Genomic DNA, 57,671 nt, shown 5'->3' with positions numbered 1-57,671 from the left:
GGTGTCGGGCTCGAACTGCAGGTAGCGATGCGCGTGGCGCGCCAGCTCGGAGCGGCGCGGATCCATCACGATCAGCTTGGCCCCGGCCTTGACCGCGTTCTTGATCCAGGTCGCGGCCACCGGGTGGTTGACGGTCGGGTTGGCGCCGATCACGACGATCACCTCGGCGCGCGTCACGTCCATCACCGGGTTCGACACCGCGCCCGAGCCGATCCCTTCCAGCAGGGCCGATACCGAGGAGGCGTGGCACAGGCGGGTGCAGTGGTCGACGTTGTTGGTCCCGAAGCCCGTGCGCACCAGCTTCTGGAACAGATAGGCTTCCTCGTTGCTGCCCTTGGCCGAGCCGAAGCCGGCCAGGGCCGCGCCACCGTGCGCGTCGCGGATGCCGGCCAGCCTGCCGCCGGCAAGCGCCAGGGCTTCTTCCCAGCTCGCTTCGCGGAACACCTCCAGCACGCGCTCCGGGTCCATGGTGAAGTCGCCCGACTTGGGCACGCCTTCGCGGCGGATCAAGGGCCTGGTCAGGCGCTGCGGATGGTGCGCGTAATCGAAGCCGTAGCGCCCCTTGACGCACAGGCGGCCCAGGTTGGCCGGTCCCTTGCGCCCCTCCACGTACAGGATCTTGTTGTCCTTCACGTTGTAGGTCAGCTGGCAGCCGACGCCGCAGTAGGGGCAGACCGAATCGACCTGTTTGTCGGGAATGTCGAGGGCCACTTCGCGCGCCGGCATCAGGGCGCCGGTCGGGCAGGCCTGCACGCATTCGCCGCAGGCCACGCAGGTGCTTGCGCCAAGAGGGTCGTCCTGGTCGAACACGATCCTGGTCTCTTGCCCGCGGAAGGCCAGGCCGATCACATCGTTGACCTGCTCGTCGCGGCAGGCGCGCACGCAGCGCGTGCACTGGATGCAGGCGTCCAGGTTGACGGTGATGGCGGCATGGGTCGCGTCACGCTGCGGCTGGCGGCGGCTTGGCGTGAAACGCGGCTTCTCGATGCCGAGCTTTTCCGCCCACAGGTCGACTTCGTTCCTGCGGGTGTACTCGGCCTCGGGCATGTCGGACAACAAGAGCTCGAGCACCATCTTCTGGGCGGCCAGTGCGCGCGGACTGTCGGTCGTGACCTTCATGCCGGCGCTCGGATGGCGGCAGCACGAAGGCGCGAGCACGCGCTCGCCGTCGATCTCGACCATGCAGGAGCGGCAGTTGCCGACCGCCTCCAGGCCTTCCTTGTAGCACAGGCGCGGTATATCGACGCCTTCGCGCGCCGCGACCTCGATCAGGGTTTCCTGCGGCAGAGCCTCGACCTCGCGGCCGTTCAGCGCAAAGCGCACGGTGGGGATGCTGGCGTTCATGCGCCCTCCAGTTCATGCGGGAAGTAGCGGATCACGCAATCGAAGGGATTCGGCGCCGCCTGCCCCAGGCCGCAGATCGAGGCATCACGCATCACCTGCGACAGTTCGCCCAGCAATGGCGTATCCCAGCGTGGCTGGTCCATCAGCGCCAGCGCCTTGGCGGTGCCGCTGCGGCAGGGCGTGCACTGGCCGCAGGACTCGTGTCTGAAGAAGGCCAGCAGATTGCGCGCCGCCGCCACCGCGCTGTCGTGCTGCGACAGCACGATCACCGCCGCCGAACCGATGAAGCAGCCGTAGGCTTGCAAGGTGTCGAAGTCGAGCGGGATCGCATTCATCGAGGCCGGCAGGATGCCGCCCGAGGCACCACCCGGCAGGTAGGCATACAGGCGGTGCCCTTCCAGCATACCGCCGCAATACTCGTCGATCAGCTCCTGTACCGTGATGCCGGCCGGGGCAAGCTTGACGCCCGGCTCGCGCACCCGCCCCGAGACCGAGAACGAGCGCAGCCCCTGCCGCCCGTTGCGCCCTTGCCCCGCGAACCAGGCCGCGCCGTTCTCGAGGATGGCGCGCACCCAGTACAGCGTCTCGAAGTTGTGGACCAGGGTCGGCCGGTCGAACAGCCCCTGCTGGGCCACGTAGGGAGGACGCAGGCGCGGCATGCCGCGCTTGCCTTCGATCGATTCGATCATCGCCGACTCTTCGCCGCAGATGTAGGCGCCGGCGCCGCGGCGCACATGCACCTGCGGCAGTCCCTCGCCCGGCGGCGCCGCGAACAGGCGCTTCAGTTCATGGTCGAGGATGGCGCGGCAGCCGTGGTATTCGTCGCGCAGGTAGATGTAGACCGCCTCGACGCCGGCCGCCCAGGCCGCCACCAGCATGCCCTCCAGGAAGCGGTGCGGGTCGCGTTCGAGATAGTACCGGTCCTTGAAGGTGCCGGGCTCGCCTTCATCGAGGTTCACGGCCATCAGGCGCGGGCCGGGCTGCTCGCGCACCAGGCGCCACTTGCGCCCGGCCGGAAAGCCCGCGCCGCCCAGGCCGCGCAGGCCGGAGGCCTCCATCTCCCTGAGGACATCGTCGACCTGGCGCCGGCCCGCCATGCAGTCGGCCAGCAGGCGGTAGCCGCCCGCTTCGCGATAGTCCTGGTACGCCAGCCAGGGCTCGGGTTGGTGCCGCACTTGTCCCGTGGCGACCTTCCCCAGCACCGCGTCGAGCGTCGCCTGCGGCACCGGGTGCTGGCCGACCACGGCCGCGGGCGCCTGTTCGCAGCGGCCGATGCAGGGCGTCGGGAGCACGCGTACTTCGGCGCCGAGCAGCGCCGGCAGGCGCGCCAGCAACTCGTTCGAGCCCGCCATCGCGCAGGACAGGCTGTCGCACACGCGCACCGTCAATGCGGGCGGGGCAGCCTCGCCCTCGCGCAGCACGTCGAAGTGGTGATAGAAGGTGGCGACCTCGAAGACCTCGGCCTGGGCCATGCGCAGCTCCTGCGCCAGCGCGGCCAGGTGGGCGGCCGGCAGCGCCTTCAGGCCGTCCTGCAGCAGGTGCAGGCATTCGATGAGCAGGTCGCGGCGGCGCGGCATGCCGCCAAGGAACGCCTGCACCTCGCTCAAGGCCTGCGGGTCGACCTGGCGGCCCTTGGGCGCCTCGCGCTTGCGCTGGCGGCTGGCGCCCCCGCTGTCGCCAATGCGGGCGATCGGAATGATGGGGTGGTTCATGTGGACATCCCTGTTGTGGTCCGGATCTGTCGCCGGTTGCAATGAGTATAAACCCGGCGGCGCACGGTGGAACGCTTGCCTGGCGTGCGCGACAGAGGTATAAAGCCGCCCATGATCGATCCAGCCGCCCTGCCCTCCCGTATTTCCGACATCGTCCGCATCCAGGCCGCACGGTCACCGCAAGCCCCGGCGCTCGCCGAAGGCGGACAGCTGTGGACTTATGCCGAACTGGAGCGCGAAACGGATCGCTACGCCGGCCTGCTGCGCGCGCTGGGCGTACGCCCCGGCGACCGCGTCATGCTGGTGAGCGAGAACTGCATGGCCCAGGTGGCCCTGCTGTTCGCCATCGCCAGCCTCGACGCCTGGAGCGTGAACGTCAATGCCCGCCTGAGCGGGGGCGAACTGGCCGCGATCCGCGCCCACAGCACGCCGCGCCGGGTGCTCTACACCACGGCGGCATCGAACGATGCGCTGGCCCATGCCAGGTGCGACGGCGCGGCGGCATGCGGCGAGCTGATGGCCGGGCCGCTCGACCCCGCCGCCCTGCCGGAGCCGGTATCTCCCGGCGGCGCCCAGGTGGCGGCGCTGGTCTATACCACCGGCACCACCGGCCAGCCCAAGGGCGTCATGCTGACCCATGCCAACCTGCTGTTCGTCGCCGCCACCTCGAGCCTGCTGCGCGGCCTGCAGCCTTCCGACCATGCCAGCGGCGTGCTGCCGATCTCGCACGTGTATGGCCTCAGCTCGGTCATGCTCGGCACGCTGTACGCGGGCGCCTGCCTGCACCTGATGCCGCGTTTTTCCGCCGAGGCGCTGCTGGCGCAGATCCGTGCCGGCGAGCTGAGCATCGTGCAGGGTGTCCCGGCCATGTATGCGCGCCTGCTGGCGCTCGCCGGGGGCGAACCGGTCCGGTCGCGCCTGCGCTTCTGCTACGCCGGCGGCTCGCCGCTGGACCCGGCCCTCAAGCGCGAGGTCGAACGCGTGTTCGGGCTGCCCCTGCACAACGGCTACGGCCTGACCGAGAGCGGCCCGACCGTGTCCCAGACCCGCCTGGACGCTCCGCGCGGCGACACCGCGGTGGGCCATCCGATCCCCGGGGTCGAAGTGCGCATCGACGCGGCGACGGGCGAGCTGTGGGTGCGCGGGCCGAACGTGATGACGGGCTACTACCGTGATCCGGCGCAGACCAGCGCCACCCTGCGACCCGGCGGCTGGCTGGCCACCGGCGACGTCGCGACCCGGGGCGAGGACGGCGCGCTGTTCATTGCCGGGCGCCTGAAGGAACTCATCATCCGCTCGGGTTTCAATGTCTATCCACTGGAAGTGGAGACGGCGCTCAACAGCCACCCGGCCGTGCTGCAGTCGGCGGTGGTCGGCCGGCCGCTTGCCGGCGGCGAGGAAGAGGTGGTGGCCTTCGTGGAGAAAGCGGAGGAAGTCGATGCGGCCGCGCTGCAGGACTGGCTGCGCGCGCGCCTGGCGCCCTACAAGCGGCCGTCGCGCATCGTGTTCATGGATGCGCTGCCGGCAGCGCCGAGCGGCAAGATATTGAAGAGACGGCTAACCGTATAAGCTCAACGGCGCCGCTTTTTCCAGTTGTAGTCCGGCCCCGTCACGTCCACGCCCGGATGGCCGACCAGGTCCGGATGCTCCGACGACATCGTGATGAAGCGCACGCCCTCCCCTTCGCGCTGGCGCGCGCGCAGCACTTCCATGTACTGCATCGCCTCCACCATGGCCGTGGTCTCGAACAGCTTCTGGTGCGGCGTGCATTTGTCGGCTTCGACGATCGTCCAGTACACCATGTACATCATGCCCTCCTTGTCGGGACATATTGTCGCCGCTCCGCGACCTGTGCGGCGCACCGGTCGCCCCACGTTTCCATACTTATAGAAATTTCCAGTTAGCAGAAGTTAGCGACCGAAACGAGGATTTTGCGCACAAATGTAGGACTGGTCCGAAATGTCCTTTTTATGTGGGCTAGTTCACACAACTCGTCGCATGCGGCCATTAGGCTTTAGGCTGTCTTCACAAACAGCGGGTCATAACATGAACACAACGATGGTTTCCCAGCCGGACCACACCCCTGATCTCGAGCTCTGGGGAGGGCTCGAATGCACGGTCAACCGCGTGCGCGACAATTACTTCAGCCAGATGGAGCGCAACGGCCACGCCGAGCGCCTGCAGGACATCGACCGTTTTGCCTCCTTGGGCATCAAGGCCATCCGCTATCCGGTGCTGTGGGAGCGCACCGCGCCCGATGGCATCGAGTCCGCCGACTGGTCATGGTCCGACGAACGCCTGCCGGCCCTGCAGCAGCTGGGCGTCACGCCCATCGTCGGCCTCCTTCACCATGGCAGCGGACCACGCGACACCAGCCTGGTCGATCCCGCCTTCCCCGAAAAGCTCGCCGAGTACGCCGGCGCGGTAGCCCGTCGCTACCCCTGGGCCGAGTACTACACCCCGGTCAACGAACCTTTGACCACGGCGCGCTTTTCCGGTCTGGCAGGCGTCTGGTACCCGCACGGCAGCGATGAATCCACCTTCATCCGCGCCCTGATCAACGAGTGCCGCGCCACCGTGCTGGCGATGCGCGCGATCCGCGAAGTCAACCCGGACGCCAAGCTGGTCGCGACCGACGACCTGTCCAAGACCTACGGCACGCCCGAGATGCAGGAAGTGGTCAGCTTCTTCAACGAACGCCGCTGGCTGGGCTGGGACCTGCTGTGCGGGAAGGTCGACCAGCACCACACACTATGGGACTACCTGCTGGAGTCGAACGCCACCGAGGAAGAGCTGCTCTGGTTCCGCGACAACCCCTGCCCGCCCGACATCATCGGCGTCAACTATTATGCCACCAGCGAACGCTGGCTCGACCACCGTCCGGAGCGCTATCCGGAGAACCGGCGCCATGTCTACCGGGGCATCCCGCACGCCGACATCGAGACGCCGCGCGCACTGGCCACGCCGACGCCGGGCATCGGACCGCTGTTGATGGAAACCTGGGAACGCTACGGCCTGCCGATCGCCATCACCGAAGCGCACATCGACGCCAACCGCGAAGACCAGATGCGCTGGCTGCTCGAGATCTGGAACGCGGCGCGCAGCGCACGCCAACAGGGCGCCGACGTGCGCGCGGTGACGGTCTGGGCCCTCCTCGGCTCCTACGACTGGAACTGCCTGGTCACCGAGTGCCGCGGCTACTACGAACCGGGCCCGTTCGACGTGCGCGGCGGCGAACCGCGCCCGACCGCCGTCGCCACCCTGATGCGCGAACTGTCCAGCGGACGTCCGCTAACCAACCCGGTGCTGCAGGGCGAAGGCTGGTGGCGCCGCCCGGGCCGCTTCTTCTGCAAGCCGGTGGCGACCCGCACCGCGGTGGCCGACATCGCGATCCGCAGCCAGTTCAAGTCGAGCGTGGTGCAGCCGATCCTGATCACCGGCGCCACCGGGACCCTGGGCTCGGCCTATGCCCGCATCTGCGAGAACCGCAATCTGGCCTACCGCGTGCTGACGCGCCAGGAGATGGACATCACCGACCCGGCTTCGGTGGAGGCGGCGATCCTGCGCTACAAGCCGTGGGCGATCATCAATGCGGGCGGCTACGTGCGCGTGGACGAGGCCGAGGGCGATTCCGAACGCTGCATGCGCGAGAACACGCTGGGCGCGACGATCCTGGCACTGGCCTGCATCCGCCACCAGCTGCGCTTCATGACCTTCTCCACCGACCTGGTCTTCGACGGCACCAAAGGCGCGCCCTATGTCGAGTCGGACGCCCTCAATCCGCTCGGCGTGTACGGCCGCAGCAAGATGGAGGCCGAGCAGCGCGTGCTGGACGCCGACCCGCAGGCCCTGGTGATTCGCACCAGCGCCTTCTTCGGGCCCTGGGACCGGCACAACTTCGTCACGCAGGCGCTCAATGCGTTGGAAAGCGGCCAGCCCTTCCAGGCCGCAGGCGACATGGTGGTCTCGCCGACCTACGTGCCGGACCTGGTCAACGTCTCGCTCGACCTCCTGATCGACCGCGAACGCGGCGTCTGGCACCTGACCAATGCCGAGGCGCTCACCTGGGCCGAACTGGCCAAGCGCGCCTGCGAGGCGGCGGGCGTGGATCACGCCAGGCTGGAAGTGGTGTCGAGCGAGGCCTGCGGGCACCTGGCGCGCCGGCCGGAATACAGCGCCCTGTCGAGCGAGCGGGCCATGATGCTGCCGTCGCTGGACGATGCGCTGCGCCGGTATGTGGAAGCGGTGCAGGACCGGGCGCATGGGCGCGATGCGGAAGTGCCGGGGGAAGCGGCGCATTACGCCAGCTGAGGTTGTAACGTCAAAAACAACTTGGGGGGAACAATGCCCATGGCATTGTTCCCGCCTTCGCCGGGACGACGTGCTAAAGGTGCAGGCCACAAACGCTGTTTCGACCTGCTGCCTGAAAACCGTCGTCCCGGCGCAGGCCGGGACCCAATTTTGTATGCGTTACCAGTAGCTTACGAACTCGCCTCGTCCGCCGCCACGAACTGCAGCCGGTACAGATTCGCATACATCCCGTTCGCATCGAGCAGTTCCGCATGCGTGCCCTGCTCGACGATGCGGCCGTGCTCCATCACCACGATCCGGTCGGCGCGCTCGATGGTCGAGAGCCGGTGCGCGATCACGATGGTGGTGCGTCCCGACATCAAGGTCTCCAGCGCCGCCTGCACCGCGCGCTCGGACTCGTTGTCGAGCGCCGAGGTGGCTTCGTCCAGGATCAGGATCGGCGCATCCTTGTAGATCGCGCGCGCGATCGCCACGCGCTGGCGCTGGCCGCCCGACAGGCGCATGCCGTTCTCGCCGATGCGCGTCTCCACGCCGTCTTCCAGCTTGGCCACCACGTCCGTCAGGTGCGCGGCCCTGACCGCCGCCGCCAGGCGTTCGTAGTCGATCTTCTCCGCGCCGTAGGCGATGTTGGCCGCCAGCGTGTCGTCGAACAGCACCACGTTCTGGCTCACCATCGCCAGCTGCGCGCGCAGGCTGGCCAGCTTGACGTCCGGGTAAGGCACGCCGTCGAGCAGCAGGCGCCCGCTTTCCGGATCGTAGAAACGCGTCACCAGGTTGACGAAAGTGGACTTGCCGCCGCCCGACACGCCCACCAGCGCCACCGTCTGGCCCGGCTGCACGTCCAGCGTGACCTCGCTCAGGGCCTGGCTGGCCGCGTTCGGATAGCGGAACGAGACGTTCTCGAAACGCAGGTGGCCTCTCGCCCGGCCCAGCTCCCGCGTGCCGGTATCGCGCTCGGCCGGGGAGTCGATCAGGCCGAACACCGTCTCGGCCGCCGCGATCCCGCGCTGCATCGGGCCGTTGACCTCGGCCAGCGACTTCATGGGCGTCAGCAGCATCAGCATCATGGTCACGAACTGGACGAACTCGCCCTGGGTCATGTTGGCCTGGATCGCCAGCACCACCACCAGCGACAGCGCCATCGAGGTGGCGATCTGGGTCACCGGGGTGGTGGCCGCAAACGCGACCGTCATGCGCTGCGAGAAGCCGCGCAGCGCTTCGCTGCGCGCATGGAAGCGCGTACGCTCGTAGCGCTCGCCCGAGAACACGCGGATCACCTGGTGGCCGCGCGTGGCTTCTTCCACCACCTGGGTCAGCTCGGCCGTCACGCGCAGGTTCTCGCGGTTCAGGCGACGCAGGCGGCCGGTGGTGGTGCGCACGATCACGGCGGTCAGCGGGATCACGATGATCGCCACCAGGGTCAGCTTCCAGTTCAGGTAGAGCAGCGTGCCGAGCAGGCCGATCACGACCAGGGTATCGCGCACGCAGGCCACGAACACCGACTGCAGCATGTCCACCACCTGGCGCACCTCGTTCACCACGACATTGATGATCTTGCCGGTCGACTCTTCATGGAAGCGCGCCACCGGCAGCCTGAGCACGCGGTCGAAGACCATCGCGCGCAGGTCGTTCAGCACGCGGCTGGTGACCCAGTTGTTCAGGTAGGCGGTCGAGAAGGTGCCGATGCCGCGCAGGATAAAGATCGACACCAGCACGCCGGGAATCCACCACAGGCTGAACGGTACCTTCTCCTCGAAGCCGAGGTCGATCAGCAGCTGCAGGGCCTTGCCGAGCAGCGGCTGGGTGGCGGCGGTGAGCGCCATCGACAGCAGCGCCAGCCAGGCCCGCGTCTGGTAGGGCTTGACCACCGCCAGCAGGCGTTTGATGATGACCTTGTTTTCCAATTTATTGTCCACGTTGTGTTCCCATACCGGCCTGCGCGTCGGCTTTCGCGGTCAGGCAGAAGCCCATCAGGAGAGCCACCATGAGCACGTAGAACATGGTGCCCTTCAAGGACCAGAAGATGACTTCGGTGAGGCCGAAGCCGAAATAAGCGAGCACCACCAGCATGCCCGCCAGGGCCGGGGCGAACTGGGGCATCCCGCGGCGCGAGCCGCCTCCGATGGCGCGCGCGAAGAAGGCGAAAGGCGCGGCCAGGATGCCGGCATACGCGAGCAGCCCGAACACGCCGCCGGTCGCCTGCGCCTGCAGGATATCGTTGTGCAGGTGGTGGCCGAACTCGAGGATCACGTCCTGGACCTTGCCCTGCTGCGCCAGCTCGCGCAGCCCGGCGCGCACGCCCTCGGGGGTACGCCCGAACCAGGGTTCTTCCGCGATCAGGTAGCGGGCGCCCTTCCATAGCTCGAGGCGGATGCCGACGTTCGAGAAGGCACTGCCGCCATCGAGCCATACCTGGACGTCGTGCATGCCCTGGTCCATCCGTTCCTGCACGCCGAAGGCGGGGATGAAGAAGGTCGAGGCGAACAGCGCGAAGCTGCCGACCAGCAGCAGGCGCACGCGCCGGCTCTGCAGCAGGCGCGCGTAGGTCAGGAACAGGATGGCCGCCAGCACCAGCGCGATCCAGCCGCCGCGGGTGCCGCTGATGACCGTCGCGCCCAGGCCCGCCAGCGCGCCGAGCGCCGGGAAGATCGCCTTGCGGGTGCTGTGGCGGTAGTCGATGGCGGCCGCCAGCGCCACCAGCGCCAGGCACAATGCGATGTCGCCGAAGGTAATCGAATTGAGCCAGCCGCCCGGGCGGTAGATATCGAGCACGAAGCGTTGCCAGGCGATGAAGGGCAGCGCGCCCAGGGCGCCGAGGATCACGCCCCACCACAGCCAGGCGCGCGCGGGACGCGCCAGCACCACCAGCATGAGGGCGCTGAATCCCAGGAGCATGCGCGAGGGCTTGTCGAGGTAGCTCCAGTCGGCCTCGGGACGCGCCAGCACGAAGGCCAGCGCCAGTAGGAAATAGTAGCCGAAGGCCGCCAGCACCCAGCGGATCTCGCGCCAATGCGGCGCCATCGCAGCCCAGGCCTTGCGCGGTACGCACAGCAGCGCAAGCACGAAGACGAGACTGGAAAAGCCGATGCCGGACGGGGTGATGAGGCTAAGGAAAGGGAACAGGAAAACCAGGAAGCCGATCCAACGCTGCATCGGCACCCCGATTTTCGTCTGATTATTGTTCATTCATGTTCTTGTGGGATACTCTTGCCAAGCTTGAGCACGTGTTAATTGGACTTCCATGCAGCAAACCCCGACCATCTCTGTCGTGATCACCACATACAACCGCCCGGACGCACTCGAAGCGGTCGTGGAGGCCTGTTTCATGCAGGATGACAAGAATTTTGAAATCATTATCGCTGATGACGGCTCGACTGCCAACACGCGGGAAACCGTCGCCGCCCTGGCAGCGCGCTCGCCCGTGCCGCTCAAGCACGTGTGGCAGCCGGACCAAGGCTTCCGCGCCGCGATGGCGCGCAACCGCGGCACGCTGGCGGCAACCGGCAACTATATCATCTTCCTGGACGGCGACTGCGTGCCGCAGCGCGACTTCATCCGGCGCCACCGGCAGCTGGCGCGGCCGGGCTTCCTGGTCGCCGGCAGCCGCATCCTCCTGAGCCAGGCGCTGACCGAACGCGTCCTGCGCGAACGCATCGACGTGGCCGGCATGCCCCTGCTGGACCGCCTGCGCTGCCGCCTGCGCGGCGACATGAACAAGGTGCTGCAGACGATGCTGCGCTGGCCCGACCTCGGCCGGGTACGGCGCCGGTTCAGCTGGCGCCGCATCAAGAGCTGCAACCTGGCCGTCTGGCGCGCGGACCTGGAGAAGGTCAACGGTTTCGACGAGAGTTTCGTGGGCTGGGGCCACGAGGATGCCGACCTGGTGCTGCGCCTGTTCCATGCCGGCGTGCTGCGCAAGGACGGCGCCCTGGCCACCGAGGTGCTGCACCTGTGGCACCGGGAAGCCAGGCGCGACGAGGAATCGAGCAACCGCAAGGTGGTGCTGGAGCGGGCTGCAACCAGGACGGTCCAGGCGGTGCGCGGACTGCGCGAGCACCGGGAGCCCGCGTTCCGGGCATGAGAGCGGCCCTCGTCAGGCACCCATGCTATCTACTGCAGCCGCCGGGACGGCGAGCGCACTGCGGCGCATGCGCATTTCGGCGATCGTGAGCGCATAGGCCGCGACGACCACCGCCGCCGATGCGCTGACGGAGTGGGCGGGAAACGCAAACCAGACCGCGACCAGGCCGGCCGAGCGCAGGATCGCATGGCGATAGCCGAGTGGATGGCCGATGATCCAGGAATAGACCATCCAGTGCAGCCCGAGTGCGATGCCGAGACTGAGCGGGACGAACTCGGGCGCCCGCATCAGCAGAGGAATGTGTACTGCCCACAGCAGGTTGACCATCAGGACGCAGACGCCCATCAACTTGGCCAGCGGATTGGCATTTTCCAGCAACTGTTCACCACGCAGCCTGGCAATCGCCATCGCCAGCGGAAAGATCGCACCGGTCGCGAACACCAGCGCCAGGATGGCGGCCTTCGGCGGCAGGAGTATTCCCAGGACGCCGACGACGCACCAGACCAGCATGCCGGCGATCGGCAAGGACATGGCGCCCTTGGAGCGCTCGTCGAAATCCGCGCGAAGTTGAGTCAGTGTCTGCATGGCCAGGGTCCCCATCATATTGTTGTACATACATGAAAATGTAGCACGGTCGATGCCGTAGTGGAAGGAATGCCCCGCTAATGCACCCCGCATGTTCGAGGCATGCATAGGTTGATCTTGCCGAGTCAGCATGCCATGATCGTCCGATGTTCCCATTCCCGAGAAAGGAAATCGACGTGCGCCCGATGTATGCATTTCTCCTTGCAGCAGTGTTTTCCGGCGTCGCCAGCGCGCAGGCTTACCAGCCCGATTTCGCTCCCGCCACCATGAAGGGCCCGGCCAAGGGGCCCGCGAACGAGGTGATGGTGCTCGGTTCGCCCCACCTGTCCTATTTTCCGAAGAGCTTCGATCCGGCCACCCTGCGCGGCCTCGAGGACCGGCTGGCCGCCTGGAAGCCGGATGCGATCAGCATCGAGGCGCTGTCGGGGGCGCAGTGCGACCACGTGCGCCGCTATCCCGGCCGCTACAAGTACACGGTCGCGAGCTACTGCTGGGATCCCGCGCCGGCCCGGCTGGCGACCGGCCTCGACGTGCCCGAAGCGACGGCCCAGGCCGAACAGCTGCTGGCGTCCTGGCCCGCGAACCCCTCGAGCAGCCAGCGCCGCCGCCTGGCAGCCCTGTTCCTCGCGGGCGGCGAGCGCGCCTCGGCGCTGGTGCAGTGGCTGCGCCTGCCGGAGGCCGGCATGTCGTCAGGTGGAGCCGCCCACCCTACGAAGACAATATGGATCAGTACTCCACCGCCACGTCCTTCGCCCCCAGCGTCAGCTCCAGCTGCTGCTTGAGCGTATCCGAGGGCGCCACGCGCCAGTCGTCCCCGAGCTGCAGGATGGCTTCCACGCCCTGCGGCTTGATCCGCAGGCTGACCGGCATGCCGTCCTGCATGCGGTGCGGCTGCAGGACCTCGGCCAGCTTGGCGGGATTGAGGTCGCACGGAACGTCCATCTCCAGCTTGAAGCCGTACTGGATGCGCGCCGCCGCGATGTCGTAGACCTTCTCGGCGGTGATGCGCAGGCCGCCATTGAAGCGGTCTTCCGACACCTTGCCAACCACCAGCAGGAATTCGTCTTCCTTGAAGATGTTCTTGTTCTGCTCCAGCAGCTCGCTGTAGATGGTCACCTCGACCACGCCGGTCTTGTCGTCCAGCGCCACGATCAGGATCTTGCCGCGCTGGGTCATCTGGGTGCGCACGCCGGTGATCACGCCGCATAGCATGCGCGGGTCGCGCGAGGGTTCCAGGTCCTTCAGCTTGGTCTTGGCGAAGCGCCGCACCTCGGCCGCGTAGGAATCGAACATGTGGCCCGACAGGTAGTAGCCGAGCGCGATCTTCTCTTCGGCCAGCTTCTGGCGGTCGGTCCACGGGGTCGCCTTGACGTATTCCGGCGGCGCCACCAGGTCGGAATCGTCACCGCCGAACAGGCTGACCTGGTTGGCGGCGGCGGCGGCCTGGCCGGCCGCTTCCATGGCGAAGCCGACCGAAGCCAGCAGGACTGCGCGGTCGACGCCGAAGCCATCCATCGCGCCAGCGCGGATCAGCGATTCGATGGTGCGGCGGTTAATCTGCTTGCGGTCCACGCGCATGCAGAAGTCGAACAGGTCCTTGAACTTGCCGCCTTCCGTACGGGCGGCGATGATCGCCTCGATCGCGCCCTGCCCCGCGCCCTTCACGCCGCCCAGGCCGTAGCGGATGTTCGAGACCTGCTTGCCGGTCACGGAACGCGGCTGGCCTTCCGGGGTGAAGCGGAAGTGCGACTCGTTGACGTCCGGCGGCAGGATGGTGAGTTTGCAGACGTCGATCGCGTCCTCGACCAGGATCTTGATCTTCTCGGTGTCTTCCATCGCCAGCGACATGTTGGCTGCCATGAACGCGGCGGTGTGGTGCACCTTGAGGTAGGCCGTGTGATAGGACAGTAGCGCGTAAGCGGCCGCGTGCGACTTGTTGAAGCCGTAGCCCGCGAACTTCTCCATCAGGTCGAAGATCTCGTCGGCCTTTTCCTGGCTCAATCCGTCCTTGGCGGCGCCGGCGCGGAAGATGGCGCGGTGCTCGGCCATCTCTTCCGCCTTCTTCTTGCCCATCGCGCGGCGCAGCATGTCCGCGCCGCCCAGCGAGTAGCCGCCGACGATCTGCGCCATCTGCATGACCTGCTCCTGGTAGACCATGATGCCGTAGGTCTCGGACAGAATCGACTCGGTGCGCGGGTCCGGGTAATCGAACTTCTCGCCGTGCTTGCGCTTGCAGAAGTCGGGAATCAGGTCCATCGGGCCCGGACGGTACAAGGCGACGAGCGCGATGATGTCCTCGAAACGGTCGGGACGCGCGTCCTTCAGCATGCCCTGCATGCCGCGCGATTCAAGCTGGAAGATCGCGACGGTCTTCGCTTCGGACAGCAGCTTGTAGGACGGCCGGTCGGTCAGGGGCAGGGTCTCGAGGTTGAAATCGGCGTCCTGCGGGTCGAGCGCGCGGATGTAGTTCACCGCGCGGTCCAGGATGGTCAAGGTGGTCAGGCCCAGGAAGTCGAACTTCACCAGGCCGACGGCCTCCACGTCGTCCTTGTCGTACTGCGAGACGACGCCGGCGTCGCCGCCCTGGGTGTACAGCGGGCAGAAGTCGGTGAGTTTACCCGGCGCGATCAGCACGCCGCCGGCGTGCATGCCGATGCCGCGGGTGATGCCTTCGACCTGCTGGGCCAGGTCGAGCAGTTGCTTGACCTCTTCCTCGTTCTCGAGGCGCTCCTTGAGCAGCGGTTCCTCTTCGATCGCCTCGGCGATCGAGACCGGTTTGCCCGGCTTGAACGGGATCAGCTTGGAGATGCCGTCGCAGAAGTTGTAGCCGAAGTCGAGCACGCGGCCGACGTCGCGGATCGCGCCCTTGGCCGCCATGGTGCCGAAGGTGGCGATCTGCGATACCGCATCACGTCCGTACAAATCCTTGACGTGCTGGATCACCAGTTCGCGCTTTTCCTGGCAGAAGTCGATGTCGAAGTCTGGCATCGAGACGCGTTCCGGGTTCAGGAAGCGCTCGAACAGCAGGTTGTATTTCAGCGGATCCAGGTCGGTGATCTTGAGCGCATACGCGACCAGCGAGCCCGCACCCGAGCCGCGGCCCGGGCCGATCGGCACGCCGTTGTTCTTGCCCCACTGGATGAACTCCGCCACGATCAGGAAGTAGCCCGGGAACTTCATCTTGATGATGGTCTGGTTCTCGAACTCGAGGCGCGCCTCGTAGCGCGGGCGTTCCTTTTCGCGCTGCTCCTCGTTCGGATACAGCTGCACCAGGCGCTCTTCCAAGCCCTTCTTCGTTTCCGCCACCAGGAAGTCGTCGATGCTCATCCCGTCCGGGGTCGGGAAGTCCGGCAGCTGGGGTTTGCCCAGCGTGAGGGTGACGTTGCAGCGCTTGGCGATTTCCACCGAGTTGGCGAGCGCGCCCGGCAGGTCGGCGAACAGTTCCGCCATCTCGGCCTGCGACTTGAAGCACATCTCTTCGTTGAAGCGGCGCACGCGCTTGGCGTTGGCCAGCATCTCGCCTTCGGCGATGCAGACGCGCGCTTCGTGGGCGATGAATTCGTCCTTGTTCAGGAACTGCACCGGGTGGGTCGCCACCACCGGCAGGCCGAGGCGCCCGGCCAGGGCCACCGAGTGGCGCACCCCCTGCTCCTGGTTGGGCTGGCCGGCGCGCTGGATCTCGATGTAGAAGTGACCCGGGAACATGCGCGCCCAGCGCTGGGCCGCGCGTTCGGCGCGCTCGATGTCGCCCTGGTCGATGGCCTGGCCGACGTCGCCGAAGCAGGCGCCCGACAGCACGATCAGGGCATTGGATTGGTCCGCCTCCGGTTCCAGCGTCGAGGTGGAGGTGGCCAGGGCTTCCAGCCATTCGACGCGGATCTCGGCGCGGCCCTTGTATTGATTGGTGAGCCAGGCCTTCGAGAGCAGGTCGCACAGCTGCAGGTAGCCCGTGCGGTTCTTGGCCAGGATCAGGAGGCGCGACGGCTTGTCGCGGTTCTCGTCGTTGGTGATCCAGACGTCGACGCCGACGATCGGCTTGATCCCCTTCCCGCGCGCCGCTTTGTAGAAGCGCACCAGGCAGAACATGTTGGCCAGGTCGGTCACGGCCAGCGCCGGCTGCTGGTCCTTCGCGCAGGCCCCCACGATGTCGTCGATGCGCACGAGGCCGTCGACGATGGAGTATTCGGAGTGGACGCGGAGGTGGGTGAAAGTCGGGGAAGTCATTCCGACATTTTACTCCGGCTGGGCTGTCGCTTGAAGTTGTGTGACTGTTCAGTCGTTGCGTTCGAGCATCGTAGGGTGGGCGAGTCCCTCGCCCACGCGGTGATAGCTTGCAGCAAGATCATCCGGCACGATGACGGAGCCGATAACGATCACCGCGTGGGCGGGAAGACCCGCCCACCCTACGCAACCCGCGCAGCTTGCGGATGGCTGGCGCCATAGTTGCGGCGCATGCGCAGGAAGGGTTCCTCGACGATGTGGTAGCTCAGTGTCGACAGCGCCCAGGTGGCGCCATAAGCCACCGCCAGCATGATGGCGGCGTCGACCCAGACAGTGCCGGTCGGCGCCACCAGGCCGATGCGGGCGGCAAAGATGTGCAGCAGTCCCATGTGCAGCAGGTAGAACGAGAAGCTGATCTTGCCGCCCTGGCTCAGCGCGCGTTCGACCGGCGCCGGCAGGCGCGGCCCGAACGAGACCCAGGCCAGGATCAGCGCGGCCCAGCCAAGACTCTCCAGCGTCGGCCAGACGATCCAGAAGGCCGAGCGTGGCGTGGCGCCGAAGGGGGCGACGCGGTGCATCAGGGCGGTATCCCACAGCACCAGGACCACGCTCGCCACCAGCAGCAGCGGCGCCCAGCGCGGCAATGCGTTACGCCAGCGGGCATACAGCATGGCCGCCGCCATCCCGATCAGGAATTGGTCGAAGCGGCCGACCCAGGTGCTGAAATACATCAGCGTGCTGTTGTCGTTGACCGTATAAGCCGCCACCTTGAAGAAGGCCATCAGCACCAGCCAGCCGCCCAGGTAGGCCACGCCGCGTTCGATGCTGAAGCGCGCCAGGAAGGGGAAGACCATGTAGAACAGGAATTCCAGCGAGATGGTCCAGGCGGCGCCGGTGATCACCGTGCCTGAGGTCGGCGCCAGGCCGAGGTTGGAGGCGAACAGGTAGAGCAGGTCCTGGGGCGCGAACTTGTCGCGGCCGATCGAGGTGGCGACCAGGAAGATGACGAGGTAGAGCGGCAGGATGCGCAGCACGCGGTTGCGCAGGAAGTCGCGGTAGACGATCTCGCGCCCGGCCCCGTGCTGGTGCAGGGCGATCTGCATGAACAGGAAGCCCGACAGCGTGAAGAACAGGCCAACGCCGGTGTGCCCTTCCGTGATCAGGGCGGTCCACGGACCGGTCAGGCGCACGCCGCCGTTGCCGGCATATTCGAGGTGGAAATGGAACAGGAAAACCAGGGTGGCGGCGAGCCAGCGCAACTGGTCGATGCGCGGGTTGTACTGGATGTTCAGGGAATGCATGAAGAGACCGGCTGGCGCGCGGCTTGTTGTTCTAATTCTTCTATTCTAATGTGAAAACCCGAGCCATTCCCTCTGGAATTGCCGCTTCAAGCAGCGGCTGCCTTATAATAGTCGGCTGTCTTCACCAAGTCCCAGCGTCAGCAGCCATGTACGTCAATATCGCCGCCTACAAATTCGTCACCCTCGACAATCTCGAAGAACTGCGCCCGCAATACCAGGCGCTGTGCAACGAACTCGGCCTGAAAGGCACGGTCCTGCTGACGCCGGAAGGCATCAACATGTTCCTGTCGGGTACGCGCGAGCACATCGACCAGTACCTCGCCTGGGTCCGCAGCGACGCTAGATTAGCTGACCTCGAGTGGAAGGAAAGCCTGTCGCTTGAGCAGTCGCACAAGCGCATGCTGGTGAAGATCAAGAAGGAAATCATCACGATGCGCATGCCGCTCATCAAGCCGGAACTCGGCCGCGCGCCGTCGGTCGATCCGAAGACGCTCAAGCGCTGGCTCGACCAGGGCCACGACGACGAGGGCGTGCCGGTGGTGATGATGGAAACCCGCAATGCCTTCGAGGTCGATGTCGGCACCTTCCAGAACACGCTGGACTACCGCATCGACAAGTTCACGGAGTTTCCCGAAGTGGCCGCGCAGCACAAGGATGAGCTGGCCGGCAAGACGGTGGTAACCTTCTGCACCGGCGGCATCCGCTGCGAGAAGGCCGCGATCCACATGAAGAACATCGGCTACGAGCGCGTCTACCAGCTCGACGGCGGCATCCTCAAGTATTTCGAGGAAGTCGGCGGCGAGCACTACCAGGGCGACTGCTTCGTGTTCGACTACCGCACCGCGCTCAACCCGAAGCTCGAGCCGACCGAAACCACGCAGTGCTTCGCCTGCCGCGCCGTGGTGACGCCGCGCCAGCAGCTGTCGCCCGAGTATGTGCCGGGCGTGTCCTGCCCGCACTGCGCCGGCAAGGACAAGGGCGCCGCGGCGCCGGCCGGTCAGGAGCCGGCCGCTTCGTAAGACCCGATGGACGCGTGGTCGGCGGGGCCGACCACTCTACGCCCACTCTATGCTCTGCCACGGTAATGCGCTACCTGCGCCATACCGCTTCCACTACCCTACAAGTTTCACTTCATAATATTTCAAAAAACGTCTATTTTTGAAATATTATTTCAAACCATCGCCATGCCGTCGAAGTCAAAACCGCTTGGCGAACCGACGATCTTCGCGATGGCCGCATCGATCTGGCCCGGGTCGGAATACATGGCGCCCGTCTGCAGGTTCTTCACCTGGGCGATGTAGTCGACCGCGACCGCTGTCTTGGCGCCGGTGTAGGCGGCCTTTTCGGCATCGGTATCGATCCGGTTGGTGAACTGGGTCGACACGCCCACCTTGGCATTGAACGCGATGCGATCGTCACCCTGGGCGCCCGCGGCGACGCCGGTCACCACGTTGCCGATGTTCAGCGCACCCGTGTTCAGGGCGTTCGCCCAGAAATCGATGCCGGCGGCTTCGCCCGCACGGCCGAACAGGTTCTCGTACACTTCCGCCACCACGGCACGGTTATTCATGCCGCCATAGGTCGCCTGGTATTCGGCCGAGGTCGAGAACGCTTGGGCAATTTCCTGGTAGCCATTCGGGTTGGTCGCCAGGTTCTTGGCCCAGAATTCCAGGCCGGCCGGGTCTGCCGGGCGGCTGAAATAGGCGACATACAGTTTCTGCACTTCGTTTATGTAATCAGTTGCCATCACGGCCTCCTCATCAAAATGGTGAGGAAAATATACCGTAATAAAAAGAACAAGGGCGCAATCCACTCATCCGTGCGCACCTAATTTCTTTAAGAAAATCAATTACATAGAAGAATAGATTTCCTCTGCGAATCGATATTTAACAATTCTTGGCGCTGCCGGACAAGGCTACTGACGAGCTCGAAACAGCCATCCATGCGGCTTTCGGCGCAGCGGCGCAAGGCTGGCACGGAAAGCCGCAAGGCTCAGGAAAAATGCACTGTTGAAAGGTTTACGCGCAAGCGGCAGCAACCGGGGCGACGCCGGTCGTATGGACTTGTGGTATCAGGGAGACAAGCGGACCGGCAGGGCCGGTCCGCTTGCAGTCGGCAGAAGATCAGAGGAAGTGGGCTGCGATCTCGCGCACCGAATCGGCCTGCAGGACGCCTGCCGCTGCGCGCAAGCGCATCAGCGCGATCAGGTAGGCATAGCGCGCTTGCGCCAGGTCGCGCTGGCTGGTGAACAGCTGTTGCTGGGCATTGAGCAGGTCGAGGTTGATGCGGACACCGCCCTTGATGCTCTGCTCGGTGGCAGTCATCAGGAGCTTGCCCGACTCGACCGCCTTGCTCAGCGCGTCGACCTTGCGCGCACTGCTGGTGACGAGGCTGTAAGCCTTGCGCAGCTCGACCGTGATTTCATTGGTGCGGGCATCCAGTTCGGCCTGGGCCCGGCCATAGGCTGCCGCGGCCTGGCGCGTGCTGGCGCTGATCGCCCCGCCCTGGTACAGGGGAATGTTCACCTGCACGCCGAGCTGGCGGTTGACCTGCTGCTGGTTCAGGTTGGTCAGCGATTCGCTGTCGCTCCTGTTGTAGGTGGCCACGAAGTCCACGCGCGGGTAGTGTCCCGCGCGCACACGGTCGATGTCCAGGCGGGCGGTTTCGACCGCCAGGCGGGCCGCCGCCAGCTGGTTGTTGCGCGCCAGCGCCAGCTTGCGCCAGTCTTCGAACGCGACCGGCTCCAGCGCGATCGGACGGAACTGCTCGCCCAGGCGGTCCAGCTCGCCCGGATCCATGCCGATCACGCCTTCGAGCGTATTGCGGGTCGCGGTCACGTTGTCCTGCGCTTCGATCACCTGCGCTTCGGCCAGGTCCAGGCGGGCCTGGGTTTCCAGCATGTCGGTCTTGGTGCCCTCGCCCCTTTCCAACAGGCGCTGGTTGAGCTTTTTCAGCTCCAGGCTGGCGTCGCGCTGCACCTTGGCCAGCGCCAGCTGGTCCTGCGCGAACAGCACGTCCAGGTAGGCGCTCACCACCCGCACCGACACCTCGTCGATGGCGGCCTCGTAGGCCTCCTCGCTCTGGGCCGACTGGGCCTTGCCCTGGCGGTAGCGCGCGATGCCTTCCATGCTGAACAGCGGCTGGCGCAGCTGGACCACGCCCGAGCGGCTGGTGTAGCGCGGGCTCTGGTGCTGCGGAATGCCGAACTGGAGGTAGTCCTGGTCGGCCACGTTCTTGCCGTAGGAATAGCTGCCCGAGACCTGGGGCAGCAGGAAGGAGCGGCCGATGATCCGGTTTTCCTTACCCGATTCGTTCTCGTAGAAGCGCATGCGGAATACCGGGTCGTGCTTGATGGCCGCCTCGTAGGCCTGGGTCAGCGACACCGCGCCGGCGCCGCCGGCGCTGCCCGCCAGCAGCACGCCGAGCACGCTCGCACGCAGCATCAGGCCCGGCCGGTTCTTCTTCACTGTCTGCATGGTCAATCCTCGCTCAGGGACGAATGCGCACGGTCCATCAGCGGCTTGAGCAGGTAGTTCATCATCGTGCGCTCGCCGGTCTTGACGAACAGTTCCACCGGCATGCCGGGACGGATGTCCATCTTGTGGTGGGCGACCATCTTCGCGCCCGCCGGCGACACCTTGACGCGCACCACGTAGAAGGCCATGCCGGTACGCTCGTCGACGGTGCGGTCGGCGGCGACGGTCTCGACCTCGCCTTCGATGTGCGGGGTGCGGTTGGCATTGAACGCCGAAAACATCAGTTCGACCTTCAGGCCCGGATGGACCTTATCCACCAGGTTGACCGGCAGCTGGCCCTCGACCACCAGCGGGTCGTCGGTCGGCACGATTTCCATCATCTTGAAACCGGGCTGCACCACGCCGCCGTTGGTGAACACCGCCAGGCCCACCACGGTGCCGCCGACCGGCGCCTTGACTTCGACGTTCGACAGCTCGAAGCGCTGCGCCTGCAGTCGCGCGCCCTGGCCCTGCGCCTCGCGCTGCACTTCGGACAACTGGGTGCGCACTTCCTTCTGGTAGTCCTGCAGGCGCTGGGCCTTGCGCAGGGTCAGTTCGGTCACCTGGCGGCGCGCCCGGCCGATATTGCCGATGTCTTCCGAAATCGAGCCGCCCAGCTGGGCATAGGTACGCTCCAGCTCGAGCAGGCGGTTGCGGGCGACGTAGCCTTCCTTCGCCAGGTCGCGCATGCCGGCCAGCTGCTCCTTCAGGAAGCTGACCTGCTCCTTCTTGCTCTCGCGCGATTCCTCGAGGCCCTGGATCTGCAGCTTCAGGCCGGCGATGTTCTCGTCCAGCGCAGCCAGTTCGCTCTGCAGCGAGGCCTGGCGCGAGGCCAGCAGCGCATTCTGCAGGCTGATCAAGCCCGCCACCTGCGGCTCGTTGCGGCGCGCTTCCAGCTCGGCCGGGAAAGCGATCTGCTTGAGGCCGTCGCGCTCGGCCGACAGGCGCGCTTCGCTGGCCAGCGCCGACAGGTACTGGCTTTCGGTGCTCTGGACGCCGGCCGTGGCCATGACCGCGTTCATGCGCACCAGCACCTGGCCGGCCTTGACGATGTCGCCATTGCGCACCAGGATCTCCTGCACCGTGCCGCCGCTCTGGTGCTGCACCGACTGGCGATTCGATTCCTTGGCCACGTGTCCGCTCAGCGGCACGCCCTTGTCCAGCGGCGCCAGCAGCGCCCACAGGAGGAAACCGCCCACGCCCAGCAGGACGATGATCCATCCGAGCCGGCTGTAGGCCTTGGCATCGGTGTTCACCGCCAGCGGGGTGGCGTCATGGGAAATGACTTCCGTCGTTTCGTTCTTTAACAACTTCATTGTTTCGCTTCTCCGATAGTTGCCGCCTGGTCTTGCGCGCTTGCGCCGGCCTGCTGGGTCCTGGCAGCCACTGCGGCCTGTGCGGCCTGCAATGCCTTGGCATTGGCTTCCTGCAGGGCCGCCAGCACCTGGCCGGTGGGGCCGAACATGTGGACGGCGCCCTCGCGCATCAGGAGCAGCTTGGTGGTGGCGCCGATGATGCTGGTGCGGTGGGTGATCAGGATGATCGTCTTGCCGCGCTGGCGCAGGTCGGTGACCGCGGCCACCAGCGCCTGTTCGCCGGCATCGTCGAGGTTCGAGTTCGGCTCGTCGAGCACGATCAGCGAGGGGTCGCCGTACATGGCGCGCGCCAGGCCGATGCGCTGCTTCTGGCCGCCGGACAGGCCGGCGCCGCCGTCGCCCAGCTGGGTGTCATAGCCCTCCGGGAAATGCAGGATCATGTCGTGCACGCCGGCGCGCTTGGCGGCCTGCACCACTTTTTCGGCATCCACTTCGCCGAAGCGGGCGATGTTCTCGCTGACGGTGCCGCCGAACAGCTCGATGTCCTGCGGCAGGTAGCCGAGGTGCGGCCCCAGCTCCGCCTTGTTCCAGCTGTAGATGTCGGCGCCGTCCAGGCGCACCTTGCCCATCATCGCCGGCCACACGCCCACCAGCAGGCGCGCCAGGGTCGACTTGCCCGAACCGCTCGGCCCGAGGATACCCAGCACGTCGCCCGGAACGATGCCGAAGGACACGTTCTTGACGATCGGGTTGCGCGTGCCCGGCGGCGCGGCGGTCACGCTTTCCAGGGTCAGGATGCCTTTCGGCGCCGGCAGGGCCATGCCGGCCGGACGCGCCGGGTTGGCGTCGAGCAGCTTGGTCAGGCGATCATAGGCGCTGCGGGTGCTCGACCAGGTCTTCCAGACCCCGATCACCTGCTGCACCGGGGCCAGGGTACGGCCGACCAGGATCGAGGCGGCGATCATCATGCCCGGGGTGATCTTCTGCTCCAGCACCAGCAGGGCGCCCAGGCCGAGCACCAGCGATTGCAGCGAGGTCTGCACGAACTTGGTCACGGCGCCGATGCTGCCGGCCTTCTGGCTGGCGTCGGCCTGCAGGTTGAGGAATTTGCCGTGCATCTTGAACCAGCGGCTGATCAGGTTCGGCAGCATGCCCATCGACTCGATCACCTCGGCATTGCGCAGGTTGTTGGTCGCCAGCGTGCTGGCCGAGATCGCCATTGTGTTCGCTTCCGTCAGGGGCTCCTTGGTCACGCGCTCGTTGACGTAGGCCAGCACCACCAGCACGATCGTGCCGCCCAGGGCGAACAGGCCGAGCCAGGGATCGAACATGAAGATGACGATCAGGTAGATCGGGAACCAGGGCGCGTCGAAGAAGGCGAACAGCGCATTGCCGGTCAGGAACTGGCGCAGGTTGGTCAGGTCGTTCAGGGCCTGGCCCGCATTGCCGCCGGCCTGCTTGAGGTTCTGTTCGAAGGACGCGGTATAGATGCGCTTGTTGAGCACCATGTCGAAGCGCGCGCCGACGCGCACCAGCACGAAGGAGCGAATCACTTCCAACGCGCCCATGAACAGGTAGGCGCCCAGCATCAGGAGGGTCAGCATCAGGAGCGTGATCTCGTTGCGGCTGGCCAGGACCCGGTCGTACACCTGCAGCATGTACAGCGACGGCACCAGCATCAACAGGTTGATGATGGCGCTGAAGGCGCCGATCGTCCAGAAGGTGCGCTTGAATGCCAGCAGGGCGCGGCCGATTTCGGTTTTTTCGTCTAAGAATTTCGTCATGAGTGAGGTGTGCAAAGGTAGTGCACTAGAGATACTTCCTACGGGAAATGAAGCGCCATATATTATGAACGATAAAGACGAAATTTTGTGATGTACATCACATTTTTACGTTATGAGAGAGACAAGATTTTGGTGTCTGCGCGTCGATGCCAATACCGTAAAGAAAAACCCCGCCTTCTTGCGAAGGCGGGGTTTTGTGTCAGCAATCAGCCTGGAAACCCAGTGCACTCAATATAATTTTTTGCAAGATAGTCCCCTTTTCCTCGGATGTTACCGTTTGTCTACGGCACGCTTCCGTGACGAGCATCACATTCTATCGGAAAGGATGGGCTCGTTAATGAACATTACATTTCGTCGTATTTCAATAAAAACAATGCGCAGAAGCAACTGTGCGCGTTATACTGCCTTATTCTTTAACTGAAAGTACACCTGTACACTGCTGCGCGTGGCTGAACCGAGATTCCAAGCCCGACCCCGAGGAAGCTGGGTCATTGCTGCGCTGGCCTTCCTGGTGACCCTGTGGTCGCAATATGGGCAGCTCCTGCAGCTGTCGCTTTCGCACAACGGTCCTGCATCGTTTCCCCTTCCTTGGGCAGACCCCCTGTTCCTGGCAAACGAGCGGCTGCGCGACGTCTTCCTGCGCCTGCAGGTGAGCAGCGCTCCCGAGCCGCGCATCCTGGTGGTCGACATCGACGAAGCCTCGCTCACCGAGGCCGGCTCCTGGCCCTGGCCGCGCGAACGCCTGGCCGACCTGGTCGAGATCCTGCTGACCCGCTACGAGGCGCGCGGCGTGGCGCTCGACATCGTCCTGCCGGAGGCGGGCGACAGCGCCGGCGACCGGCGTCTGGCGCTGCTGGCCCGGCATGGCCCGGTGGTGCCGGCCCAGGCATTTACTTTTCCGGCCGCCGGTCCGCGCGAGTACCCGCTGCGCAGCGGCCGGCTCGGCGGCGCCACCGATGCCTACCGCGGCGGCGTGCCGGCCAACGGTTACCTCGGCAACTATCCGGAGCTCGCCGAGGCGCCCCACGTCGGCGCGATCGGCTTCATCCCCGACCCGGATGGCGCGCTGCGCCGCGTGCCGCTGGTGACGCGCTTCGAGGGCCGCCACTACCCTGCGCTGGCGCTGGCCCTGGTCAACTGCTGCGCCGGCAAAGGGCCGCTCATGCTCGAGGACACCGGCATGCTGCGCGTGCCCTACACGCGCGACTGGTCGGCCTACACCGTGGTCAGCGCCGCCGACATCCTGGCGCAGCGCATCGTGCCGTCCAGCGCCGGCCGGCGCCTGGTGGTGATCGGCTCGTCCTCGCTCGGCATGGCCGACCGGGTCGCCACGCCGCTGGCCGCCAGCCGCCCGGGCCTGGGCGTCCAGGCCACCATCCTGTCGGCCCTGCTCGACCGCCAGCAAGGCGCCGCGCCGGCTCCCTGGCCGGGACGCCTCATCGCCTGCCTGTTCGCGCTTGCCTCGGTGGCCGGCTGCATGCTGCTGTTCCCGCGCCTGTCGGCCGTTGCCAGCGTCGGGCTGCTCGCGGCCAGCTCGCTCCTGTGGCTGGGACTGGCCCATGCGGCCAGCAGGCACGATCCCGGCTTCGCGCCGGTGGGACCGCTCGCCACCAACCTGTTCATGCTGGCGGTCGCCGTGCCCTACCAGTGGCAGGTGGCGCAGCGCCGTTCGCGCCAGCTGCTGCAGACCCTGCGCCAGTACGTGGCCCCGGCCGTGGTCGAGGAACTGCTGCGCAGCGAGGAGGACGATCCGCTGCGGCCGCGCCAGCGCGACGTGACCACCCTGGTGGCCGACATGGAAGGCTATACCGGCCAGGTCGAGGCGCTGCCGGTGGCCGAGGCGGCGCGCCTGACGCGCGACTTCCTCGACTGCCTGACCGGCCCCGTGATCGCGCACCAGGGCACGCTCGACAAGTACACCGGCGACGGCATGATGGCCTTCTGGGGCGCGCCGCTGCCGCTGGAGCAGCACGCCGACCTGGCGCTCGACGCCGCGCGCGAGATCACGCGCCGCGTCGCGGCCCTGAGCGCGGCGCGCGAGCGCGCCGGCCACAAGCCGCTGCGGGTGCGGATCGGCATCGAAAGCGGACCGGCGATGGCCGGCGACTTTGGCACGACGTTCCGCAGCATTTATACTGCGGTCGGCGACGGGGTCAACACGGCGGCCCGGCTCGAACAGGTAGCCCGCGATTTCCCTCACAACACCATCATCGGTCCCGGCACCGTCGAACGCGCGCGCCGGCACCGCTTCCTCGCCCTGGGCGAACGCCTGCTGCGCGGTAAAGAAAAACCAACGCCTTTGTATACCCTCGACACCAGCATGAACCACCCCGGCACGGCCGTCGCGCGCGCGCAGGCAGCCGTGCTTCCCGCCAGCGGAGGCGGCGCATGAGCACTCCAGGCCTGTTCCTGCCCTCCTTCCTGGCCCTGGCCTGCCTGCCCGCGCAGGCGCGGGCCCAGGACATCGGTGCGGATGCCGCGCCGGCGCCCGGACTCGATGCCTCGCACGAGGCGCTCTACCAGGACGCCCTGCAGGCGCTGGCCGAAGGGCGCAAGACCGATGCCTCGACTACCTTGCGGCGCCTGATCGGACAGGTGCCCGAGCACGCCGGCGCCCTGATCGACCTGGCCCTGATCCAGTGCGGCCTCGGCAACGCCGGCGAGGCCGAGCGCCTGTTCGCCACCATCGAGACCCGGTTTTCGCCGACGCGCGAGATCCTCGAGCTGCTCAACGAGGCGCGCGACAGCGGCTGCAGGCCGGCCGCGCCGGCCAGCGCCACCAGCGTGACCATCGGGCGCGGCGTCGACGACAGCGTCAACCAGGGCGCCAGCAACTCGACCTTCATCGTCACCGGCCCGGACGGCGACATCGAACTGCCGCTGCTGGAGGATTTCCGGCCGCAGCGCGACAGCTATACCACGCTCGGCACCGACTACGTGCGCGGCATCGGTTCCAACGGCAGCCTGGGCTTCGTGCAGGTGCAGCAGCGCCGCTACGACCGGCTGCGCGCCTACGACACCGGCGGGCTGTACACCGGCATCGAGTCGCCCTGGCGCTTCGGCGCCTGGACCCTGCGCACCACCGGCTCGGTCGGGGCCACCACCATGGGCGGCCGGCTGTACCAGAAACAGCTGCAGCTGCAGGCAAGGGTGGCGCCGCCGCTGCCCCTGCCGCCGCGCACCCAGCTGTACCTGACCGGCAGCGCCACCCGCACCGACTACCAGAACCTGCGCAACTTCGATTCGAACGTCCTGGAGGCGCGCGTCTTGCTGACCCACCAGGCCGGCACCCTGGGCACGTATGCCACCCTGGGCGCGCTGAGCGACCGCGCACACGGCGAGCGCCCGGGCGGCAATCGCCACGGCAACTACCTGACGCTGTCGCTGCGCAAGCCGCTGGGCTGGGACCTGCATGGAGAATTGTCCTGGACGCGCCAGCAATGGAACAGCGCCACCCCCTATTCGCCCGAACTGCTGATCGACCAGGTGCGCGCCCAGCGCACCCAGATCCTGCGCGCGGTGCTGTCCTGGCAGCTGCGCAAGGACCACAGCCTGATCCTGGAAGCACGCGGCGTGCGCAACCGCGAGAACATTTCGATCTTCCAGTACGACAACCGCCAGCTCCAGTTCAGCTGGCAGTGGCAGCTGCCGTGAACCGCGGCCCCGCCTCCTGAATTTTCGCCATGGCATATCAACGACAACAGCGCAGCCTCGAAGCGGCCATCAGCTCCCACGACAACGGTTTCAACCTGGTGCGCCTGGTATGTGCGCTGCTGGTGGTGGTGTACCACACCTGGATGATGAACCGGGTCGCGCCGCACCCCGATCCCCTGACCCGGCTGCTGGCGCCGAACGGCGACCTGGGCGCGCTCGCGGTCGGCGTGTTCTTCGTCATCAGCGGCATGTTCATCGCGCGCAGCTGGATGGGCGACCCGCACCTGGGCCGCTTCGCCCTGCGCCGGGTGGCGCGCATCGTGCCCGGCCTGTTCGCCTGCCTCCTGGTGTCGACCTGCGTCGCGGTGGTGTTCTTTTCCGCACCCGGGTGGCGCGGCCTGCTCGAGCCTGCGCCATGGCGCTTCATTTTCGGCAACACGGTGCTGCATGGGCTGGTCTACGACATCCCGGCCGAGGAACTGCGCATCGCCGGCGTGCTGGGCGGCCAGGACCTGAACGGCCCGCTGTGGACCCTGTACTGGGAAGGGCGCATGTATGTGATGGTGGCCCTGGTCGGCCTGGCCGCGGCCCTGCCCCTGCGCAGCTGGATGCGCGGCGCCGCCCTGTTCCTGCTGCTCGCCGCCAACCTGTTCCCACAAGTGGCGAGCGGCTACGTCTGGGAAGTGCGGATGTGGTCGCTGTTCCTGGTCGGCATGCTGCTGCAGACCCTGGCCCCGGACCTGCGCATCGGCTGGCGCCACGTGGCCTGTGCGCTGGCCCTGCTGCTGCTCAACTGGACCAGGTCCGCCGCCCTGACCCCGAGTCCGCTCACCTGGTTCGGCATTGCGCTGGTGGCGGTGACGCTGGCCATGTGCGTCGGCTCGCAGTCCCTGCCATGGGCGGCGCACGTGCAGCGCCACGACTACTCGTATGGCATCTATATCTGGCACTGGCCGGTGATCATCGTGCTGCGCGAAGTGCTGCCGCCAGTCGGTCACCGGGAGCTGACGCTGGCGACGCTGGCCGTGGTGCTGCCGCTGGCCATGCTCAGCTGGCACCTGGTCGAGGCGCCGGCACTGCGCGCGGCGCGCGGCTGGCTCAAGCGCCGCAGGCCGCAGGCGGTGGCAGTTCCAGCCTTGTAGAAATTCCTACTAAGAGCGTTGCTGGCGTGCGCCAGCCCGCCCCCTTGCCGTTCCGAAACCCACCCTAAGCAGGCTCGACCGTATAGAATCACGCTTGTCGGGAATTCTGGAAAGGCCGTTGGATCGTGGTGGAAGATATGGTGTTGCTGGGCGTGGTCGCGAGCGCCGTGTGCGCGGGATGCCTGGTGCCGAACCGCTGGTTGCCACCTTTACCGAACGATAAATTCCTCCACTTCGCCAGCTTCGCCGTGCTGGCCATGCTGGCGCTGCGCATCGCCGAGAGCCATGTCAAGGCGCTCTTCTGGCTGCTGGGCCTGCTCGTCGCGGGCTGGCTGATCGAATGCCTGCAGAGCCTGGTGCCGGACCGCCGCTTCTGCTGGCGCGACATCGGCGCCAATACGGCCGGCACCGTCTTCGCGGCCGCCGCGGCCCAACTCTACGTGACCTTCTTCCGAGCTTGACCAGAACGCAACATGAACGCGACCGCCAAACCCCTGCCCGCCCGCCGACCTGCCGAGAACGATACTCCCGCGCCGGAAGAGCGCCAGATCCAGATTCACCTGCGCAAGATTCCATTGCTGGCGGGCCTGTCCGACGAAGAGCTCATCCGGGTCAAGCAGGACCTGCGCTTCCGCCATTACAAGAAGCGTGACATCGTGCTGCAGAAAGGTGGCCATGGCGACGGACTGCTGTTCCTGCTGTCGGGCCAGCTGCAGGTCATCGACGTGACCGAAGACGGGCGTTCGATCGGCTTGCGCATGCTGGCGCCGGGAGACTTTTTCGGCGAAATTGCCCTGATCAATAATTCGACCCGGTCGGCCTCGGTGGTGGCGATGTCGGACGTGCTGGTGGCCTTCCTGCCCGCCGCCACCGCCATGCACCTGTTCTCGCACTCGCCTTCGGTGGCGAACCAGATGCTCAAGCACCTGGCCCAGAAGATCCAGCGCGATTCGGAATTCCGTTCGCTGCTGAGTATTAACAATACCGCCAAGCGCATCTACACCTACCTGGTGCTGATGCAGAAGAACAAGCAGGACGAACCGGGCGTCCCCGCCGTGGTCGAGAACCTGCCGACCCACCAGGACATCGCCAACATGATCAACACCAGCCGCGAGACCGTGACGCGGGCGCTGACGGCGCTGGCGCAGCAGGGGATCGTGCAGAAGGATGCGCACCGCTTGATCATCGTGAAGCCGGAGGCCTTGCAGAAGCTGGTGCAGGGGTCCTGAATCTTTCCGTCGCGTGCTACATTAATGTCATTACATGTTTGTTCAGGAGACGACAATGAGCACGATGACCGGCAAGGGCATGGAAATCAAACCCGGCCTTGGCAAGAGCCTGCTGACCGTGGCCCTGGTGACGGCGGCCATCCTGATGATCCCGCTCGTCGCGATGCAGTTCACCACCGAGGTGAACTGGACCGGTTTCGACTTCGTCGCCGCCGGCATCCTGCTGGCCTTCACCGGCCTGGTCCTGAGCTTTGCACTGCGTAACATCCGCAGCACGAAAAGCCGCCTGATTGCCGCCGGGCTGATCGGCCTGGGCTTCCTGTATTGCTGGGCAGAGATGGCTGTCGGGATTTTTACCAACCTGGGTAGCTAACCACGCGACAAACCATGACAAATTGAGTTGATTATAGACAAGGTGTTACATCTGTAACAATGGATTGGCGATTGGATGAAGTATAATTTTCGGCTCATCCGGCTCAGCCTTTCCTTATGCAACTCACATTGACGTACCCGATTGGGGCGCTGCTAGAGCGGGCCGCCCCATGATTTCCCCACTGATGCTGCGCGGCCTGTGGGCCTACCGCGGTTTCGTGCTGGGCAGCGTCAAGCGCGAATTCCAGTCGAAATACGTGAACGCGATGCTGGGCGCCGTCTGGTCGGTGCTCAGCCCGCTCGCCATGATCCTCGTGTACACCGTGATCTTTTCCGAGGTCATGCGTGCCAAGCTGCCGGGCAACGCCTCCGGCGCCGCCTATTCCATCTACCTGTGCGCCGGCGTCCTGACCTGGGGCCTGTTCGCCGAGATCGTCGCGCGCGGACAGAACATGTTCCTCGAGCAGGCCAACCTGCTCAAGAAGATCAGCTTCCCGCGCATCTGCCTGCCGATCATCGTCGTGCTCAACGCCCTGGTGAACTTCGGCGTCATCTTCGGCCTGTTCCTGGTGTACCTGCTCGCCTCGGGCAATTTCCCGGGGCCCGTGTTCTTCGCCATCATTCCGGTGCTGCTGCTGCAGATCCTGCTGGCCATCGGCCTGGGGATGGTGAGCGGCATCCTGAACGTGTTCTTCCGCGACGTCGGCCAGTTCGTCACCATCGCGATGCAGTTCTGGTTCTGGCTCACGCCGATCGTCTACCCGGCCTCGATCCTGCCGGAAGCGGCGCAGCCGATCCTGGTCTACAACCCGATGGCGGCCGTCGTGGGGGCGCACCAGGCAATCCTGGTCGAAGGCCGCCTGCCCGACTGGAACGGCCTGATTCCGGCAGCCTTGCTGGCGCTGCTGCTGTGCATCCTGGGCCTGCGCCTGTTCCGCAAGCGCTCCGGCGAAATGGTGGATGAACTCTGATGGGCAGCATCGTCGTTCAAAACCTGGGCAAGGCCTACAAGCAGTACCCGACGCGCTGGTCGCGCCTGGGCGAATGGCTGCTGCCGCTGCGCGGCCCGCGCCACAAGCTCAAGTGGGTGCTCACTGACATCAACTTCCAAGTCTCGCCGGGCGAGGCCGTGGGCCTGATCGGCATCAACGGTGCGGGCAAGAGCACGCTATTGAAGCTCATCACCGGCACCACCCAGCCGACCACCGGCAGCGTCTGGATGGAAGGCCGCGTGGCCGCCCTGCTGGAACTGGGCATGGGCTTCCACCCCGATTTCACCGGACGCCAGAACGTCTACATGGCCGGCCAGCTGCTGGGCATGACGGTGGACGAGATCAGCGCGCTGATGCCGCAGATCGAAGCCTTCGCCGACATCGGCGACTACATGGACCAGCCGGTGCGCGTCTACTCGAGCGGCATGCAGATGCGCGTGGCCTTCTCGGTCGCGACGGCGCGGCGCCCCGACATCCTGATCGTCGACGAAGCGCTGTCGGTGGGCGATGCCTACTTCCAGCACAAGTCCTTCGACCGCATCCGCCAGTTCCGCAAGGAGGGCACCACCCTGCTCCTGGTATCGCACGACAAGCAGGCGATCCAGTCGGTGTGCGACCGCGCCATCCTGCTGGACGGCGGCCGCCTGGCGAAACAGGGCAAGCCGGAAGAGATCATGGATTATTACAATGCCATGATCGCTGAACGCGAGAACGAGACCGTCCGCCTGAACGAGACCGGCGACGGCAAGGTCCAGACCATCTCGGGCACCGGTGAAGCCACGGTCAGCGACATCGCCCTGCGCGACGAGCTGGGCGAGCGCGTCGAGGTGGTCGACGTCGGCGCGGCCGTGACGCTGGAAGTGAAGGTGAAGGTCAAGGCCCCGATCCCGCGCATGGTACTCGGCTACATGATCAAGGACCGCCTCGGCCAGCCGATGTACGGCACCAACACCCACCTGAAGGGCTTGCCGCTCGAGGACGTCGCGCCAGGGGAGGAAGTGAGCTACCGCTTCGCCTTCCCGATGAACCTCGGCCCCGGCACCTATTCGGTGGCGACCGCGATCGTCAGCACCGAGACCCACCTGGTGAACAACTACGAATGGCGCGACCTGGCGCTGGTGTTCACCGTGATGAACATGCGCCGCCCCCACTTCGAGGGCTCGGCCTGGCTCGACCCGGCCGTCGATATCCAACGTTCCCCATTGAGCACATGAGTTTCATTTCCTACTCCCAGAACGCCGAGGACGTGCTGTTGTGGCGCGCGCTCGGACAGGTCGAGAACGGCTTCTACATCGACGTCGGCGCCAACGATCCCGAAGAGCATTCGGTCACCAAGGCCTTCTACGATGCCGGCTGGCGCGGCATCAGCATCGAGCCGCTGCCTTCCTTCCACCAGGCCTTCCTCGAGCAGCGCCCGCGCGACGTCAACCTGGCGATCGCCGCCGGCAGCGCGAATGGCGAACTGACCCTGTACGACACGCCCCAGGTGCGCGGCTGGGCCTCGCCCGACCAGGCGGTGGCCGAGCTGCACCGTTCGGAAGGCCACCAGGTCGTCGAGCTGAGCGTGCCGGTGCGGACCCTCGCCTCGGTGTGCGAAGAATACGTGCAGGGCCAGCAGATCCACTTCCTGAAGATCGACGTCGAAGGCTTCGAGGGCGAAGTGCTCAAGGGGATGGATTTCGCACGCTGGCGTCCCTGGGTGCTGGTGATCGAGGCCACGCTGCCGAACAGCCGCGAGACCAACCACGCCTCCTGGGAACACATGGTGACCAGCCAGCGCTACCGCTTCGTGTGGTTCGATGGCCTGAACCGCTACTACGTGGCGGAAGAACACAGCGAACTGGCGCGGCACTTCGGCATCCAGCCGAACGTGTTCGACGACTACATCTCGCACCACCTCGACAAGTCCTGGGCCGCCGCCAAGCGGCTTTCGACGGCCCTCAAGGCATCCGAGCAGGAGGCGCGCGACAACACCGAGCGTGCGGCGCGCTCGATCGAACAGGCCCACCAGACCGCGATGCTGGCGCAGCAGGCGCTGCAGCAGGCCGAGCAGCAAAAGCGCGATGCCGACACCCAGATCCTGGCGCTGCAGGATGCGCTGGCCGCATCGCAGCTGAGCGGCCACCACCTGACCGTGTGGGCGCAGGACATGGAAGCGCGCCTGACCGCCACCTATGCCAGCACCTCGTGGAAGATCACCACGCCGCTGCGCGCCGCCGGCCGTGTCGTGCGTGCGCTGCGCCGTCCCGGCCTGGCGCGCCGCGTCGTCACCCGGGTGACCAGGAATGAGCGCATGCGCCGTCTCCTGATCCCGGTGCTGCTGCGCTACCCCGCGCTGGGCCAGAAGGTCAGCAGCTCGCTCGCCGCCATCAAGCAGGCCGCACCGGAGCCGGCGGCCCCCGGCGCGGCGGCGGTCCCCGAAGAACTCAAGGGCTTGCCGGTCTCGGTGCGCGCGGTGCTGGGCGACCTGCAGCGCGCCCGCGGCCAGGCTGGAAACCGGGCAGGACAATAAAAGATATGCGTATCGTCATCGACTTTCTCCACGCGCGGGACGGCATCGAGCCGGCCGCGTTGAACCTGGCAAAGGCCCTTGCCGCTGCCGCCGGCACGCGTGAGCTGTGGATTGCCGCGCCCCTGGACCAGCCTGGCCTGCTCGAAGACCTGCGCCTGGGCTTCCCGGGCCGCGTGCGCGCGCTCGACCTGACGGGCAACGCGCGCCTGCAGCCGGCCCTGCGCGAACATGCGCTGGCCAGCCTGTCGCCCGACGTGGTGCTGGTGCCGCGCGCGGCCGAGCGCAGCGTGGCGCCCCTGCCCTTCCCGGTGCTCTACCGTGCGCCGCAAGGGCTCGACGCAGCCGCCCTGCTGGTCGAACTGGACGCCACCGCCGCCGAACGCAGCACCCGTGCCGGGGCAAGCCGTCCGAAGCTGGCCTACGTCTCGCCGCTGCCGCCGGTCAAATCCGGCATCGCCGACTACAGCGCCGAGCTGGTGCCGATCCTTGCGCAGTACTACGACATCACCCTGGTCGTCGACCAGGACAGGGTGCTTGACGCGCGCCTGGACGGTTTCCCGCTGCACGGTCCCGACTGGCTGCGCGCCCATGCGCATGGTTTCGAGCGCGTGGTCTACCACATCGGCAATTCGCACGCGCACCAGCACATGTTCGAGCTGATCCGCGAGGTGCCGGGCATCGTGGTGCTACACGACTTCTTCCTGTCGGGCGTGCTCGACAACCTGGAACGCGAAGCCTACCTGCCGCAGGGTTTCATCAAGGCGCTGTACGAATCGCACGGCTACACGGGCCTGCTCAGCCATCGCAGGGAAGGCCGCAACCCCTCGATCTGGAAGTACCCGCTCAACAAGGGCGTGCTCGACAACGCCACCGGCGTGATCGTCCACTCCGACTTCTCGAAAGAACTGGCGAGCGAATGGTACGGCGCGGACGCGGCACGAGGCTGGCACACCATCCCGCTGCTGCGCGGCCGTCCCGAGGACTCGGCCACGCCGACGGCGCGCGCGCGCCTGGGCGTCCAGGACGGCGACTACCTCGTCACCACCTTCGGCATGCTGGGCCGCACCAAGCTCAATGAAGAGCTGCTCGACGCTTACCTGGCCTCGCCCCTGGCGCAGGACCCGCGCTGCCGCCTGGTCTTCGTCGGCGAGAACGACCCCGGCCTGTACGGCGCCGGCCTGCTGCGCAAGATCGCCGCCAGCGAAGCCGCCGGCCGCATCCGGATCGCCGGCTTCGTCGATGCCGCCACCTATGCCGACTACCTCGCCGCCAGCGACTGCGCGGTGCAGCTGCGCGCCTCGACCCGCGGCGAGACCTCGGCCTCGGTGCTCGACTGCCTGCTGTACGGCATCCCGACCATCGTCAACGCCCACGGCTCGACCGCCTCGATCGACGACGCGCTGCTGCTGAAGCTGCAAGATGGCTTCAAGACATCGCAACTGGCCGATGCGCTGGCGCGCCTGCATGGCGACGCGGAGCTGCGCGCCGGCCTGGCACAGCGGGCGCTGGCCCACATGGAACGCGAGCATGCGCCCGCCCACGTCGGCAAGCTGTACTTCGCCGCCATCGAAGCGTTCGCACAGCGCAGCCCGCAGGCCGCCTACCGCAAGCTGGTACGGGCTTGCGCGCCGCAATGTCCGGACGCCGAGCTGCCGGCGCTGGCATCGGCCATCGCCTTCAACCACGCGCCCAGGGCGCCGCGCCAGCTGCTGGTGGACGTCTCCGCCGTGGTGCAGTCCGACCTCAAGACCGGCATCCAGCGCGTGGTGCGCAGCATCCTCCTGTCGATGATCGCGGATCCGCCGCCGGGCTTCCGTGTCGAGCCGGTGTATTCGCACGGCGGCAACCGCAGCTACCAGTACGCGCGCCAGTTCGGCCTGAACATGGTGGGCGAGACCGGCCTGCTGCTGGAAGACGCCCCGGTCGACCTGCGCCCCGGCGACATCTTCTTCGGGCTCGACCTGTTCACCAACGGCACCTCGCAGAACGAGAGCCTGCTGCAGTCGATGCGCGCGCGCGGCATCGGCATCTATTTCGTGGTGTTCGACATCCTGCCGATGCTGCGGCCGGACGTCTTCCCCTTCGGGACCGAGCAGTACTTCGGCGACTTCCTGCGCACCGTGCACAAGGTGTCGGACGGGGTGCTGTGCATCTCGCGCGCCGTGGCCGACGAACTGGCCGGCTGGATCGAGCGCCAGGGCCTGGCCCGGCGCGCGCCGCTCAGGCTCGGCCACTTCCACCTGGGCGCCGACATCGACGCCAGCGCGCCCAGCTTCGGCCTGCCGCCGGACGCCGCGCAGGTGCTGGACGCGCTGGCGCAGCGCCCCAGCTTCATCATGGTCGGCACCGTGGAGCCGCGCAAGGGCCACACCCAGGCGCTGGACGCCTTCGAGCTGCTGTGGGAGCGCGGCGAGGACGTCAACCTCGTCGTCGTCGGCAAGCAGGGCTGGATGATGGAAAAGTTGTGCGAACGCATGGCCGCGCATCCGGAAAAATCGAAGCGCCTGTTCTGGATGAACGGCATCTCGGACGAGATGCTGCTCAAGCTTTATGCCGCTTCCTCGGCCCTGCTGTCGCCGTCCGAAGGCGAAGGCTTCGGCCTGCCGCTGATCGAGGCGGCCCAGCACGGCATCCCGATCGTCGCGCGCAGCCTGCCGGTGTTCCGCGAAGTGGCGGGCGAGCATGCCTATTACTTCGACGGCCTGGCGCCGCAAGACCTGGCCGACGCGATCCAGGCATGGCTGCTCTTGCAGCGCGAGGGCAAGGCGCCGCAGTCGACCGGCATGCCCTGGCTGACCTGGGACCAGAGCGCCCAGCAGGTGCTCGACGGCCTGGTGCGCCAGCAGTGGTACCGCGTGCTGCCCGGCACGGATAACGGCCATGCTTGAGCGCTGGCGCTTCCCGCTGCTGGTCGCACTCAGCCTGTGCGGCCTGCTCTGGATGTACGAGCCCTACTACGGCGGCGACGTGGTCGAGTACACGGTCGCCACCGTGGCGATCGCCGACCATGGCTCGCCCGACATCCGCCTGGAAGACATCGCCCGCGTGCGCACCCTGCTGCCCGGCATGTTCGCGGAACCCTTCGACCTGCTCGAGCGCGGCATGCGCGCGGGCGAGCGGCAGCTGTACGCGGCCTTCGTGCGCGGACGCGACGGCGACGTGTTCCCGGTCCACTACTTCGGCTATTCACTGCTGGCGGCCGCCCCCTTCAAGCTGTTCGAGGCGCTCGGCATGCAGCCCTTCAAGGCCTTCCAGGCGGTCAACCTGGCGGCCGTCTTCGTGCTGGGACTGGCGCTGCGCCGCTTCTTCGGGTCCGAGCCCAAGGCCTGGCTCGGCCTGGGCCTGTTCATGCTGTGCGGCGGCGCCCTCTACCTGCACTGGAGCAGCCCGGAATGCGTGAGCGCGGCCCTGCTGCTGGCCGGCCTGCTGTTCTATACCAGCGGCGCCCCGCTGGCCGGCAGCGTGCTGGCCGGGCTGGCCGGGCAGCAGAACCCGACCATCCTGTTCTTCTTCGTGTTCGCGCCCCTGTTCAAGCTCTGGCTCGAGTATGAGCGCCAGCTCGGCTTCGTGGCCAACCTGCGCGCCCAGCTCACCCGCAGCAACATCCTCGGCCTGGCTGGCGGCATGGCGGTGTTCGCGCTGCCGCCGCTGTTCAACCTGTGGCAGTTCGGCGTTCCCAACATCATCGCCAAGCTGTTCTCCGACCCGGGCCTGGTCGGCGCGACGCGCCTGCTATCCTTCTACTTCGACCTGAATCAGGGCATGATCGTCGGCGTTCCCGCCCTGCTGCTGCTCCTGCTCCTGCTGCTGCCGCGCATGGATGGCCGCGCACGCGGGGTGCTGCTACTGAGCGCGCTGCTCACGCTGGCGCTGGCCCTGCCCGCGCTCGCCGTGCTGAACTGGAACTCGGGCGCCGTGGGCCCCATGCGCTACGCCTTCTGGGCCGCGATGCCGCTGGTCTTCGCCCTGCTGGTGCTGCTGCGCCGCCTGCCGCGCTGGCCGCAGCTGGCGCTGGTGCTGCTGGCGGCCGGCCAGGCGGCGGCGGTGGACCACGCATCCGAATACAACTACGTCCACTTCAGCCCCACCGCCGAGCTGGTCCTGGCGCGCGCCCCGCAGCTTTACCATCCGGAGCCCGAGATCTTTGCCGAGCGCGCCGGCCACCACGACAACTACATCCAGACCGACAAGGTCTACGTGCTGCGCGGCGCCGACGGCAGGGAGCTGAAAACCCTGGTGCATGCGTCCAACGGCCACCTGGACGAGCAGCTGTGCGGCCGCGGCGCCAGCCTGGCGCCCGACCTGCCGCAGGTGGCGAGCACGCGCGGCTGGCGCTACATCGACGGGCCGCTGCGCTGTGTCGCAGGGGGCTACGTCCAGCGCAGCTTCGGGTTCGACGCGCTGCGCGCCGGCGAGGCCGTGGCCCTGGTGTCGGGCTGGAGCAACCTGGAAGCGAACGGTCCCGGCTGGGACGGCGCCTGGTCGCTGGGCGCGCGCTCGCGCCTGCGCGTGAAAGTCGACGGCGCCGCCGTCCAGGCCCTGCTCATCACCGGCAACTACCTGGCGCCGAACCGCCAGACCCGCGTCATCGTGAACGGCCAGGACCTCGGCTGGCATGCGCTCGACCAGGCCGGGCCGCTGACGCTGCCCGAGCAGGCGCGCGCCGCCACCCTCGACATCGAACTCGAACATGCCTCGCCCACCTCCCCCGGTCCGGGCGACCCGCGCCTCCTCGCCTTCTTCCTGCGCGAGGTAAGCGTACGCCAACACCCCAGCAAGCCATGAACGCCATTGACGCCAGCAGCACGAAGCTTTCTCCCGCCACCGCGCAGGCCATTGCGCCGATCGGCGTCCCCGACGCGGTCGCGGTCGTGATCCCCAGCTACAAGGTCACGCGCCACATCCTGGGCGTGATCGAGGGCATCGGGCCCGAGGTCAGCCGCATCTACGTGGTGGACGACAAGTGCCCGGACGGCAGCGGCGCCTTTGTCCGCGAACACTGCCGCGACCCGCGCGTGGTGGTGCTGGAACACGCCGAGAACCAGGGCGTGGGCGGCGCCGTCATGACCGGCTACCGCGCCGCCATCGCCGACGGCGCCAAGGTGATGGTCAAGATCGACGGCGACGGCCAGATGGACGGCGCGCTGATCCCGAATTTCATCGCGCCGATCCTGGCCGGCGAGGCCGACTACACCAAGGGTAACCGCTTCTTCAACCTGGAACGCCTGGGCGCGATGCCGCCGATGCGCCTGTTCGGCAACGCGGCCCTGTCCCTGATGACCAAGCTGTCCTCGGGCTACTGGGACCTGTTCGACCCGACCAACGGCTACACCGCGATCCATGCCGACTGCGCGCGCTTCCTTCCCTTCGACAAGATCAGCAAGCGCTACTTCTTCGAGTCGGACATGCTGTTTCGCCTGAACATCCTGGGCGCGGTGGTGGCCGACGTGCCGATGGACGCCGTCTACGGCGACGAGGTCAGCAACCTCAAGATCTCGCGGGTCGTCACCGAATTCTTCACCAAGCACGTGCGCAACTTCGGCAAGCGCATCTTCTACAACTACTACCTGCGCAACATGTCGGTGGCCTCGATCGAGCTGCCGCTCGGGATCCTGCTGACCCTGTTCGGCACCATCTACGGCCTGACGCACTGGATCGCCTCGGCCCAGGATGGCGTCGCGACACCGGCCGGCACCGTGATGCTGGCCGCGCTGCCGGTGATCATGGGCGTGCAGCTGATCCTGGCCTTCATCTCGCACGACGTCGCCTCGGTGCCGCGCCGGCCGCTGCACAAGAAGACGCTGTACCGCAGCAAGCCATGAGTCCGGCCAAGATCGCTTCGAAACTTGCGTCGCGCCAGTTCGCCGTCTACGTCACCGGCGGCGTGCTGTGCGCGCTGGTCGACATCGGCCTGATGCAGCTGCTGCTGGGGGTGGGCTTTCACCACACGGCCGCCGCCAGCGCCGGCTTCGCGGCCGGGCTGCTGGTCAACTTCGCCTTCCACTCGGGCGTCACCTTCAACGCCTCGGCCAATCCGGCGCGCTTCGCGCGCTACCTGTGCCTGGTCGCCGTGAACTACGGGCTGACCCTGGGCTGCGTGGCCCTGGCCCAGGCGCTGGCGGGCAATCCCCTGCTCGGCAAGCTCCTGTCGCTGCCGCTGGTGGCGGTGAACGGCTTCCTGCTCGGCAAATACTGGATCTTCAAGTGAATACCACGGCAAGCACCCGGAACACACGCATACCCTCCCTGGTCCTGGCTGCCGGCATGGCGCTGGTGGGCTGGTACCTGCTGCAGCGCACGCTCGGCCTGTCGCCCGGCGTCTTCGCCGACGAGTGGTACTACAGCAAGATGGCGCGCCTGATGCCGCTGTCCGAGGCCACGCTGCCTTCCTGGCTCTACCTGCTGGTGTTCGGCGCCAGCAGCAGCTGCGGCCCCGGCTTCCTCGACTGCGCCCGCATCGGCAACGCTTTGTTCCACGTCGGCGCCGCCCCCTTCCTCTACCTGGTCGCGCGGCGCGTGATGCCGGCGCCGCTGGCCTGCGCCATCGCCCTGCTGTCCCTGCTGCTGCCGCTGAACCTGTACACCAGCTTCTTCATGCCGGAGTCGATGTACTTCTTCGGCTTCGCGGTGCTGGCCTGGGTCGCGCTGTGCGGCCTGGCCTGGCGCCCGTGGCTGCATGCGCTGCTTGCCGGCCTCGTGCTCGGCCTGATGAGCCTGGTGAAGGTGCACGCCATCTTCCTGCTGCCGGCGCTGTGCCTCTACCTCGTGTACGCCAGCCGCGTGCGCGCTGGGGGTGACAAGGACGGCGCCTGGATCGCACGCGGCCTGGGCGCGGCGGCGCTGGCCCTTGTCACCGCCGTGGTGGTGAAACTGCTGCTCGGCTGGCTGCTCGCCGGCGAGGCCGGCCTGACCCTGTTCGGCGCCTTCTATGGCGCCGGCGCCAGCTCCTACTCCCAGCACAGCCTGCTGTCGCGCCTGTACCCGATCACGGTCAGCGCACGCGGTCATGCGATGGCCTTGACGGCGCTGCTGGCCATCCCCCTGGCGGCGCTGCTGCACGCCCTGTTCAGCCGCGACACCTGGCGCGCCGACAATCCGCGCGGCCCGCTGGTCGTCTTCACCGTGCTCGCACTCGGCTCGGCGCTCGGCCTGGCCGTCCTGTACACGGCCTCGATCGCCCACGAGGGACCGACCGAGGGCCTGCGCCTGCATTCGCGCTACTACAGCTTCGCGCTGCCCCTGCTGCTGGTCGCCGCTGCCGCGACCGCTGCCGCCGGCAAGGATGCAAGCCGCCCGGCGGGCCGTCGCCACTTGCTGCTGCCGGGACTGATCGTGCTGGTGCTGGCCGTCCTGCTGGCGGCAGCCTGGATGGGCCTGTCCGGCTTCGACCCGCGCCTCACCGACAGCCCGGAATACACGGCGCTGGCCAGGCATGGGGTCGCGGTCACCGCCCTGTTCATCGTCCAGGCCCTGCTGCTGGTGCTGTGGCTGCGCTCGCGCCGCGCCGCGGCCTGGGGCGCGCTGGCACTGGCCTTGCCGCTGGCGCTGCTCATCACCAACCGCGACGTGCACCAGCATTACCTCGTGCACCTGAAGGCTGCGCCGCCTGCCGACCGCGCCGGCATGGCCGCGCGCGCGCTGATTCCGCTGGAGGAGCGCGGCGCGACCATGATCGTCGCCAACGGCGCCGACCTGTTCCGCACCCAGTTCCACATCGACTACCCCGAGATGACCCTGCTCGACATGCCCGACGGCAGCCCGATCGAGGCCTATCGCATCGGCTCGCAGACCCGCTGGCTGGTCGCGGTGGGCCGCCATCCGCTGCCGGAAGGGATGGTGCCGGCGGTCGCCAACGAGGCCTTCACGATCGTCAAGCTGCCGCGTCCCGAGCGCAGCCTGGTGGGCGAGTACGCCTTCAATGTGGCGCCCGGCCCCGGCCAGCTGGTGGTGGGGGCCGACGGCCTGTCGAATGTGGAAGCCTGGGGCCGCTGGTCGGACGGCAAGCGCGTCGAGCTGCGTTTCGACCGCCCCCTGCCGGCGCGCCTGACGGTGGTGCTGACCGCGGGCGCCTTCGGCGCCAACATCAACGCGCCCTTCGTGCTGCGCGTGGGGGACGCCGCGCTTGAATTCCGCCTGCCCTGGGAAGCCCGCGAAGTCGTGCTCGACCTGGATACCGACGGGCGCCAGCAGACCCTGGCGATCGACGTGCCGCAGCCGCAGCGGCCTAGCGAGCTGGGAAATTCGACGGATACGCGCCTGCTGGGGATTTCGCTGACGCGCATACGCATTGAAACGAGATGATGACTCCACACGATACCCGAACAAAACGCCTTGTCTGGCCCCTGGCCCTGAGCTTCGCCCTGGCCGGCATCGCCTGGCTCCTCTACCAGCGCAACGCCGGCCTGCAGCCGAGCGTCTTCGCCGACGAATGGTATTACAGCAAGTTCGCGCGCCTGATGCCGCTGGCGGATTCGATGCTGCCTTCGTATTTGTATCTATGGCTGTTCGGCGCCAGCAGCGCCTGCGGCGACGGCTTCCTCGACTGCGCCCGGATCGGCAACCTCGCCTTCTTCGTGGGCGCCGCGCCTTTCATCTACCTGATCGCGCGCCGCTACACGAGCGCTCCGGCGGCGGCCGGCGTCGCGGTGCTGAGCACCCTCGCGCCGCTGAATTCCTTCACCGTCTACTTCATGCCGGAATCGATGTACTACTTCGGCTTCTGCGTGCTGAGCTGGGTGGCGCTGAAGGGCAGCGACTGGCGGCCAGGCGCGCATGCGCTGGCAAGCGGCGCCGTGCTCGGCCTGATGAGCCTGGTCAAGGTGCATGCGGTGTTCCTGCTGCCGGCCCTGGTCCCCTTCCTGCTGGCGGCCAGCTGGCTCCGTGGCGGCCCCTGGTTCCTGCGCGGCATCGCCATGGCGGCCGTGGCCACCCTGTGCACCTTCGCCGTCAAGTTCAGCCTCGGCTGGCTGTTCGCCGGCGATGCCGGCCTCAGCATATTCGGCCCCTTCTACGAGTCGACCAGGCTGGGTACCGACGGCTTGACCTTGCTGGGGGCGGCCCTGGTCAGCGCACGCGGCCACCTGATGACGCTGGCCCTGATCTACGGCCTGCCGCTGGCCATGCTGGCCTACGCCCTGGCCACGCAGGTCGCGCGTCCGCGCGCCGCAGGCGCCGTCCCCGACCGGGAAGACGCCAAGCGGCGCCTGCTGTACCTGTACATCCTGCTCATGCTCGGCGCCGCCGCCGGCCTGACGGTCATGTATACCGCCGGCCTGCACGTCGAGGGCAGCCGCGAAGGCCTGCGCCTGCACCTGCGCTACTACAGCTTCGTGTTCCCGCTGCTGGTCGTCGTGGTCGCGGCGGCGCTGTCCCGGGAAGCACGGCTGCCGGAAGGGCGCGAGCGTCCCTGGCTGCGCTGGACGCTGGTCGTTGCGCTGGGGGCGACTCTGGTCGCGGCGCTGTTCATGCTGCAGGGCTACACGACCAACGTGGTGGACGGCCCGGACATCCATCGCCTCAACGTGACGGACAAGGCCCTGCGCATCCTTGTCGGACTGCAGTTGCTCGTGCTGCTCGCCTGGGCGATGCGCCTGCGCGCGGCGCCGCTGCTGTTCCTGTGCCTGCTCCTGCCGGCAGCCTACGCGGCCAGCAACCGGGGCATCCACAATCACTTCGAGAACCTGCGCCCGCCGAGCAAGACCGACCTGGCGGCCAAGTGGGTGTACGAGCACGTGCCGCCGGACGAGCGCAGCCAGGTGGTGGTGGCGGGCGTCGACCTGAGCATGATGCTGCGCGCGCAGTTCCATATCGACCACCCGGACACCACGACCATGGTGATCGACTTCGGCCCGGTTGCCGAATACCAGTTGCCGTTGAGCAAAAAGTGGATGCTGCTGCTGGGCGAGTACCAAGTGCCGGACAACATCGCCACCACCGTCCTGCGCACGCCCTGGTACACGGTGCTGCGCCTGCCCGAGCCCGAGCCGAAGCTCAGCCATGTGAAACTGTCGCTCCCGCCGGATCCGCGCGTGGTGACGGGCGTCGAAGGCCTGTCGCACCTCGAGCCCTGGGGCCGCTGGTCGGATGCGAAACGGGTCGTGATCGAGTTCGCGCAGCCGCTGCCGCGCCGCGCCGGCGTGGTGCTGACGGCGCGCGCCTACGACGTCAACGCCAACATGCCGTTCAAGATGCACCTCGGCGGCCAGACCCGGGAATTCAAGGTCGGCTGGCACCAGCAGGAAATCGGCCTGCATTTCGACACCGACGGCAGCGCCCGCACCCTGGTCATCGAGGTGCCGCAGCCGGTGTCGCCGGAGGAGCGCGGCCACCCGGGCGATTCGCGCAAGCTCGGCATCGGCATCGGCGACATCATCATCACCGACGGCACGGCCCAGGCCGCGCGTTGATCTGGCGCAGACCGGTGCCTTGTTGCCGGTGCTGTGTGCGGTCACGTACGGAATACCGTCCCCTGCCCCGCTAAAGTGAACTCGAGCCGGCCGCCCGCGTGCGGCTGCCGGCGCCGCGGCATGTTGCCGCACATCGGGACACACATGGCAACTGGATCGGACAAGGAAGATCACCTCTCGAGATCCCTCGACATGCAGGGGAATGGCCAGAGCGTGGGCGTGCAGGCCGTCGGCGAGGTCGAGGGCAATGCCGTCACGCCGACCGGCGGCCCGGGCGTCAATCACTGGCAGGCCGGCTATATCGGCCGCCGCGGGCTGGACGAGCGCAGCAACATCTTCTTCGCCGCCGTCGAGATGACGCGCATGCCCATGATCATCACCGATCCCAACCAGGACGACAATCCGATCGTGTTCGCCAACGGCGCCTTCTTCGACCTCACCGGCTACGAAGAAAAGGACATAGTAGGCCGCAACTGCCGCTTCCTGCAGGGGCCCGACACCGACCGCGGCACCGTCGCCGAAGTGCGCAATGCCCTGCGCGAGCAGCGCGCGGTGGCGGTCGACCTCCTCAACTACAAGGCCGACGGCGAGCCTTTCTGGAACGCCCTGTTCATCGGCCCGATCTTCGACCAGGACGGCAAGCTGCTGTACTTCTTCGCCTCGCAGATGGACATCACCGAGCGCCGCAGCAAGCTCGAGTCGAACCTGCAGGCGCAGAAGATGGAGGCCATCGGACAATTGTCGGCCGGGATGGCGCACGACTTCAACAACCTGCTGCAGGTCATCAACGGCAACCTCGAACTGGCGCTCCTGAGCGCCGGGAAGATCCCCGCGGCGGCCGAGCCGATCCGGCGCGCCCAGCGCGCCACCCTGCAGGCCGGCAAACTCACCCAACAACTGCTGAGCTTTGCGCGCAAGCAGCGCCTCGAGCACAAGCGCGTCAGCCTGAACGGGCTGGTGGTCGATTTTTCCGACATGCTGGTGCGCACGCTCGGCGACAAGGTCGAACTGCGCCTCGACCTGCGCCCCGGCCTGCCGTCCTGCTCGATCGACCCGACCTACCTGGAAATGGCCCTGCTCAACGTCGTCATCAATGCGCGCGACGCCATGCCGCAAGGCGGCGTGGTCACGGTGGGCACGGCGGTAGTCGACGAAGTGCGGCGCGTCGCCAACCGGCTGCCGCCGGGCGAGTACGTCGCCATCTCCATCCAGGACCAAGGCGAAGGCATGCCGCCGGACGTGCTCAAGCGCGCCACCGAGCCCTTCTTCACCACCAAGGGCCTGGGCACGGGCCTGGGCCTGGCGATGGTGCACGGCTTCGTGCAGCAGTCGCAGGGCCGGCTCGACATCGACAGCGAACCGGGACGCGGCACCCAGGTGCGCATGATTTTCCCGGTGGCGCAGCAGCCGCGGCATGAGGACGGCGACCTGGAGCCCGGCACGGACGCGCACGAAGCGGGGCGCAAGTGCCGCATCCTGGTGGTGGAAGACAACGAGGACGTGCGCGAGCTGGCCGAAGCCATGCTGGCGGCGGCCGACTACGACGTGCTGTCGGCGCCGAGCGGCGAGCGCGCGCTCGAGCTGCTCGAAACGGAAAAGGTGGATTTGCTGTTCACCGACGTGATCATGCCGGGCGGGATGAACGGGCTGCAGCTGATCGAGCAGGTGCATGCCAGCAAGCCGTCGATGCCGGTGCTGGTGACCACCGGCTACATGGACGAACTGCCGGCGCGCGGGGCGCGCGACAAGTCACTGGACGTGCTGGCCAAGCCCTACCAGCACCAGGACCTGCTGGACCGGGTGCATGCGGCGCTGCGAGCGCGCCGGGCGGCTTGACGTCATTGTGGGCACGTAGGGTGGACGGCTTCGCCGTCCACCCTACGAAAATCAATTGCTACGCGGTCCGCCACCCAGCAGGAAAGCCAGCTTCTGCTTGCCCGGCTTGGCTTGCGGCGTCGGCGTCACGACTTCCTTGCGTGCCGCGCTGGACGGCTCGTAGGGCTTGAGGAACCACGGATCGACCTTCTCGCGGCGCGGCGTCGGGCTGTAGCCGCTGCTGCGCGGCGGACGTTCGCCGCGCTCGCCGCCACGCGGGGCGCCTTCGTCGCGGCGTCCACGGCGTTCGCCGTCGCGGGCGAATTCTGGGCGTCCGCTGTCGCGCGAACGGCTCGACGGCGCCACGAAGCCCGGCAGCTCGCCGCGCGGGACGGTCTGCTTGATCAGCTTTTCGATGTCGGCCAGCAGGCGCTCGTCCTTGTCCGAGTACACCGACAGCGCATCGCCCGAGGCGCCGGCGCGGCCGGTACGGCCGATGCGGTGCACATAGTCCTCGGCGTTGTACGGCAGGTCGTAGTTGATCACGCAGGGCAGGTCCGAGATGTCGAGGCCGCGCGCGGCCACGTCGGTCGCCACCAGCACTTCCACCGTGCCCTGCTTGAAGGCGTCGAGGGCGGCCATGCGCTCCTGCTGGGTCTTGTCGCCGTGGATCGCCGAGGCCTTGATGCCCTTCTGCTCCAGGTGGCGCGACAGGCGCGAGGCGCCGATCTTGGTGTTCGAGAACACGATCACCTGCTTCAGGTTGCGCTCGCGGATGATGTGCTCGACCACGTCGCGCTTGAGCTCCTCGTCGACCTTGTAGACGATCTGCGTGACCCGGTCGGCGGTGGCGTTGCTGCGCGCCACTTCGATCAGCACCGGGCTGTTCAGGAAGCTGTTGGCCAGCTTCTTGATCTCCGGCGAGAAGGTGGCCGAGAACATCAGGTTCTGGCGCTGCTTCGGCAGCAGGTTGATGATGCGCTGCAGGTCGGGCAGGAAGCCCATGTCGAGCATGCGGTCGGCTTCGTCCATCACCAGCATCTGCACCTGGCCCAGGCTGATGTTCTTCTGCTCGATGTGGTCGAGCAGGCGGCCCGGGGTGGCGATGACGATCTCGACGCCGCCCTTCAGGATGGTGGTCTGGCCCTTCATGTCCATGCCGCCGAACACGACGGTGGAACGCAGCGGGGTGTGCTTGGCGTAGGCCTTGACGTTGTCGGCCACCTGCACCGCCAGTTCGCGGGTCGGGGTCAGCACCAGGGCGCGCACCGGGTGGCGCGCCGGCGACATGCTGCTGTTGGCATGCGCCAGCAGCAGCTGGATGATCGGCAGCGAGAAGCCGGCGGTCTTGCCGGTGCCGGTCTGGGCGGCGCCCATGACGTCGCGGCCCTGCAGCACCAGCGGGATCGCCTTGGCCTGGATCGGGGTCGGGTACTCGTAGCCCTGGTCGGTCAGCGCGCGCAGGATTTCCGGCGCCAGGCCGAGGTCGGTGAAGCGCACGGTCGGCGCTTCGTCCGCCTTGACCTGCTCGACCGGTGCGGCCAGGATGATGTCGTCGGAATCGGCGCTCACGGGAGTATTCTGGATATCAGACATATTCTTGTTGGACAGTATTTCGTTAGCTCTACGGCTGCGCCTGCGGGCACGAATCGGCCCGCGCGGGTAGCTTCCAGAGGGACGGCGGGCCGGCAAACCGGTCCGCATGGGCCGCGAAGCGCCCAGGCAACAAGCCTGGACTGGGCGGACGTAGAGGCACTTTAGCGGGCTACACGATACCTGAAAACCACCCCCATGTATATAAGAGCCTGATTTGTAGGGTGGGCGGGTCCCCCGCCCACGCGGTGGTAGTTTGCAGCAAGATCATCCGGCGCGATAACGAAGTCTGTAGCGATCACCGCGTGGGCGGCATAGCCGCCCACCCTACAAGAGGCGTCCACATTAGGGTGTCCAGCCACGCTGCTGGGCCGCGCGTTCGGCCGCCGGGTCGAGGGTGGCGCCGACGATGCGGGCGTCGATGGCGGCCTGTACCGACGGCGGCAGGGTGCTGCCGTCGAGCCAGGCGGTGCCCGGCTGCGGCTGGGCCAGCACCGGGATGGTCCAGCGCCCGTTGCCGCGGCAGGCCAGGCCGGCCGTGGTGTCGACCACGAAGCTGCGGCAGTAGCTGCCGTCTTTCGACACGAAGGTGACGCCGATGCGCACCCCGGTTTCCGAGGGGCCGGGGCTGGCCAGCTGGCCGCCGAGGGCTTCGACCAGGCGCCCGCGCGCCACCAGGGCGCCGTCGCTGGCTTCGAGCATCACCAGCCCGGGGTCGGGCCGCAGCTCCTGCCAGCCGAGGGCGCCGCCGAGGGCGCCGGCCACGAGCGCGGCGCCGACGCCCAGCCAGTGGCGCGGCGTCCATTCGGTGCGGGCTGGCAGGGAGGGCGGCGCCAGCGGCGCGGCGCGTCCGGGGCGGACGGCGTCGAGGTGGACCACCTTGGCCCCGCCCGTGGCCCGGGCGCGCTGCTGGTGGCCGCCGCCGTGGCCGTTCGAGACGCTGAAGATATGGGAGCGGCCGGCGGAGCGTTCGCCGCTTTCGCGGCGATGCTGGGCGATGCGGGCGGCCAGCACCGGGTCGGCGCGCATCGCCCGCTCGACCGCCGCGCGCGCCGGCTCGGCCAGCTCACCGTTGATGTACGCGATCAGGAGGTCGTCCGAGAATTTCATGCCAGCACATAAACCACGAAAATTAACTACGAAGTAATGAGACCGTGCTCGTCCAGGACGTCGTGCAGCAGCTCCAGGCGGATCACGGGGTTGTCGAGCATGAGCATGTGGTGCTTCTGCTGATTGGGCAGCGGCAGCAGTTCGCACCAGCGGTTCGCCACCCAGCCGCAGTCGTCGAGGCGGAACGGCGGCTGCACCGGCCAGCGGTGGCGTGGTACGTCGTGCAGCGAGGACAGCACGCGGTCGAGCGCGTCGGACGCGCCCTGCAGTTCGGACGGCACCTTGACGTCGTGGTCGTCCTCGACCAGCTCGGCCTCGGCCATCCACAGCCCGTTCAGGCGCTGTTCGGCGGTCACCACCGTGAAGCGCGAGCCGCCGCGGCAGAGTACCTGCAGCAGCCCGGGCGAGGTGGTGGTGGTTTCGGTGACGGAAGCGATGGTGCCGGCGGCGGCAAAGCGCTCCGGCTCGCCATCGGGCTGGCGCACCTCGTGTCCATGCGTGAGCAAGACCACGCCGAAGGGTGCATCTTCGGTGAGGCAGCGGCTGATCATGTCGAGGTAGCGGACCTCGAACACCTGCAGCGGCAGCACCCCGTCCGGAAACAGCACCGTACTGAGCGGGAACAAGGGCATGGAAATCGTGGACATGATGTCCATGATGACAGAATCGCAGGCAAAACGGGAGCACGATTGGGCGCGCGCAGCGCGCCTTCAATCAGGCCCCTGCAGCGGCATGCTACGGATCGCGAGCCCGAAGTTGGCCAGCCGCCAGCGCAACCTGTCCATGCCCGGATCCGGCATCGGCACCACCCGTACCCGCAGCACCCCGCCCGGCAGCGCCGGACAGGGGATGTCCTGCTCGCCCGCCTCCTCCACCGGGAGCCTGAACTCGCCGCCCGGCGCCAGCTGCACCGGGCCGAACACCAGCGGCGCCCCGGTGCCGTTCCTCAGCAACAGCACGTCCTGCACGCCCAGGGTCAGGCGCACCGCCGAAGGCGCCTTCTGGCCGCGCCGCACCTCCAGCGGCAACTCGTGGCTGTCGCCGCGCAGCGGCCACAGCATTCCCCACAGCAGCATCAGCAATGCGCCGGCCACGAGGGCGGCGAGCGGCCAGTGGCGGCACAGCAGCTCGGACGGCTCAGGCAGCCGCATGCCGGGAGGGTAAAGCGCGGGGGCTCACACGTTTAAAAAGTTGCATCACGTCACTATAGGAGATAATACGATATATTGTCAGACGCGCCCGGTGGCGTGCGCTCCAACACAGCAAGGGTGCGTATCCTACCTGCTTCCGCGCGTTTCCGATCAACCTGCCCCCCGGCGCCCTTCGCGCGTACGACCACATGCCGCAGTCCCAGCCAGCCATCCAGCCCAGCCGCATTCCCCTGCCCGGTTCCGGACAGATGCCGCTGCTGCTGGCCATGCTGGTGCTGCTGGTGACCCTGCTGGTCACCTTCACCGCCTGGAGCAGCGCCAAGCGCGCTGCCGAAGCGCAGCTGCTCGAAACCTTCGACTACCGCACCCGCGACATGGCCTACAGCGTCAGCCGCCGCATGGCGGTATACGAACAGGTGCTGCGCGGCGCGCGCGGCTACCTGCGCGGCTCGGTCGAGCTCGACCGGCACGACTGGGCCGAGTATTACCAGTTGCTGCGCCTGGACCAGTACTTCCCCGGCATGGAGGCGCTCGGCATCGCCACCATCATCCCGCGCCGGCAGCTGGCGGCGCACGAGGCGGCCATGCGGCGCCAGGGCCATCCCGGCTACGCGGTGCACCCGGACGCGCCGCGCGAAGTCTATACCGCGATCACCCACATCGAGCCCTTCGGCGGACGCAACCTGCGCGCCTTCGGCTTCGACATGTTCAGCGAACCGGTGCGCCGCGCCGCCATGGAGCGCGCGCGCGACACCGGCCAGGCGGCGCTGAGCGGCAAGGTGGTGCTGGTCCAGGAAGGCGTGGGGCACGGAAAGCCGGGCAGCCAGCAGGCCGGGGCCCTGATGTACCTGCCGGTGTACCGCGACGGCGAGCTGGCCGGCACCGTCGACCAGCGCCGCCGGGCCATCGTCGGCTGGGTCTACGCTCCCTTCCGCATGGACGACCTGATGCAGGGGCTCGGCGGCGCCCACTCGACCGACCTCGAGGTCGAGATCCACGACGGCGATCCGGCCGGCGCCGCCAGCCTGCTGTACCGTTCGCCGAACGCGTCCAAACACCCGGCGCGCCTGCGCGCCAGCGCCCAGATCGTCCCCGGCGGGCGTACCTGGACCATCAGCATGCGCTCCAGCGCCGCCCTCGAAAAGAGCCTCGACACCAAGCGCCCGCAACTGGTGGCGATCACCGGCATCGGCCTGAGCTTCCTGATCAGCCTGGTAGTCTGGCTGCTGGCCAGCGAACGGCGCCGCGCGCTGCAGCTGGCGCACGGCATGACGCTGGAGCTGCGCCAGTCGCACGACCGCATCGCCAGCGAGCAGAAACGCATCCAGGTCATCCTCGAGAACGCGCCCGACGCCTTCGTGGCCGTCGATGCCCGGGGCTGCATCACCGACTGGAACGCCCAGGCCAGCCGCCTGTTCGGCTTGAGCGCCGGCCAAGCCATCGGCCGCCCGGTGGACGAACTGCTGCCGGAGGAAAGCCGCGCGTCCTTCCGTGCCGGCTTCGAGGCCTTCGCGCGGGGCGGGCAGTGCGCGATGCAGGGCGCGCCGACCGAACTGCAGGTAGCCGGGCGCGATGGGCGCCCCATCGCGACCGAAGTGACGGTGGCGGTGATGCCGACCGACGAAGGCTTCGGCGCCACCGCCTTCGTGCGCGACATCACCCAGCGCAAGGAAGCGGAAACGCGCGAGCAGCAGCGCCAGCAGGGCCTGGACGAGGCGCGCCAGTTGCTCGCCAGGGCCCAGAAACTGGAAGCGGTGGGCAAGCTCACCGGTGGCGTGGCGCACGACTTCAACAACATCCTGCACATCATCAGCGCCAACGTGCAGCTGATCCTGCGCGCCGACGCCAGCCACCGCAAGCGCCTGCTCAGCATCCTCGACGCGGTCGAGCGCGGCGCCAAGCTGGCCGGCCAGCTGCTCGCCTTCGCGCGGCGCCAGCCGCTGCACCCGCTCGAGGTGCACGTGGACGGGCTGCTGGAGCGCATGGACAGCCTGGTGATGCGCGCGGCGGGCGACCAGATCACCCTGGAAAAACGTATCCCGCCCGATCTCTGGCCGGTGCTGGTGGACCCGAACCAGCTCGAGAATGTGCTGCTCAACCTGGTGATCAACGCGCGCGACGCGATGGAAGGCAACGGGCGCATCGTGCTGGCGCTGAACAACGCGCACGTGGAGGGCGACGCTGTGCTGGCGCCGGGCGACTACGTCACGGTGGCGGTCGCCGACAGCGGGCACGGCATGCCGCAGGACGTGATGGAGCACGCCTTCGAACCCTTCTTCACCACCAAGCCCGAGGGCAAGGGCACCGGCCTGGGCCTGTCGATGGCGCACGGCTTCGCGCGCCAGAGCGGCGGCGACATCCGCCTGGCGAGCGAGCCGGGCAAAGGGACGACGGTGACGATCTATCTGCCGCGGCATATGGCCACCGCACCCGTGGCGATGGCCTAGGGCGAATCGTGCGCGACTAGTCGCATGCTACATTGGCCCTGCCTGAACCCGAGCCAGGAGCCCACAGTGTCTTTCTCCGACAATGCCTCCCTCCACGTTCCCGTCGAGCAGGGTGTGCCGCACACCAGGGTCTTCGACAGCACGCTCAAGCTGCTCTCCGAAGGCTGCCCCTTCTTCCAGCGCCGCTGCGCCGAGCTGGACACAGATGCCTTCGCCACCCGCCTGATGGGCCGGCGCGCGATCTGCGTGAGCGGCCACGAGGCTGCGCGCATGTTCTGGCAGCCGGGCCGCTTCACGCGGCGCGGCGCCATCCCGCCGACCACGCTGATGCTGCTGCAGGACGCCGGCAGCGCCGAGACGCTCGACGGCGAGGACCACCGCCACCGCAAGGCGATGATGATGTCGCTGCAGACCCCGGGCGACCGCGCGCGCATGCTGACGATCGCGCAGAAAGAATGGCGCGCCCGGGTCGGCGGCTGGCCCGCGCGGCGCCGCGTGCGCCTGTTCGACGAGACCGAAAGCGTGCTGTGCGCCGCGGCCTGCCGCTGGGCCGGCATCCCCGGCTCGCACGTCGACCACGCGCGCCTGACCCGGGAATTTTCCGCCACGATCGACGGCGCCGGCACCGTGTTCCGGCGCACCGTCCAGGGCCTGCTGCTGCGCAACCGCACCGAGCATTGGGCCAAGGGCCTGGTCGGGGCGGTGCGCGCCGGCCAGCTGGCGCCGGAGCCGGGCAGCCCGCTGGCCGTGATCGCCCGCCACCGCGACCGCGACGAACAGGCGCTGCCGGTCGACGTCGCCGCCAACGAACTGATCAACGTGCTGCGCCCGGTGGTCGCGGTGGCGCGCTACATCGTGTTCGGCGCCCTGGCGCTGCACGACTACCCCGAATGGCGCGCGCGCGTCGCCACCGGCGACGACGCCACGCTCACCGCCTTTGCCCAGGAAGTACGGCGCTTCTATCCCTTCTTCCCAGCGGTCGGCGGGCGGGTGCTGGATCCGTTCGACTGGCGCGGCCTGCACTTCGCGGAAGGCACCTGGGTGCTGTTCGACATGCACGGCACCAACCACGACCCGCGGCTGTGGCCGGAACCGGAGCGCTTCAAGCCGGAGCGTTTCATGGGCTGGCAGGGCGACGGCTTCGACCTGGTCGCGCAAGGCGGAGGCGACTACCTGACCGGGCACCGCTGCCCCGGCGAAGCGATGACGGTGGACCTGGTGAAGGCCGCGCTGCACCTGCTGGCCTCGGAAGTGGTGTACACGGTGCCGCGCCAGGACCTGAGCATTAGCCTGTCGCGCATGCCGACCATGCCGGCGAGCGGGCTCCAGATCGAGGTGGCGGCGCCGGTGCGGTGAAAGGATGACAGCCGTTAGCTGATAGAGTAGTTGTTAGCCGTAAAACGCCATGCGCGCCACTGGCGCCCATGGCCCCCGGCGAAGGCCGGGGCCCAAGTTTGTTGAGCAGCCGATACGCATGCAGAAATTGGGTTCCGGCCTTCGCCGGAACGACGGGCCAACACTGAGAGTTCGTGTATGGGTTGATCAGCGCAGTGCCGGCGCGATCCGCTGCGCACCGTCATGCGCGCCACTGGCGCCCATGACCCGGTTGCGCCCCTGCGACTTGGCCTCGTACATGGCCAGGTCGGCGGCCCGCAGCAGTTCCTCGGCATCCATGCCGTCGTCCGGGAACAGCGCAATGCCCAGGCTGCCCGAGATGCGGTGCACCAGCTCGCCGTCCTCGAAAGGCTGGTTCAGCTGGAGGAGGATGTTTTCCGCCACCTTGCGCGCGTCAGGCAGTTCCTCGCAGCGCGGCAGCAGCAGCACGAATTCGTCGCCGCCGACGCGCGCCAGCGTATCGGCTTCGCGCAGGCCCGCGCGCAGGCGGCGCGCCACCAGCTGCAGCAGGCGGTCGCCGGCCGCGTGGCCGTGGGTGTCGTTGACCGGCTTGAACTCGTCGAGGTCGAAGTAGATCAGCGCCACCTTGTGCCCATCGCGGCTGGCGGCGCGGATCGCCTGGCGCAGGCGGTCGCCCAGCAGCACGCGGTTCGGCAGGCCGGTCAGCGCATCCTCGTGCGCCATGCGGCGCATGCGCGCCTCTTCGAGCTTGCGCGCGTCGATGTTGGAGAAGGTGCCGACCATGCGCATCGGCTGGCCCAGCTCGTCGCGTTCGCTGATGGTGCCGCGCGCATCGATCCAGCTCCAGTCGCCGCTCTGCTTGCGCACCCGGAACTCGGCCGCGAAGTCCGGGCTGCGCCCGGCCAGGTGGCTGCGCAGCTGGGTGCGCAGCTGCGGCAGGTCTTCATGGTGGACGATGGCATCGAGCGCGCTGCCGTACCACGAGATCACCGCGCGTTCGGTATCGAGGATCATCTGGGCGCGCGCCGACAGCGTGGCCAGGCCGGTGACGACGTCGCAGTCCCACACGCCGTCGCCGGTGGCGGTGAGCGCCAGCTTCCAGCGCGCCTCGGCGGCGGCCAGCGCCTTGAGGGCGCGGCGGCGCCGTTCGGCGGCGCCGAGCGCCGCCCAGCCCAGCAGGGTGAGCACGAAGGACACCGCGGCGCCGACCCAGCTCAAGGCATTGCGCTGCTGGGCGAAGCGCGCCTCGGCGTCCTGCACCGCTTCGCCGACCGTCACCACCATGCCGTAGTCGGGCAGCTTGTGCCAGGCATAGAAGCGGTCGACCCCGTCCAGCTGGCTGGGGCGGCGGAAGGTTCCCGTGACCGGGCTGTGGCCGGCATACGGGTCATTCGTCAGGAACCGGCCCATGCCGTGGCTGGCGCTGCCGCGGGTGCTGCGCGCGATGACGGCGCCGTCGATGCGGATCAGCGACACGGCGGCATGGGGACCCAGGTCGATGTCCTCGTAAAAGCGTACGAAATAGTCGGGCGAGACGGCGGCGATGATCACGCCCTGCAGGCGCCCTTGCGTGTCGCGGATCGAGCGGCTGAACTGCACGGCCCAGGCATTGGTGAGCGTGCAGATCACCGGCCGGCTGACGTCGATGCGGTCGTCGCGGATCCCGAGGTGAGCCTGGTAGCCGGGCGCGCTGCTCAGGTCCAGCCCGGTCTGCCCGGGGACGGCATTGGTGTAGGCGATCCGGCCCTTCGCGTCGAGCACGGTGATGAACATCGGCACCCGGTTGCGCAGGTAGCGCGTGTTCTCGCCCACCATTTGAGTAAAGCCGTCGCGGTCGCGCTGCCAGGTGGAGCGCAGCTGGATCAGCGACAGGTCGACGATGCCGACGGTGGCGCGCACTTCCTCGGCGAACACGCGCGCATAGTTGCGCAGGTCGCGCATGCTGCCGGCCTGGGCGATCGCGGCGAAGCGCGCCTGCTCCACCGCCACCAGTCCCCAGACGATGGGCAGCATGATGGCTAGGTAGATGGCCAGGTCGCGCAGCACCCGCGGACGAAACAGGTTCGCCAGGCGTGAGCGCCATGAGGGCTTGGAGGTAGAGGAAGACGTAGGCATGACGACGAGCTTGCGGCAACCGGTAACTGGCATGAAGAGGCGAAGCCGGGCGTCTTGCTCGCGCCCGCAAAACTCCCGGATCGCGCCCGTGGTGGTCTAACCCATTATACATACAGTTTCCTGTTGGAACTTACTGTTGATGTAAAATTTGACGATTCCAGCGAATTTTCGCCATGATGAAAGAATATTTCATACTGAACAGTAAGATGAAATACTATTTCATCAATAAACGATCGCGCGGCCTGTCATGACACATGCTAGAGTGACATCATGAAACCGATCTACAACGTGGCAGGCGTGCTGGCGCTACTGCTGGGCATCCTGGGCCTGTTCCTGCCCCTGCTGCCGACCACGCCCTTCCTGCTGCTGGCCTCCTGGTGCTTCGCGCGCGGCTCGGACCGCCTGCACCGCTGGCTGCTGTCGCACCGCGTGTTCGGCGAATACCTGCGCAATTTCGAAGCCGGCCGCGGCATCCCGCTGAAGGCCAAGATCCTCGCCACGGTCATGCTGTGGGGCTCGCTGCTGCTGGCGATGCGCCGCTTTTACGACACTGGCAGCCCGGTCATCCCCACCCTGCTGGCGCTCACCGGCGCCTGCGTCAGCATCTACCTCTGGCGTTTCCTTCCGACCCTGCGCCTCGACCCCGCAAAGCGCTAGCCGCGCCACTTTTACGCGCTCCACGTGCTGCTGCACCTGGCCCACAGCGACCATCCGATGACCTCGGAAGAAATGGTGCGCTTCCTCGACACCAAGCCGGTGCTGGTGCGGCGCGTGCTGACCGGCCTGCGCGAGCGCGGCTACATCAGCTCGAACCGCGGCTACGGCGGCTGGAGCTAGACTCTAGTCGAACTTCACGTGCGCGCAAGCGTCGAATCATGACTATGGAAAGCACATTGGGCGTTGGACACGCAGCGAAACTGCTGGGAATCACGGTCAGAACGCTGCAGCGCTGGGAGCACAAGGGCCGGCTGCTCCCGGCGCCACGCACCGCCAGCAAGCGCCGGCGCTATATCGAGAGCCAGCTGCGCGCGTTCCTGATCCTGCTATCGCAATCCGCGCCGCGGCGGATCGTGGCTTGCTGCCGGGTGTCGAGCGCTGCCCAGCGCCCCGACTTGGTGAGCCAGCGTCACGCGCTGGAGCAGTTCACGGTTGCGCGCGGCCTGGCCGGAGTCGAATACATCGAGGAAGTCGGGAGTGGCCTGAACTTCAAGCGCAAGCACTTCCCGGCCTTAATGGATGCGATCGCGCGCGATGCTGGAGAGTAGCTATGCTACTGGCGCACCGGATCAGGATTGATCCTACGCCTGAGCAGCGCGGCTATTTCGCGCGCGCGGCCGGCACCGCCCGCCGGGTCTGGAACTGGGCGCTCGCCGAATGGCAGCGCCAGGCCGCCGCAGGCTGCAAGCCGAATGCGATGGCGCTCAAAAAGCAGTTCAACCGGATCAAGTATGCGGACCCGGCCTGGCTTGACGAGAACGGCCAGCCCTGGCTGCGCACCGTCCACCGCGACGCCCATGCGCAGCCCTTCACCAACCTCGCCAGGGCCTGGAGCCGCTACTTCGAGCAGCGCCGTGCAGGAACGCCGGCATACCCTCCGGTATTCAAGA

At 67.4% G+C, this 57,671-nt stretch carries 44 protein-coding genes (1 of these 44 running past the window's edge); 27 read left to right on the top strand and 17 right to left on the bottom strand.

Translation table 11 applies throughout. From position 1 onward, the window contains the following. A protein-coding gene (gene fdhF, locus FG94_RS21080) for a formate dehydrogenase subunit alpha (protein WP_036215810.1) crosses the window boundary here: on the bottom strand, nucleotides 1-1,344 show its 5' end (the start). It extends 1,458 nt beyond the left edge of the window; the window shows 1,344 of its 2,802 coding nt (coding positions 1-1,344); the start codon lies at nucleotides 1,342-1,344; its stop codon lies beyond the left edge, outside the window. Continuing rightward, nucleotides 1,341-3,056, bottom strand: coding sequence for an NADH-ubiquinone oxidoreductase-F iron-sulfur binding region domain-containing protein (locus FG94_RS21075; RefSeq protein WP_036215808.1), 1,716 nt, complete (start codon nucleotides 3,054-3,056; stop codon nucleotides 1,341-1,343). Before FG94_RS21075 ends, fdhF begins: the two co-directional genes overlap by 4 nt. 111 nt (nucleotides 3,057-3,167) lie before the next feature. Between FG94_RS21075 and FG94_RS21070 the strand changes: the two genes are divergently transcribed. Further along, entirely contained in the window at nucleotides 3,168-4,625 is a 1,458-nt protein-coding gene (locus FG94_RS21070) for a class I adenylate-forming enzyme family protein (protein ID WP_036215806.1), read from the top strand. Nucleotides 4,626-4,627: 2 nt separating this feature from the next. On the opposite strand, the gene FG94_RS21065 is transcribed toward FG94_RS21070, so the two are convergent. Beyond that, a complete protein-coding gene (locus tag FG94_RS21065; RefSeq protein WP_229446017.1) occupies nucleotides 4,628-4,867 on the bottom strand; it encodes a hypothetical protein in 240 nt (79 codons plus the stop codon). A 235-nt stretch (nucleotides 4,868-5,102) separates the two neighbouring features. Between FG94_RS21065 and FG94_RS21060 the strand changes: the two genes are divergently transcribed. Continuing rightward, nucleotides 5,103-7,367, top strand: a complete 2,265-nt coding sequence (locus tag FG94_RS21060) for a family 1 glycosylhydrolase (RefSeq protein ID WP_051996973.1) — start codon at nucleotides 5,103-5,105, stop codon at nucleotides 7,365-7,367. A gap of 170 nt (nucleotides 7,368-7,537) precedes the next feature. Here the strand turns inward: FG94_RS21060 and msbA are convergent, their stop codons facing one another. Together msbA and FG94_RS21050 are read right to left on the bottom strand one after the other, a co-directional pair. Then, nucleotides 7,538-9,283, bottom strand: a complete 1,746-nt coding sequence (gene msbA / locus FG94_RS21055) for a lipid A export permease/ATP-binding protein MsbA (RefSeq protein WP_267872343.1) — start codon at nucleotides 9,281-9,283, stop codon at nucleotides 7,538-7,540. Then, nucleotides 9,273-10,553, bottom strand: coding sequence for an O-antigen ligase (locus FG94_RS21050; RefSeq protein ID WP_036215802.1), 1,281 nt, complete (start codon nucleotides 10,551-10,553; stop codon nucleotides 9,273-9,275). Before FG94_RS21050 ends, msbA begins: the two co-directional genes overlap by 11 nt. 55 nt (nucleotides 10,554-10,608) lie before the next feature. Between FG94_RS21050 and FG94_RS21045 the strand changes: the two genes are divergently transcribed. After that, on the top strand, nucleotides 10,609-11,448 hold the full coding sequence (locus FG94_RS21045) for a glycosyltransferase family 2 protein (RefSeq protein ID WP_036215799.1): 840 nt from the start codon (nucleotides 10,609-10,611) through the stop codon (nucleotides 11,446-11,448). A 12-nt stretch (nucleotides 11,449-11,460) separates the two neighbouring features. Here FG94_RS21045 and FG94_RS21040 read toward each other — a convergent pair whose 3' ends face one another. Further along, nucleotides 11,461-12,033, bottom strand: coding sequence for a hypothetical protein (locus FG94_RS21040; RefSeq protein WP_051996981.1), 573 nt, complete (start codon nucleotides 12,031-12,033; stop codon nucleotides 11,461-11,463). 146 nt (nucleotides 12,034-12,179) lie between these two features. Here FG94_RS21040 and FG94_RS21035 point away from each other — a divergent pair, with 146 nt between their 5' ends. After that, the gene (locus FG94_RS21035; RefSeq protein WP_200880011.1) at nucleotides 12,180-12,815 is read left to right on the top strand and encodes a hypothetical protein; all 636 of its coding nucleotides are present in this window, start codon (nucleotides 12,180-12,182) and stop codon (nucleotides 12,813-12,815) included. Here FG94_RS21035 and dnaE read toward each other — a convergent pair. Together dnaE and FG94_RS21025 are read right to left on the bottom strand one after the other, a co-directional pair. After that, complete coding sequence (dnaE, locus tag FG94_RS21030) at nucleotides 12,760-16,257, bottom strand: DNA polymerase III subunit alpha (protein ID WP_036215797.1); 3,498 nt, start codon at nucleotides 16,255-16,257, stop codon at nucleotides 12,760-12,762. The genes FG94_RS21035 and dnaE overlap by 56 nt on opposite strands. 179 nt (nucleotides 16,258-16,436) lie before the next feature. Then, the gene (locus tag FG94_RS21025; RefSeq protein ID WP_036215792.1) at nucleotides 16,437-17,555 is read right to left on the bottom strand and encodes an acyltransferase; all 1,119 of its coding nucleotides are present in this window, start codon (nucleotides 17,553-17,555) and stop codon (nucleotides 16,437-16,439) included. Nucleotides 17,556-17,701: 146 nt separating this feature from the next. On the opposite strand from FG94_RS21025, the gene FG94_RS21020 reads away from it, so the two are divergent. Beyond that, a complete protein-coding gene (locus FG94_RS21020; RefSeq protein WP_051996972.1) occupies nucleotides 17,702-18,574 on the top strand; it encodes a sulfurtransferase in 873 nt (290 codons plus the stop codon). A 152-nt stretch (nucleotides 18,575-18,726) separates the two neighbouring features. On the opposite strand, the gene FG94_RS21015 is transcribed toward FG94_RS21020, so the two are convergent. The 4 genes from FG94_RS21015 to FG94_RS21000 all read right to left on the bottom strand — a co-directional run bounded on the left by FG94_RS21015 (nucleotide 18,727) and on the right by FG94_RS21000 (nucleotide 24,170). Next, complete coding sequence (locus FG94_RS21015; protein ID WP_051996971.1) at nucleotides 18,727-19,302, bottom strand: DUF4214 domain-containing protein; 576 nt, start codon at nucleotides 19,300-19,302, stop codon at nucleotides 18,727-18,729. 376 nt (nucleotides 19,303-19,678) lie between these two features. After that, nucleotides 19,679-21,031 carry a TolC family outer membrane protein gene (locus tag FG94_RS21010; RefSeq protein WP_081926118.1) on the bottom strand — a complete coding sequence of 451 codons (1,353 nt, stop codon included), beginning with the start codon at nucleotides 21,029-21,031 and terminating at the stop codon, nucleotides 19,679-19,681. Nucleotides 21,032-21,033: 2 nt separating this feature from the next. Beyond that, a complete protein-coding gene (locus FG94_RS21005) occupies nucleotides 21,034-22,386 on the bottom strand; it encodes an HlyD family type I secretion periplasmic adaptor subunit (protein ID WP_036215789.1) in 1,353 nt (450 codons plus the stop codon). Continuing rightward, complete coding sequence (locus FG94_RS21000) at nucleotides 22,383-24,170, bottom strand: type I secretion system permease/ATPase (RefSeq protein WP_036215786.1); 1,788 nt, start codon at nucleotides 24,168-24,170, stop codon at nucleotides 22,383-22,385. The genes FG94_RS21005 and FG94_RS21000 overlap by 4 nt, the downstream gene beginning before the upstream one ends. Nucleotides 24,171-24,681: 511 nt before the next feature. Here FG94_RS21000 and FG94_RS20995 point away from each other — a divergent pair. The 16 genes from FG94_RS20995 to FG94_RS20920 all read left to right on the top strand — a co-directional run bounded on the left by FG94_RS20995 (nucleotide 24,682) and on the right by FG94_RS20920 (nucleotide 46,313). Beyond that, nucleotides 24,682-26,562, top strand: coding sequence for a CHASE2 domain-containing protein (locus tag FG94_RS20995; RefSeq protein WP_081926117.1), 1,881 nt, complete (start codon nucleotides 24,682-24,684; stop codon nucleotides 26,560-26,562). After that, entirely contained in the window at nucleotides 26,559-27,824 is a 1,266-nt protein-coding gene (locus FG94_RS20990) for a tetratricopeptide repeat protein (RefSeq protein WP_051996970.1), read from the top strand. The genes FG94_RS20995 and FG94_RS20990 overlap by 4 nt, the downstream gene beginning before the upstream one ends. 29 nt (nucleotides 27,825-27,853) lie before the next feature. Further along, nucleotides 27,854-28,966, top strand: a complete 1,113-nt coding sequence (locus FG94_RS20985) for an acyltransferase (protein ID WP_036215783.1) — start codon at nucleotides 27,854-27,856, stop codon at nucleotides 28,964-28,966. Between the two features lie 125 nt (nucleotides 28,967-29,091). Beyond that, a complete protein-coding gene (locus FG94_RS20980; RefSeq protein ID WP_229446016.1) occupies nucleotides 29,092-29,427 on the top strand; it encodes a VanZ family protein in 336 nt (111 codons plus the stop codon). Nucleotides 29,428-29,439: 12 nt separating this feature from the next. After that, nucleotides 29,440-30,195, top strand: coding sequence for a Crp/Fnr family transcriptional regulator (locus FG94_RS20975; RefSeq protein ID WP_081926116.1), 756 nt, complete (start codon nucleotides 29,440-29,442; stop codon nucleotides 30,193-30,195). A gap of 55 nt (nucleotides 30,196-30,250) precedes the next feature. Next, nucleotides 30,251-30,568 carry a hypothetical protein gene (locus FG94_RS20970; protein ID WP_200880010.1) on the top strand — a complete coding sequence of 106 codons (318 nt, stop codon included), beginning with the start codon at nucleotides 30,251-30,253 and terminating at the stop codon, nucleotides 30,566-30,568. 169 nt (nucleotides 30,569-30,737) lie between these two features. Next, on the top strand, nucleotides 30,738-31,538 hold the full coding sequence (locus FG94_RS20965; protein ID WP_036215777.1) for an ABC transporter permease: 801 nt from the start codon (nucleotides 30,738-30,740) through the stop codon (nucleotides 31,536-31,538). Further along, nucleotides 31,538-32,773, top strand: a complete 1,236-nt coding sequence (locus FG94_RS20960; RefSeq protein ID WP_036215775.1) for an ABC transporter ATP-binding protein — start codon at nucleotides 31,538-31,540, stop codon at nucleotides 32,771-32,773. Before FG94_RS20965 ends, FG94_RS20960 begins: the two co-directional genes overlap by 1 nt. Beyond that, nucleotides 32,770-34,071: an FkbM family methyltransferase gene (locus tag FG94_RS20955; protein ID WP_036215773.1), complete on the top strand. Its 1,302-nt coding sequence runs from the start codon at nucleotides 32,770-32,772 to the stop codon at nucleotides 34,069-34,071. Before FG94_RS20960 ends, FG94_RS20955 begins: the two co-directional genes overlap by 4 nt. 5 nt (nucleotides 34,072-34,076) lie before the next feature. Next, complete coding sequence (locus FG94_RS20950) at nucleotides 34,077-36,959, top strand: glycosyltransferase (protein WP_036215771.1); 2,883 nt, start codon at nucleotides 34,077-34,079, stop codon at nucleotides 36,957-36,959. Beyond that, nucleotides 36,952-38,856, top strand: a complete 1,905-nt coding sequence (locus FG94_RS20945) for a hypothetical protein (RefSeq protein WP_036215769.1) — start codon at nucleotides 36,952-36,954, stop codon at nucleotides 38,854-38,856. The genes FG94_RS20950 and FG94_RS20945 overlap by 8 nt, the downstream gene beginning before the upstream one ends. Next, entirely contained in the window at nucleotides 38,853-39,893 is a 1,041-nt protein-coding gene (locus tag FG94_RS20940) for a glycosyltransferase family 2 protein (RefSeq protein WP_081926115.1), read from the top strand. The genes FG94_RS20945 and FG94_RS20940 overlap by 4 nt, the downstream gene beginning before the upstream one ends. After that, on the top strand, nucleotides 39,890-40,279 hold the full coding sequence (locus FG94_RS20935) for a GtrA family protein (RefSeq protein WP_051996969.1): 390 nt from the start codon (nucleotides 39,890-39,892) through the stop codon (nucleotides 40,277-40,279). The genes FG94_RS20940 and FG94_RS20935 overlap by 4 nt, the downstream gene beginning before the upstream one ends. Next, nucleotides 40,276-42,372 carry a glycosyltransferase family 39 protein gene (locus FG94_RS20930; RefSeq protein WP_036215767.1) on the top strand — a complete coding sequence of 699 codons (2,097 nt, stop codon included), beginning with the start codon at nucleotides 40,276-40,278 and terminating at the stop codon, nucleotides 42,370-42,372. The genes FG94_RS20935 and FG94_RS20930 overlap by 4 nt, the downstream gene beginning before the upstream one ends. Then, nucleotides 42,369-44,477 (top strand): glycosyltransferase family 39 protein, encoded by a 2,109-nt coding sequence (locus FG94_RS20925; RefSeq protein WP_036215765.1) that lies wholly within the window; start codon nucleotides 42,369-42,371, stop codon nucleotides 44,475-44,477. Before FG94_RS20930 ends, FG94_RS20925 begins: the two co-directional genes overlap by 4 nt. A 144-nt stretch (nucleotides 44,478-44,621) precedes the next feature. Then, entirely contained in the window at nucleotides 44,622-46,313 is a 1,692-nt protein-coding gene (locus tag FG94_RS20920) for a histidine kinase famiy protein (RefSeq protein WP_036215762.1), read from the top strand. A gap of 51 nt (nucleotides 46,314-46,364) precedes the next feature. On the opposite strand, the gene FG94_RS20915 is transcribed toward FG94_RS20920, so the two are convergent. The 4 genes from FG94_RS20915 to FG94_RS20900 all read right to left on the bottom strand — a co-directional run bounded on the left by FG94_RS20915 (nucleotide 46,365) and on the right by FG94_RS20900 (nucleotide 50,071). After that, complete coding sequence (locus tag FG94_RS20915; RefSeq protein WP_036215759.1) at nucleotides 46,365-47,888, bottom strand: DEAD/DEAH box helicase; 1,524 nt, start codon at nucleotides 47,886-47,888, stop codon at nucleotides 46,365-46,367. Nucleotides 47,889-48,230: 342 nt separating this feature from the next. Continuing rightward, nucleotides 48,231-48,995, bottom strand: a complete 765-nt coding sequence (locus tag FG94_RS20910) for a hypothetical protein (RefSeq protein ID WP_036215756.1) — start codon at nucleotides 48,993-48,995, stop codon at nucleotides 48,231-48,233. 26 nt (nucleotides 48,996-49,021) lie between these two features. Further along, nucleotides 49,022-49,642 carry an LON peptidase substrate-binding domain-containing protein gene (locus tag FG94_RS20905; protein ID WP_051306744.1) on the bottom strand — a complete coding sequence of 207 codons (621 nt, stop codon included), beginning with the start codon at nucleotides 49,640-49,642 and terminating at the stop codon, nucleotides 49,022-49,024. A gap of 63 nt (nucleotides 49,643-49,705) precedes the next feature. Beyond that, nucleotides 49,706-50,071, bottom strand: a complete 366-nt coding sequence (locus tag FG94_RS20900; protein ID WP_229446015.1) for a hypothetical protein — start codon at nucleotides 50,069-50,071, stop codon at nucleotides 49,706-49,708. A gap of 263 nt (nucleotides 50,072-50,334) precedes the next feature. Between FG94_RS20900 and FG94_RS20895 the strand changes: the two genes are divergently transcribed. After that, a complete protein-coding gene (locus FG94_RS20895; RefSeq protein ID WP_036215750.1) occupies nucleotides 50,335-52,593 on the top strand; it encodes a CHASE domain-containing protein in 2,259 nt (752 codons plus the stop codon). A gap of 66 nt (nucleotides 52,594-52,659) precedes the next feature. Beyond that, nucleotides 52,660-53,949: a cytochrome P450 gene (locus tag FG94_RS20890; RefSeq protein ID WP_229446014.1), complete on the top strand. Its 1,290-nt coding sequence runs from the start codon at nucleotides 52,660-52,662 to the stop codon at nucleotides 53,947-53,949. Nucleotides 53,950-54,135: 186 nt separating this feature from the next. Here FG94_RS20890 and FG94_RS26215 read toward each other — a convergent pair whose 3' ends face one another. After that, the gene (locus FG94_RS26215) at nucleotides 54,136-56,064 is read right to left on the bottom strand and encodes a diguanylate cyclase domain-containing protein (RefSeq protein WP_051996967.1); all 1,929 of its coding nucleotides are present in this window, start codon (nucleotides 56,062-56,064) and stop codon (nucleotides 54,136-54,138) included. Nucleotides 56,065-56,334: 270 nt separating this feature from the next. Here FG94_RS26215 and FG94_RS20880 point away from each other — a divergent pair, with 270 nt between their 5' ends. The 4 genes from FG94_RS20880 to FG94_RS26210 all read left to right on the top strand — a co-directional run. Further along, nucleotides 56,335-56,721 (top strand): YbaN family protein, encoded by a 387-nt coding sequence (locus FG94_RS20880; protein ID WP_036215748.1) that lies wholly within the window; start codon nucleotides 56,335-56,337, stop codon nucleotides 56,719-56,721. A 24-nt stretch (nucleotides 56,722-56,745) separates the two neighbouring features. Continuing rightward, nucleotides 56,746-56,901 carry an Rrf2 family transcriptional regulator gene (locus FG94_RS26815; RefSeq protein WP_229446013.1) on the top strand — a complete coding sequence of 52 codons (156 nt, stop codon included), beginning with the start codon at nucleotides 56,746-56,748 and terminating at the stop codon, nucleotides 56,899-56,901. Between the two features lie 56 nt (nucleotides 56,902-56,957). Beyond that, on the top strand, nucleotides 56,958-57,329 hold the full coding sequence (locus FG94_RS20870) for a MerR family DNA-binding transcriptional regulator (RefSeq protein ID WP_051996966.1): 372 nt from the start codon (nucleotides 56,958-56,960) through the stop codon (nucleotides 57,327-57,329). A 2-nt stretch (nucleotides 57,330-57,331) separates the two neighbouring features. Beyond that, nucleotides 57,332-57,671 (top strand): helix-turn-helix domain-containing protein (locus FG94_RS26210; protein ID WP_152571076.1); only part of this gene is annotated, 340 nt, incomplete at its 3' end.

The sequence above is a fragment of the Massilia sp. LC238 genome (assembly GCF_000735635.1).
Lineage (GTDB): Bacteria > Pseudomonadota > Gammaproteobacteria > Burkholderiales > Burkholderiaceae_D > Telluria > Telluria varians.
Note: the sequence above shows the minus strand (reverse complement) of the source record. Positions and strands in the feature narration are given on the sequence as shown.

Coding starts and splice junctions, on each gene's coding strand:
- FG94_RS20920 (WP_036215762.1), top strand. CDS start 44,622: ATGGCAACTGGATCGGACAAGGAAGATCACCTCTCGAGATCCCTCGAC.
- FG94_RS20910 (WP_036215756.1), bottom strand. CDS start 48,995: ATGAAATTCTCGGACGACCTCCTGATCGCGTACATCAACGGTGAGCTG.
- FG94_RS21025 (WP_036215792.1), bottom strand. CDS start 17,555: ATGCATTCCCTGAACATCCAGTACAACCCGCGCATCGACCAGTTGCGC.
- FG94_RS21060 (WP_051996973.1), top strand. CDS start 5,103: ATGAACACAACGATGGTTTCCCAGCCGGACCACACCCCTGATCTCGAG.
- FG94_RS21035 (WP_200880011.1), top strand. CDS start 12,180: ATGTTCCCATTCCCGAGAAAGGAAATCGACGTGCGCCCGATGTATGCA.
- FG94_RS20955 (WP_036215773.1), top strand. CDS start 32,770: ATGAGTTTCATTTCCTACTCCCAGAACGCCGAGGACGTGCTGTTGTGG.
- dnaE (WP_036215797.1), bottom strand. CDS start 16,257: ATGACTTCCCCGACTTTCACCCACCTCCGCGTCCACTCCGAATACTCC.
- FG94_RS20900 (WP_229446015.1), bottom strand. CDS start 50,071: ATGCTGCTGTGGGGAATGCTGTGGCCGCTGCGCGGCGACAGCCACGAG.
- FG94_RS21015 (WP_051996971.1), bottom strand. CDS start 19,302: ATGGCAACTGATTACATAAACGAAGTGCAGAAACTGTATGTCGCCTAT.
- FG94_RS20990 (WP_051996970.1), top strand. CDS start 26,559: ATGAGCACTCCAGGCCTGTTCCTGCCCTCCTTCCTGGCCCTGGCCTGC.
- FG94_RS21010 (WP_081926118.1), bottom strand. CDS start 21,031: ATGCAGACAGTGAAGAAGAACCGGCCGGGCCTGATGCTGCGTGCGAGC.
- FG94_RS20915 (WP_036215759.1), bottom strand. CDS start 47,888: ATGTCTGATATCCAGAATACTCCCGTGAGCGCCGATTCCGACGACATC.
- FG94_RS20945 (WP_036215769.1), top strand. CDS start 36,952: ATGCTTGAGCGCTGGCGCTTCCCGCTGCTGGTCGCACTCAGCCTGTGC.
- FG94_RS21040 (WP_051996981.1), bottom strand. CDS start 12,033: ATGCAGACACTGACTCAACTTCGCGCGGATTTCGACGAGCGCTCCAAG.
- FG94_RS20965 (WP_036215777.1), top strand. CDS start 30,738: ATGATTTCCCCACTGATGCTGCGCGGCCTGTGGGCCTACCGCGGTTTC.
- FG94_RS21020 (WP_051996972.1), top strand. CDS start 17,702: ATGTACGTCAATATCGCCGCCTACAAATTCGTCACCCTCGACAATCTC.
- FG94_RS21045 (WP_036215799.1), top strand. CDS start 10,609: ATGCAGCAAACCCCGACCATCTCTGTCGTGATCACCACATACAACCGC.
- FG94_RS20925 (WP_036215765.1), top strand. CDS start 42,369: ATGATGACTCCACACGATACCCGAACAAAACGCCTTGTCTGGCCCCTG.
- FG94_RS20935 (WP_051996969.1), top strand. CDS start 39,890: ATGAGTCCGGCCAAGATCGCTTCGAAACTTGCGTCGCGCCAGTTCGCC.
- FG94_RS21070 (WP_036215806.1), top strand. CDS start 3,168: ATGATCGATCCAGCCGCCCTGCCCTCCCGTATTTCCGACATCGTCCGC.
- FG94_RS20985 (WP_036215783.1), top strand. CDS start 27,854: ATGGCATATCAACGACAACAGCGCAGCCTCGAAGCGGCCATCAGCTCC.
- FG94_RS20905 (WP_051306744.1), bottom strand. CDS start 49,642: ATGTCCACGATTTCCATGCCCTTGTTCCCGCTCAGTACGGTGCTGTTT.
- FG94_RS26215 (WP_051996967.1), bottom strand. CDS start 56,064: ATGCCTACGTCTTCCTCTACCTCCAAGCCCTCATGGCGCTCACGCCTG.
- FG94_RS20975 (WP_081926116.1), top strand. CDS start 29,440: ATGAACGCGACCGCCAAACCCCTGCCCGCCCGCCGACCTGCCGAGAAC.
- FG94_RS20880 (WP_036215748.1), top strand. CDS start 56,335: ATGAAACCGATCTACAACGTGGCAGGCGTGCTGGCGCTACTGCTGGGC.
- FG94_RS20970 (WP_200880010.1), top strand. CDS start 30,251: ATGAGCACGATGACCGGCAAGGGCATGGAAATCAAACCCGGCCTTGGC.
- FG94_RS20960 (WP_036215775.1), top strand. CDS start 31,538: ATGGGCAGCATCGTCGTTCAAAACCTGGGCAAGGCCTACAAGCAGTAC.
- FG94_RS21050 (WP_036215802.1), bottom strand. CDS start 10,553: ATGAACAATAATCAGACGAAAATCGGGGTGCCGATGCAGCGTTGGATC.
- FG94_RS21005 (WP_036215789.1), bottom strand. CDS start 22,386: ATGAAGTTGTTAAAGAACGAAACGACGGAAGTCATTTCCCATGACGCC.
- FG94_RS20895 (WP_036215750.1), top strand. CDS start 50,335: ATGCCGCAGTCCCAGCCAGCCATCCAGCCCAGCCGCATTCCCCTGCCC.
- FG94_RS20950 (WP_036215771.1), top strand. CDS start 34,077: ATGCGTATCGTCATCGACTTTCTCCACGCGCGGGACGGCATCGAGCCG.
- FG94_RS21000 (WP_036215786.1), bottom strand. CDS start 24,170: ATGACGAAATTCTTAGACGAAAAAACCGAAATCGGCCGCGCCCTGCTG.
- FG94_RS20940 (WP_081926115.1), top strand. CDS start 38,853: ATGAACGCCATTGACGCCAGCAGCACGAAGCTTTCTCCCGCCACCGCG.
- FG94_RS21065 (WP_229446017.1), bottom strand. CDS start 4,867: ATGATGTACATGGTGTACTGGACGATCGTCGAAGCCGACAAATGCACG.
- FG94_RS21075 (WP_036215808.1), bottom strand. CDS start 3,056: ATGAACCACCCCATCATTCCGATCGCCCGCATTGGCGACAGCGGGGGC.